The following is a 57671-nucleotide window of genomic DNA, read 5'->3' on the forward strand; positions in this document are numbered from 1 at the left end:
TTATATATATATCTAAGAGACATTGAAAAATTATCATCATGAAATTTATTAATTTAATATTTTATAAGATATAATTTTGGTATAAATATAAAGTTTAAGTTAAAAATGTAACTTTATAGCAATAGTTCTTAAAGTTATCCCGAGATTGTATCCGATAGCAGATTCTAACTCTGTTATCTAAAATATATATGACAAATCACTTTATAGGAATAGGAAAATATATTCCAACTGAAAAAATATCAAATCATTTTTTTGAAGAACATCAATTTTTTAATGAACAAGGAGAAATTTTAGATCAAAATAATACTACTATTTCCCATAAATTAAAACAAATAACAGGAATAGAAGAGCGTCGATATGCTAGAAAAGATCAAGTAACATCAGACTTAGGTTATATGGCAGCGGCTTCAGCCATCACAAATGCAAATATCGATGCAGAAACTATTGATTATATTATATTCGCTCATAATTTTGGAGATGTAAAACACGATACGATTCAGTCTGATATGGTGCCAAGTCTTGCTGCAAGAGTAAAAAATTTATTGAAAATTCAGAATCCTTATTGTGTTGCTTACGATGTTATTTTTGGTTGTCCTGGCTGGGTAGAAGGTGTTATACAAGCTAATGCATTTATAAAAGCTGGATTAGCAAAAAGATGTTTGGTAATTGGTGCTGAAACACTTTCGAGAGTAGTAGATGAACACGACCGAGATACAATGATATATGCAGATGGCGCTGGTGCAGCAATATTAGAAGCTTCTACAAACAATAAAGGAATACAAGCCCATTTATCTGCCTCTTATGCAAACGAAGAAAAAGATTATCTGTTTTTTGGAAAATCGTATAATTAAGAAAAATGTCCGAATACCAAATACATCAAAATGTATGGTAGAAAAATCTATGAGTTTGCTTTATCCAAAGTACCTTTAGCAATGAAAAAATGTGTTGATGATAGCTCATATAACATTCACGATATTAGTAAAATAGTGATTCATCAAGCCAACGAAAAAATGGACGAAGCAATCGTAAAACGCTTTTATAGTTTATATGATCAAGATGTGCCAAAAAATATTATGCCAATGAATATTCATAAACTTGGCAATAGTAGTGTGGCAACAATTCCAATTCTTTTGAAAATGATTATGGATAATGATTTAGAAAATCACCAGATAAATGAAGGCGATGTGGTATTATTTGCATCTGTTGGCGCAGGCATGAATATAAACACGTTTATTTACCAATTTTAACGATATCAATCATGATAAGTTCTAATCACAATTAGATTAGAACTTTTTATCATATAGAATTCTCTAGAAATTAATACCATTTAATTCATTAAAACTTATTACCTTTGCAACGTACTTAAGAAGATATTTTGTCTTAATAGTTTACAATTGTATTCTTTATTTTACTTTTTTTAATTCACTAATTGACCTAGTCAATATAATTTTAACTTCTGTTTTCTAAAACGTATACTTGTAAGTTTTACTACATTATAATATAAATGTTGTCGGATAATTAATTCATGTTTTCTTAGGTTTTATCAGTATTAAAAACAAAAAATCTATACAAACATTTATGGCAGATTCTACATCTAAAAAAGAAAATAGCAAAAAGAAAGCTTTAAAAAAATTAGAAAAATTAAACAAAAGAGAGAATAGAAAAGAGAATAACAACAAAGGAAAATCATTAGAAGATATGATTGTCTATGTTGATGTACTTGGTAATTTTACAGATGTACCACCTCATTTACAAGACAAAGAAGCCGATTTGCTGAATAATAAAAGATTTGAATCTGATAACAGAGATGTTTTTATAGAAGGTATGGTTGATATCTACAACGATTCAAAAGGTTTTGGTTTTATTAAAGTACCAGCTTCTAACGATAAAATCTTCTTCCATTTCAAAGAATCAAAAGAATTACTTAAAGTAGGAGATCAAGTACAGTTCAAAAAAGAAATGTCTGAAAAAGGATTCAGAGCAATTCAAATATCAAAAAAATAAATTAATTAAATATACAACTATGCAAGAAGGAACAGTAAAATTCTTCAATGAATCAAAAGGTTTTGGTTTTATCTCTAACGCAAACGGAGGTGAAGATGTTTTTGTACATGTTTCTGGATTAATTGACAAAGTAAATGAAAATGATCAAGTTACTTTTGATATTGAAAAAGGAAAAAAAGGTCTTATGGCTGTCAATGTAAAAATAAAATAAAAAAAGAATCCTTATATAAGGATTCTTTTTTTTGAACTATATTTAATTTCTAAAAGAGTATTTATGTACACAATATTACATAATTCGCGTTGCGGAAAAAGTAGAGATGCAGTAAAGGTTTTGGAAGAGTCTGGAAAAGATTTTGAAATAAGAGAATATTTGAAAGAGCCTTTGACGAAAGATGAATTGAGAACTATTTTAACAAGACTAAATCTAAAACCAATTGATATAGTAAGGACAAATGAAGAAGATTGGAAAATAAATTTTAAAGGAAAAGAACTTTCTGATGATGAAGTTTTGAATGCTTTGGTTGAATATCCAAAATTGATTCAACGTCCAATAGTGACAGATGAAAAAAGTGGAGTAGTAGGTCGTCCAAAAGAATTGGTAGAAAATTTTATTAAATAAAAATGGTTTGATAATTGTAAGTATTTCTAAGACTAAACATAAAAAGCTATGAAAATTTTAGATGCATTAACAAAAAATCAAACGGAGAAAGGAACTAAAATAGGTTTATTAACAACAGCCGCTACAACGGGAGTAACGGTAGCTAAATTTTTAGGAAAACGTTCAATATATGGAATAATTGGTGGAGTAGCCGTAACATTGGCTGCAGAATATATCCGAAAAAAATATGAAAAGAAAGTTGAAGCTGAAAACGAAACTATTTTAGAGAATAAATAAAAAAAGAGTTTTGAAAAAAACTCTTTTTTGTATTATATATTTTTGTTTTGTTCTTCTGCATCACCAACCATATTTCGAACAATTCCTGGATTCGAATGTTTTTTCTTCATTTTCAAATTCAAGAATTCGACTAAAACAGAGAAGCCCATGGCAAAATAAATGTATCCTTTCGAAATGTGTTGATCAAACCCTTCTGCTAATAACGAAACGCCGATTAATAATAAGAATGATAAAGCCAACATTTTAACCGTTGGATGATCGTTCACAAATTTAGAAACCGCACTTGCTGAAAGCATCATAACTGCAACAGCAATAATTACAGCCGCAATCATAACTTCAATATGTTCTGCCATACCAACTGCTGTAATTACAGAATCTAATGAGAAAACAATATCTAAAATTAAGATTTGTACGATAGTTCCTGCAAAAGAATGGACTTTCACTTTTCCTCCAGTTTCTTCAACACCTTCTATTTTGTGGTGAATTTCTACAGTCGATTTATAAATCAAGAATAATCCTCCGATTAATAAAATCAAATCTCGACCAGAGATTGCTAATTTTTCTAACCATTCGGTTGAAGTAATGCCAATCCATTCGCCAATATTGAATAGAGGAGTGGTAAGACTCATGACCCAACTTAATGAGAATAAAAGGATCACACGTGTAAACATGGCTAAAAATAAACCAAGCTGTTGTGCTTTCTTTTGTTGATGTGCAGGCAATTTTCCTGACAAAATAGAAATAAAAACAATATTATCAATTCCTAAAACGATTTCTAACATTGTTAATGTAAATAATGCAACTAATGCATCTGGTTGTAAAAAAATACTAAAATCCATCGATTAATTTTGAAGTTTCGAAAATACAACGAAGAATAAGAATTAAAGTTTGAGTAATAATTATTTGATGTTAATTTAACATTAAAACTTTTACAAAATTATTTACAGATTAAAGATTAAATCAATCAAATCGTTTTAACAATATAGAATTAAACTTTACTTTTGCGAAAAAGACTTAGAATGATTTCAAAAGTTCAACTTCGGTTGCAGTTTCTCGTACTTCTTTGGGGATTTACAGGAGTTTTCGGAAAATTAGTTACAATGAGTGCGTTGCCAATGGTTTGGTATCGTGTTCTTATTGGGGCTATTGCTGTTTTTATATATATGAAATTCAGAAAAATGGATTTCAAAGTAACTAGAAACGAATTGTTGAGATTACTTGCTATCGGTGGAATTGTAGGAATACATTGGTTTACATTTTATTTGTCGATTAAACTTTCTAATATCTCAATTGCGTTGAGTACGTTGTCGATGGGCGCACTTTTTAGTGCGATTTTAGAACCTATTTTTTTTAAACGAAAAATTAATCTGCTCGAAATAATTCTTGCTATAATCGTTTCCACTTGTGTAGCTGTTATTTTTAATGCATCACCAGAAGATTATAAATTGGGAATTATCATTGGTATTTTGTGTAGTTTTCTATCGGCATTGTTTGCAGTGCTTAATTCGAGATTACCAAAGTCAATCAAACCAACTAAAGTTACTTTATACGAAATGATTGGTGGAGTTATCACACTTTCGATGGTAATGATTCTTTTTCAGCCAGAAGCTATTTCTGAAGTTGTAAATATAAGTTGGTCAAACTTAGGATGGTTGACTTTGCTTGGTGTCATTTTTACAGCTTTTGCACAAATAGAATCAGTTGATTTGCTGAAACATGTTAGTGCTTTTACGTTGATGTTGAACGTAAATTTAGAACCAGTTTATGGCATCATTTTGGCAAGTCTTATTTTTGGAGATTCAGAACATATGAATCCTATATTTTATATTGCTACAGGGGTAATGGTACTTTCTATCATTATGAACGGAATATTAAAAACAAGATTTTCTAAATAATTTATTGTCAAAAAGACGCATTTGTTTTAAAGAATGCTTATCATTTAATATCTTTGCTTCAATTGAAAAGTAAACCATAATCACATGATACACTCTATTATTACAGGTGTTGGGCATTATGTTCCCGAAAGAGTTGTTACAAACTTTGATTTAGCTGAAGTGATGGATACCAATGACGAATGGATTCAGGAACGTACAGGGATTGTCGAAAGAAGACATATCGAGCCAGGTTCTAAGATTTCGTCTACAGATTTGGGAGTTATTGCGGCTAAAAATGCGTTAGAAGATGCAGGAATCACTGCTCAAGATATTGATTTTATATTATTTGCGACTTTATCTCCCGATTATTATTTTCCTGGAAATGGTGTATTGGTGCAAAAAGAGTTAGGTTGTCGTACAATTGGGGCAATGGATATTCGTAACCAGTGTTCTGGCTTTGTATATGCGTTATCAACGGCTGATGCTTTTATAAAAGCAGGAGTTTACAAAAATATTTTGGTGATTGGAGCAGAAGTGCACTCATTCGGATTGGATATGTCGGATGAAGGTCGTGGCGTTTCAGTAATTTTTGGAGATGGAGCAGGAGCAGTAATTGTTTCTGCATCGGAAGAAGAAGGACGTGGAATTTTATCGACTAATTTACATTCAGAAGGAGAATTTGCCGAAGAGTTAGCAGTTACTTTCCCAGGAACAAAAACAGGTTGGTCGGATGAATTATTGAAAGAAGGTAATACGTTAACTAAAAAAGAGATTTATCCATATATGAATGGAAACTATGTTTTCAAGCATGCGGTAACTCGTTTTCCAGAATCAATTATCGAAGCTTTATCGGCTGCGAATAAAAAGCCAGAAGATTTAGATTTATTTATTCCGCATCAGGCGAATTTGCGTATTTCTCAATTTGTACAAAAACAATTGGGATTACCAGATGAGAAAGTTTATAACAACATTATGCGTTACGGAAATACTACGGCAGCATCTATTCCGATTGCATTGAGTGAAGCAAAACAAGAAGGTAAAATCAAAAAAGGTGACTTAGTAATGATGACTGCTTTTGGAGCAGGATTTACATGGGGGTCTGTTTTGATGAACTGGTAAGTATAAGTTTGAATTTAGATTTACGAATTTAGAATATAGAAAAAACCTTCACTTTTTAGTGAGGGTTTTTTGGTTATATTTGATTGATTTAAAAAATTATTAATGAAATATTTATTGATTCTCATAATTGGTTTAATGAGTTGTTCGCAACATAAAATATCAAAAAATGTAAAGGATCAAGATTATATCTTTTTTCTCCATAATAAATATTTAGAAACGCATAACGATGGAGATTATGATACAGTCTATAAAACTAAAATTGAGTATTCTAAAGTTTTGAATTCATTCAAGAAAGACGGTTTTATTGTGATTAGTGAGAAAAGAAAGCCGAAAACAGACGGAATAAAATATGCAAAAAAGGTTGTTAATCAAATTGATAGTTTGATTAATACAGGTGTTAAACCTAATCATATTACGGTTGTAGGAACTTCGAAAGGTGGTTACATAGCGCAATATGTATCAACTTTTAAAAATAATCCTCAAATCAACTATGTATTTATTGGTTCGTTTCAAGAAAGTGATTTAGAAGAAATGCCTGATATAAAATTTTCTGGAAATGTTTTAACCATTTACGAGAAGTCTGATGTCTTTGGTGTTTCAGCTATAAAACGTAAAGAAAATTCAACCAATAAAATCAATCATTTCAAAGAAATTGAATTAAATAATGGCTTAAAACATGGTTTTCTTTATAAAGCTCTTGATGAATGGATTGAACCAAGTAAAAAATGGGCGAGGAGAAATTATGATTTTAAATAAATGATTCACTAATAATTTTCCCTAAAAATCAATCGAACTGACAATTTTTATTCAATCTGTATAAGAAATATCTTATACAAAAAAAGGTTAGACTCTAAAAAAATAGAATCTAACCCAAGTTTATTTTGTTACTTAAATACTATAAGAAATGGTGATATTAAGATTTCCTTACTTCAATTTTTTAGCAACATACATTTTTTCTGCTAATTGAACAGCTTTGTACGCATCAACAACACCGCCTGTTACAGAAATATCTGTTAAAGCAGGATTTTTGTTGACAGATTCTAACAATATTTGTTTGATATCTGTTGCAGTTAATTTAGGATAATGTGCCCAAACCAAAGCCGCAACTCCTGCTACAACTGGAGAAGCCATAGAAGTTCCGCTTTCATTTTTGTATTCCCCATCTTTATTAGGAACAGTAGAATATATTTCATTTCCTGGCGCAAAAACATCTACAGACTTTTTACCAAAATTAGAGAAACTTGCTCTTAAATTGTCATTATCCATTGTATTTGCTCCAACTGTAATTACGTTTTTAGAAACTTCTACACCTTTGTCATCATAAACGGTAGGGAAGTGAATTTCGTCATCAATATTTACGTTTTCATTTCCTGCAGCTTTAATCAATAAAAGACCTTTTTTCTCAGCATATTTAAATGCATCCCAAACAATTTGTTTATCTGGAGAATAAGCTTTTCCAAAAGACATATTTAAGATTTTTGCTCCATTATCTGCTGCATAACGAATGGCATTCGCAACATCTTTATCGCGTTCGTCTCCATTTGGAACTGTACGAACTGACATGATTTTTACATAACCATTTCCAGCGATTCCATCCATTCCAATTCCGTTACCAGATTTTGCTGCAATAATTCCAGAAACGTGTGTTCCGTGCATAGAATCAGGACCATCTACATCATTATTTCCGTAAAAGCGTTCTGATTTATCAGCATAATTATCACCAACAATTGGACGAGGATCTAATTCTGTATTCAAGTTAATTTCAACTTGTTCTTTGTAATATTTTGTTCCTTCTGAAATTTCATTTCCAACTTCTGTTAAGAAATCTTTCATTGATTTTCCTTCCCAAGCTTCTTTCGGAACCATACCAAAAATAATCATCCCTTGTTGTGCTTCTTTAGAAAGAGGTTTAAAAGACATCATATTTTTTTCATTCAACTCTTTTTCGCCCCATTCTTTAATCAAAGCAGGAAATGCAACTGAGAAAATATCATTCATCTGCACATATTGCGCTGCATTTTGTTTTGCTTCGGCTAATTTATTTTCGAACTCAGGTTTTATTTTTTGATATTCTTCAAATTCTTTTGGGAATTTTGTTTTGTTAGAAGCTGCATCTTTACTTTTTTCGAATAAATCGCGGTATTTTACAAAAAGACGTGTTAACTCTAATGTATCTCCATCAACATTTTTACCATCTTTTCCTCCAATAAAATTCCAACCGTGAATATCATCAACATAACCATTCTTGTCATCATCAATTCCATTTCCAGCAATTTCTTTGGTGTTTGTCCAAATATTATCTTTTAAATCTGGATGAGTAATCTCAACTCCAGAATCTAAAACACCAACAATTAACTGTGAAGGTTTACGTTTTTTTGATTCTAAAAATTGTAAAGCTTTTTGAGTATTTACACCATAAACACCACTTTCTTCGAAAGATTCGTGTTGCCAATATTTTTGATCAACTTTAGGCAATGGTAGAGCAGTTGTCGTTTCTTGTGCGAACGATGCCACACCAACAAACATGGCAACTGATATACTTAATAAGAATTTTTTCATAATTGATTTATCTATATGTCGAGAAACAACCGAAATTGTTACATCTAAAATTATCTCGAGTTTAAACGCAAAAAAGGCTCCAAAATTTGAAGCCTTTTTATAATGTTGTGTTAAATTTAAAATTATTTCAATTTACGTTGTTTGTAAATTTCTTCAGCTTTTTGTACAGCTTTGTAAGAATCTACAACACCTCCAGCAACAGAAATCTCTTTTAATTGCTCATTTTTATTAACTGTTTCCATTAAGATATTACGAATATCTTCTGCAGTTAATTTTGGATAATGTGACCAAACCAATGCTGCAACACCAGCAACAGCAGGTGAAGCCATAGAAGTTCCGTTTAAGAAACGATATTGATCAACCCCTGGATATGTTGCATAAATCTCTTGTCCTGGTCCAAAAACATCTACCGATTTTTTACCATAGTTAGAGAAACGAGCTTTTAAAGCATTTGGATCTTTAGTAGAAGCACCAACCGTAAGAACAGATTTAGAAACAACATTTCCATTTCTGAAATTAGTTGGATAATGTACATGAACATCAATATCTTCGTTGCTATTTCCAGCCGCTTTAACGATTAAAACACCTTTATCAGAAGCATATTTGAACGCATCCCAAACTAAATCTGCATCAGGAGAATAAGGTTTTCCGAAAGACATATTCAAGATTTTTGCTCCATTGTCAACTGCGTAGTAAATTGCATTTGCAACATCTTTATCGCGTTCGTCTCCATTTGGAACTGTACGAACCGACATAATTTTTACATTATTTCCTCCAGTCGTTCCTTCAGAACCGATATTATTTCCTCTTACAGCACCGATAATTCCAGCAACGTGAGTTCCGTGAGAAGACTCAGGTCCGTTAGAATCTCCGTTTCCATAAAAACGCTCTTTCTTATCATTTGGATTGTCAACATCTTTACGATCAACCAAATCTAAATTTAAGTGAGAAGATAAAGCATCTCCCTTCGCAGCACGACGAGCAGCTCCTAAATAGGTATTCGAAACTTCTTTCATCGTTTTCCCAACCCATTGCTCTTCTTTCAATTCACCAAAAATCCATAAAGCTTCTAAGATTTGAGAATCTGTTGGTTGGTAATTTTTTAAAATATCTTTAGTTAATTTAGTATCTCCAAATTCAAGAACCATTTTATTTACACCACCTTCAACTGCATTCAATTTAGATTGAGCAACTTGTTGGTTATATTTTGCTTTTCCTACAGCGCTTAAATATTCTTTTTCAATTTTTTGAAATTCAGCATATTCAGTAGGATTTTTTACAATAGCTTCATGATTTTTCTTTTGATCGAAAGTTGCGTATTTAGATGATAAAGCTTTGTAAACACGTGTTAATTCAGTGGTATCATCATTGTAATTGATTCCTTTTGCTGTTCCTAAAAAAGACCATCCATGTACGTCATCAATGTAACCATTTTTGTCATCATCGATTCCGTTTCCTGGAATTTCTTTTGGATTTGACCACATATTTGCTTTCAAATCTTCGTGGAAATTTTCAACACCACTGTCTAAAACTCCTACAATAATTGTATTAGCTTTTCTTTTGTTGTCTTTTAAGAATTGTAAAGCTTGATCAGTATTTACACCATAAACACCTGTTTGTTCTACACCTGCATGATACCATTTTTCTTTTGGTACCTCTGTTGTTTGTGCTTGAGCAAACCCTAATGTAAAGGCAAATCCTAAAGCAATAAATAATTTTCTCATGTTGTTATTTTATTAAGTTTTTTAAATATACTGCGGCACTTGGTCCTTCGCTAAAAAGTAAATCTAAGATACTCAAACCTTCTATAAACTCAAATTTATCATCAAAAACTTGTGCATATTCTGGTAAGTTATATTGAGGTGCTTTTTTAGCAGAAAATTGATTTCTGAAATCATTTTCAGGATTCAGATCTTGATAGGTTTCAGTTTTAGAAATATCCAAATCTAAGCTTAATTTCTTGTTGATGAAATCAATTGTTTTTAGATTAAAATCTAAAAGAAATTTCTCTTTTTGTTCTAAAATTGGAATAATTTCATCTTCATAATATTCAAAATATGGAGAACTTTGATAAGCTGATTTTAACGATTTGATGTGTTCTTTTTGCCAATCATATTCATAAGAAGGTTGCAAATCTTTGAACAAACGTGTTCCGTTGTGTAAAATTGGAATATTCAACATTAATTTACCATTTGCGCCCAAAATATACATGCGGTTACGGTAAGTTTGCTTTTGAAAATTTTCTTGAACTTCGATATCCAAAGTTTGGCTTTTTACCATTTCTGCATAGTAATCAATCGGTCCAAAATAAAAAGCTGCAAACGTATTTTTCATTCTATTATTTTATATGGAAATGTGCATTACAAGTAGCTTATAATGCACATTTATAGTGTTGTTAATTTTATAATTTAGAGGATTTTAATCACTCTTTTTATTAATATTTGTTCTTCTTTTTCTCTTTACGAGCTTTTACAATATCATATCCAATCCAACCAATTAAGGCAATTAGAACATAAATTCCGTAAGAAGTTTTGTCAGGATTATCATTATTAATTGATGTAAAGAAACGATTCCAAATAAATTTCTTAGGAGCAGCAGGCTCGAACATTCCGTTCATATTTGCCCAAATCATAATTGGACGACCAATAATATGATCTTCTCCAACATAACCAAAGAAACGTGCATCTAATGATTGATTTCTGTTATCACCAACCATAAAATAGTAATTTTGTTTGATTTCGTATTTATTTGTTTTTTGATCATTGATAAATACATCAAACTTACCGTTTGTAGAATCAACTCTTAATGTATTGTTTTCATAGCGACGAATAATGTTAATATATTGCGCTAAAGTCTCTTTGTTAACATCAACTACATCACCTTTTTTCGGAATGTATAAAGGTCCGTATTGATCAGGATTCCAGTTTTTGTTTACTGGAAAAATAGTGTTTGTACTATCAATTTTTCCATTTACAATATGTTCCGTTTTTTCACCTACAGGTTGTAAAATAGGTTCAACAGAAACTACATTTGCATTAGATTTCATTGCTGTAACATGAGCATCAGTCAAAGCTGCAAATTGATAAATAAATGTTCCGTCACCTTGTTTTGCAGCATTATAATCTGTACTTATGATTCCGAAATTATCGTATAATAATTTATCACTGAAAGGAGTTTTTACAACAACTGTATAAGCATGCTGAACTTGTGCATCTTTTTTCGGAATGAATTTTTTATCGTTTACATATAAAACTCCATTACGAATCTGTACAGTTTCTCCTGGTAAACCAACTAAACGTTTTACATAAGCATCTTTACGATCGATCGCATTGTAAATAGAATCTGTAGGATAGTTGAAGACAACAATATCATTCGATTTTAAATCTCTCCAACCTGGAATACGCATATAAGGTAGGCGAGCTTTGTCGATAAAACCATCTCGGTAAATAAATTCTGAGAATGGAATTCCGATTGGTGTCATAGGAACACGCGCTCCATGACTTACTTTTTCTACAAATAAAGCATCACCAATTTTGATTGTATTTTCCATCGATCCTGTTGGAACAATCATTGGTTGAATAAACCAGTTATGAACCAAAGTTGCTAAAACAAGGGCAAAAATTAAGGAAGAAACAAATGTTGGTTTGCGTTTTTCTGGACCTAAATATTTTGGATTATCAGAATAATTAACCGCAAAAATGTATAAACCTAAAGTCAAAACCATAATGACTTTGTCTTTTGTTTCAATTTTTCCGTAAGAATCTCCTAAATCAACAAAGAATACTAACCAAAAAATAGGACCAACAATTGGCAAATAAAATAGAATAATCCACCATTTTGGACGATGGATAATTTCTAAACCTTTCCAGATATTTAGAAAAGGAATATAAGCTTGAATTGCTTGCTTTCCAGCATTTTTATATAATTTCCAAGTTGCAGCTCCAAAGATTATATTGGCAATAATAAAACCAATTAACCAGTAAATTAGTACATGCATAAGTTTTTGATATTTAGTATTTTAATTTAGTTCAGTTCAAGTACATCTTTCATTGTGAAAACACCTTGTTTATTCCAAATCCATTCCGCAGCAATCACGGCACCTAAGGCAAAACCTTTGCGAGAATGCGCCGTATGAGAAATCTCAATAGTATCTACATCAGAGTTATATTGTACGATATGTGTTCCGGGAACATCCTCGATTCTTTTTGCTTCAACTGGAATAATGTCTTTTGCTTTTTCGTCCATCGACCAAGAATTATATGTTGAATTGTCAATAATTCCTTCTGCAATTGTAATCGCTGTTCCAGAAGGTGCATCAAGCTTTTGTGTATGATGAATTTCTTCTAGATTAATTTGGTATTCGTTACGATATTTATTCATCATTCGAGCTAAAATAGAATTTAATTCGAAGAATAAATTAACGCCCAAACTAAAGTTAGAAGCATATAAAAAAGCGGTGTTATTTGAGATTGCTAAATGATTAATTTCTTCTTGTTTATCTAACCATCCTGTTGTTCCACAAATTGTTGCGATTTTATTTTCAAGTAATACTTTAAGGTTGTCGTAAGCGAATTCTGGTCTCGAAAATTCTATTGCAACTTCAACATTATTTAATTCTTCCGCAAGTGGAGTACGAGATATTTTAAGTACAACTTCGTGTCCGCGTTGAATTAAAATTTCTTCAATGGCTTTTCCCATTTTTCCGTATCCTATTAATGCAATTTTCATCTGTAATTTCTAAAATTTTAAGTTAAATGCCAATCCTAAAACTGGCTCTAATGTCATTTCATCTTGAATGACTGTTGGTTTGAATGACATTTCTGTGTCATTACGAACTGTGAATAAATGCGCATCAACAGTAGCATCTACAATATTTAATAAATAAGCTAATGCAGTTAAAGCGACACTATAATCGCGTTTGCGTTTGTAATCATCTTGAATAACTGCCAATTGCTCCGCAGATAAAATTCCTGTGAATTCGTTTGGTGTTCCTTCTCTTACCGCAATATAAGCTTTTCGGTATTTTTTGTACAAATTATTGTAATAAATCGTGAAACCTGTTCCTGTACCTACTAAACCAAGCGCAATAGGTGCTTTTAACCATTTTTTGTTATACAATTGTCCAGCACCAGGTAAAATAGCCGAATACAAAGAGGCTCTAATTGGACTTTTCTCCATTAATGCTTCTTTAGTTACGCTCATTGTATCGTTTACAATAGCATTATTTTCGACAACGACTAAAGAGTCCGTTTTAACTTGACCGAAAGCAAACGTCGAAGAGATCGTTAATCCAAGTAAGAATGCTTTAATTTTCATTTAAAAATTTTCTTAATCGTTCAAACTCATCATCAGAAGTAAAATTCAAAATTATTTTACCTTTTCCATTATTTGCACGTTTTATTTCAACTTTCGTATTCAATGAATTTGAAATAGAACTTAATGCTTCTTTGTACTGAGAAGGTAATTCATTTGTTGCTTTTTTCTCAGGTTTTCCTTCTTTTATCGATTTGATTAAACGTTCTGTATCACGAACAGATAAATTGTTTTTGACAATTTTTTCGTAAATATCAAATTGTAAATCAGTATCATCAATAGCCATCAAAGCGCGACCGTGTCCCATTGAAATCATTCCGTCACGAATTCCTGTTTGGATAATTGGGTCTAATTTTAATAAACGCAAATAATTGGTAATAGACGTTCTGTCTTTCCCAACACGTTTACTTAATTCTTCTTGTGTTAACTTGATTTCATCAATCAATTGTTGGTAAGAAAGCGCAATCTCGATCGCATCTAAATCTTGACGCTGAATATTTTCGACCAATGCCATTTCCAGCATTTCTTGGTCATTTGCTAAACGTACATAAGCTGGAATTGTTTTTTTACCAGCTAATTGTGAAGCGCGAAAACGTCTTTCACCAGAAATCAATTCATATTCACCAGTTGGTTTTTTACGAATCGTAATCGGTTGAATAACGCCTAATGTTTGAATAGACGAAACCAATTCCTCTAAAGCTTTTTTATCGAAATTAGTTCGTGGCTGCCAAGGATTCGCGGTGATTTTTTCTAAATCTATTTCCAAAATGTTTCCAACCAATTTCTTTGCACCTTCATCTTGTGCTGTTTTTACAGTTGGTTCATCCTTTAATAGAGCAGATAATCCACGTCCTAAGCGATTATTTTTGTTTGGCTTTGCCATTTTATTTAAACTGTATCGTTGTTGTTAATTAAAAATTCACGCGCTAAATTTAAGTAATTTTCTGCACCTTTACTTGCTGCGTCGTACTGAATAATTGTTTCGCCAAAACTTGGTGCTTCTGACAAACGTACATTTCGAGTAATAATTGTTTTGAAAACCATTTGCGGAAAATGATTGTTCACTTCGTCTAATACTTGATTAGAAAGGCGTAAACGCGAATCATACATCGTCAACAATAAACCTTCAATATCCAGTTCTTTGTTGTGATGTTGTTGAATTCCTTTTATCGTATTTAATAATTTTCCTAAACCTTCTAATGCAAAATATTCGCACTGAATAGGAATAATCACAGAATCTGCAGCTGTAAGCGCATTCAAAGTAATTAAACCAAGTGAAGGCGCGCAATCTATAATAATATAATCATATTGATCTTTGATTTCTGATAGCGCGTTTTTTAACATGTATTCGCGGTTCTCGTAATCTACAATCTCAATCTCGGCAGCAACTAAATCTAAATGAGCAGGCATCAAGTCTAGGTTTGGCGATTCTGATTGTAAAATAGCTTTGCTCGCAAGCACTTCATTTTCCAATACTTCATAGGTTCCAGCTTCGATTTCATCCAAATCAAAACCCAAACCAGATGTTGCATTTGCTTGCGGATCTGCGTCAATTAATAAAACTTTTTTCTCTAAAACACCTAATGAAGCGGCAAGGTTTAACGAAGTTGTCGTTTTACCAACACCACCTTTTTGGTTAGCAATAGCAATAATTTTACCCATAATTTACGTTCAAAACGATTTCAAAAATACAATATTTAACCTTGCTAAACCTTAAAGAAAAAATAAATTTTTGAATAATTGTTGAATATTTGTTTTACATCATAAAACATCAGTTCTGTAAAGCTAAATTTTAATATTATTTTATCTTTTTAACAGAATTAAAAAACTTATATTTGCGACAAGTATTTTTATAATTTTTTTAATAAAAAAAGTTGATGAGTTTTAACCTTTTATTCGAAAGCGTTGAGAATAGAAAGAGCTTTAACGCAGTAGTTTTAATGAATAGAAACGAATTTAAGAATTATTCTTTCCCCTTATTGCTTCGCAATGTATATTATGCGATACGTCTGTAATACCCTAATTTTTTTGCAAAATTTTTAGAATTATTAAACACACGTAACATTTATAAAGCATAATGAAAACTAAATACATAGATTTAATCACGCAATCATTTGACTTTCCACAAGATGAATTTGAATTAGATGGAGAGTACTTAAAATTTAATGGAATTGACCTAAAAGCTTTGGTCGAAGAACATGGAACACCATTAAAATTCACATATTTGCCTAAAATTTCGCAAAACATTCAGAAAGCGAAAGGTTGGTTCGAAAAAGCGCGTGAAGAGTTAAACTATGAGGGAACTTACAATTATTGTTATTGTACAAAAAGTTCTCACTTTCGTCACATTTTAGGTGAAGCATTAAAAAACGATATTCACATTGAGACATCTTCTGCATTTGACATTAATATTGTCGAAAATTTGATTGGAGAAGGTTTGATTACAGACGATCAGTATGTTGTTTGTAACGGTTTCAAGCGTGAGGAATATGTAGAAAATATTGCTCGTTTGGTAAATAGCGGACATCGTAAAACAATCACAGTGATTGATAATTACGAAGAAGTTGATTTGTTTTCAGAAGCAATTGAAGGTGATTTTGAAATTGGGATTCGTATTGCATCGGAAGAAGAACCAAAATTTGAATTTTATACTTCTCGTTTAGGAATTGGGTACAAGGATATTGTACCGTTTTATCAAACAATGGTAAAGCCAAATGAACGCATTAAATTGAAAATGCTTCATTTCTTTATCAATACAGGAATTAAAGACAATTCATATTATTGGAATGAGTTGACAAAATGTTTGAGAGTTTATGTAAACCTTAAAAAAGTTTGTCCAGAATTAGATAGTTTGAATATTGGTGGTGGATTCCCAATCAAAAATTCGTTGAATTTCGAATATGATTACGAATACATGGCGAAAGAAATCTTGTTGCAAATTAAAATGATTTGTGATGAAGAAGGAATTCCCGTTCCAAATATTTTTACAGAATTTGGTTCGTTTACAGTAGGAGAAAGTGGAGGAGTGGTGTACAAAATTCTTTATCAAAAGAAACAAAATGATAAGGAATATTGGGATATGATCGATTCTTCTTTTATGACAACTTTGCCAGATGCTTGGGCAATTTCGAAACGATTTGTAATGTTGCCAATTAACCGTTGGTACGATAAGTATGAGCGTGTATTATTAGGAGGTTTAACATGTGATTCTGATGATTATTACAACTCAGAACAACATGTAAATGCTATTTATCTTCCGAAATATGATCAAGCAAAACCATTGTACATTGGTTTCTTTAATACAGGAGCATATCAAGATAATATTAGTGGATTTGGTGGAATTAATCACTGTTTAATTCCTCAGCCCAAATATATTTTGATTGACGAAAATTACGAAGCAAAAGTATATTCTGAAGAACAAACGCATCAAGATGTGTTGAATACTTTGGGGTACAAATAATTGAATTTTAAATAAATAAAAAACAAATAAAATGAGTAAAGGACCAATCAGTCAGTTTATAGAACACAACTATAGACACTTTAATGCAGCTGCTTTAGTTGACGCTGCAAAAGGATATGAGCAACACTTGTTAGAAGGTGGTAAAATGTTAATTTCTTTGGGTGGAGCAATGTCTACTGCTGAATTAGGAATTTCATTAGCTGAAATGATTCGCCAAGATAAAGTGCACATCATTTCTTGTACAGGAGCAAATTTAGAAGAAGACGTAATGAATTTAGTTGCGCATTCTCACTATAAAAGAATTCCAAATTACCGTGATTTAACACCAGAGCAAGAGCGCGAATTGTTAGATACACACTTCAACCGTGTTACAGATACGTGTATTCCAGAAGAGGAAGCTTTTCGTCGTTTACAAGAGCATTTAGAGAATGTTTGGCATGCAGCAGAAGAAAAAGGAGAGCGTTATTTACCACACGAATTCTTATACCAAGTTGTAAATTCTGGAGTTTTAGAGCAATACTACGAAATTGATCCGAAAGATTCTTGGATTGTTGCTGCAGCTGAGAAAAATTTACCTATCGTTTGTCCAGGTTGGGAAGACTCTACAACAGGAAACATTTTTGCGTCTAACGTAATCAAAGGTAATTTAAAAGCGTCTACAGTAAAATCTGGAATTGAATACATGATTTACTTAACAGAGTGGTATCGTGCTAATTCTGATGGTAAAGGTGTAGGTTTCTTCCAAATTGCTGGTGGTATCTCTGGAGATTTCCCAATTTGTGTTGTTCCAATGATGTACCAAGATTTAGAGTGGACAGATGTTCCTTTCTGGGCATATTTCTGTCAAATTTCTGATTCTACAACATCTTACGGATCTTATTCTGGAGCAGTTCCAAACGAGAAAATTACATGGGGTAAATTAGATGTTGATACGCCAAAATATATGATAGAATCTGATGCGACAATCGTAGCGCCATTGATTTTCAACTATATTTTAGGAAACTAATCAATAGAATATTAAGCATAAAAAAAACCACTTCAATTGAAGTGGTTTTTGGTTTTATATTGTTCAGATAATTAATCTTTCATTGCTTCACCAGCTTTTCTATGTGTAAATTTTCCATAGATATGTCTTCTAGCAAAACGGCTTGGAGAGTCAGAATTTACCATTTTGATGTACGTGTTTTTAGGAACACCAAAATACTCGTAATGATTTCCATCTAAATGTTCTACTTTCAAAATTTGTTCATCCATATAAAAATCATGAATGTTAGATTTTGCAGTTGTAATCGTATATTCTTCTTTGTTTTTTTCGTGCGTTTCAGGATTAATACTTACTAAAAAGTGGTATGCTTCGATCACAACTTTACTTTTTTCTTCAGCTTCTATTTTACCTGCTTCGTCGTTGATAAATTTATCAGGATGCGCATCTTTCATCGTATTTCTGTAAATTGTTTTCAACTCTTTTAGAGTTACATTTTTATCAACTCCAAGTAATTTTCTGTGTTCTACAACGCTTTTCATAATTATAATCCTTTTTTCGGAGTGCAAAAGTACGGATTATAAATCACGAAATGCGCTTAATATCCATAAGTTTCGTTAAGGTTATGATAAATAATTTTCTTTTTGTTGAGAATTTGATATTCAATTCCAATACTATCCTTGTTTACAGAAACCAATTTAGCTTGTTGAATAGGTTCGTTTTCGTATTCATATCGCTTTGGATCATCAGAATTAATATTTAATGTTTCAGAAACAATATCATTATAATCTGGTCTCGCAATATTTTGTGATTTTTCTAAAATAAGAAGTTTAGATTCAGAATTATAGATATAAGCGCGTTTCTTTGCCATAACTTTTTTCGTAACCACTATTTTATATTCATCATTAAATTTAATGGTTTGAATTGTATTCATATTAAATAAAAAACTAAGGATGGAAACAAATGGAATTGCCATTGGTAAAATGCTTAATCCAACTAAAGCAAAAAGCAAAAATCCATAAATTTTGATATAGATAATTTTCCAAAATTTAATAATGATATAAAAGGTGAGAATAATCCAAGTCCAAGCAAGAATTTGATAGGTATATTCTCCTTTTAAATTCAAACCAATAAGGTTTAAACTCAACAAAAATAGAATGAGAACAACAGAGGAAATGATGTAGATTTTGAGTGATTTTGGCATTTAGGTTATGATTTATTTTTTCGAATATACATTATTTATATGATTTAATCGTTTTGTGTAAAATGAATTTTCTCGAATATTTTTGTAATTTTAAGCAAGCTAACAACAAACAAAATAAGTATGAAATTGAAAGACGTTCCTGAATTGAAAATCTCCATTTTAGATCTTCCTTCAAAAGAAAAAGATAAACTTCTTTTGCGTCTTATCAATAAAGATGAAACTTTAGTAGAACATTTGCATTTTCAATTATTAGAGAATGAAAATGATTTGCAAGATCGTGTAAAAAATATTTATGAAAAGATTGATTTTCAGTTTGAAAAGTCTCATCACTTAATTAATCAGATTAACATAAATAGAAGTCATCGTCAATTGTTGTTGACGTTAAAAACATTGAGTGGAATTGTGAACTATCATGTTCAAATTACGAAAGATAAAGTGTCAGAATTTGAATTGAGAAAATATATCATTCAAGAATCTTTTAGTCGTTATCCTTATCTTTTTGAAACTTATACAACAGGAGATAATGCAGAAAAATTATACAATTATCAACATGGCAGATTGAAATTGATTTTTTCTATTTTTGAAAAATTTCATGAAGATTTAAAATTCGATTATTTAAACGATGTTGATGAAATTAATATTTTTTTAACAAAAACTCCTATAAATTTTAAGTCTTAATAGTTCTTTTAAACAAAAGTTTGCTTATGAAATATTTTGTGAAATAATAATTAAATTTACTATAATTGACTTATTATTAATTTGTTTGGTCTATTTTTTGTTAGGATTTATGATGTGAATTAACAAATTATTAATTTAATTAATTGTTAAATATCGAAAAAAATATAGTTACTTCTGTGTAAACCGAACTAACTATTTTATATTTGCATGGTTTTGTAGATTATATAATTATGAATATAAAAAATCAAGCATGTAATTTGGATCTTTTTTGCAGCTTTAGTGCTTTTTTGGAGAGAACTTATGGTTTTCCTCCACTGACGGCTAAGTTGCAAGCATACATGATTTTAGAATCAGATGAGGAGGGATTTACTTTCGAAGAACTTCTTGAGGTTTTTAATGTTAGTAAAAGTTCCTTATCAAACTCTATTAACTACTTACTATCGATGAAACACATCGAATACATAAATAAAATTAATTCTAGAAAAAGATATTTTAGATTAAATTTTAATTATTTGACAGAGAAATTAGATTTTTTATTTGAAATGATTTCTCAAGATATAGGTTATACAAATCGAATAAAAGAACATAAACTAGCGAATAATACGCTTTCTAAAAATGTTGAAAATAGAGTAGTTGATATCTATTTGGAACATCTTAATCAAACAAAAGTGATATTAGACGAAACAATACAAAAAATAAATAAAATTCAACTAGAAAATAAGTAAAAGTAATATGAAAAACGTTAACGTTATAATGGTTGGTGCTTTGGCAATAGCTTTGAGTTCTTGTGGAAAGAAAGACAATGCTGCTGCTCAACAAGCACAAGGTCCAACGCCTTATCCGGTGGTTGATGTGCCAACGAAAGTGGTAACGAGTTATGATGAATACCCTGCAAATATTCAAGGTATTGTAAATAATGATGTTCGTGCAAAAATACAAGGATATATTACAGAAGTTTATGTTGATGAAGGTCAATATGTACAAGCTGGTCAACCTTTGTTCAAATTAGAGACAAATGTTTTAACTCAGAATGCGGATGCTTTGAAATCAGGTGTTGGTGCAGCGCAAGCTAATGTAAAAGCGGCTCAGGCTAATGTAAGTGCAGCGCAGGCGGCAGTGCAAGCAGCTCAAGTAGAGGTGAACAAATTAACTCCTTTAGTACAAAAAAACATTATTAGTAATGTACAATTAGAAACTGCAAAAGCTAATCTAGCAAAAGCGCAAGCGAGTTATAATCAAGCTGTAGCTGCTAAGTCTCAAGCGCAGGCTGGTGTTACTCAAGCGCAAGCAAGTTACAAAGGAGCTCAAGCAAATGTAGATTATTCTGTTGTTAGAGCACCTATTAGTGGAGTGGTTGGTTCTATTAATTCTCGTCAAGGGACATTAGTTGGTCCTACGGATCAAGTTCCAATTACTACAGTTTCAAATACAAGTAGAGTATATGCTTATTTCTCAATGAATGAGAGAGATTATTTAAATTTTATTTCAAAAACTGAAGGAACAACTTTAAAAGATAAATTAAACAAAATTCCAGCAGTAGAATTAGTATTAGCTAATGGAGATGTTTATCCTGAAAAAGGTAAAATACAAACTGTAACTGGTCAAATTAATCCAACAACAGGTACAATTGATTTCCGTGTTACGTTCAATAATGAAGCTAAGCTTTTGGCAAATGGTAACTCAGGACGTATTCGTGTTCCAAAAACTTATGTTGATGTATTGGTTGTGCCAGAGGCTGCAACATTTGAACAACAAGGTATGACTTATGTTTACAAAGTAACAAAAGATACAGCTTACGCAACTCCAATTACTGTTGTAGAAAGAGCTAACAATATGGCAGTTGTAAAAGACGGAGTGAAAAAAGGTGATAAAGTTGTAGCACAAGGTGTAGGTAAATTACGTGATAAAACAGCTGTTAAACCAACTCCAGCAAACTTTGATCAAATCGTAGAATCGACAAAAACGGTATTCTAAATTGTAAATAGATATGTTAAAAAAGTTTATTGAAAGACCCGTACTATCTACGGTAATTTCTATCCTTATATTGATATTGGGTATACTGGGGCTTATATCGCTTCCGGTAACACAATATCCAGATATTGCACCCTCTACTGTAAAAATTTCAGCTTCGTATCCCGGAGCGAATGCAAAGACAGTAATGGAGTCTGTAATTATTCCGATAGAGGAACAGGTGAACGGGGTTGAAGGAATGGATTATATTTCTTCTACTGCCTCTAATAACGGTTCTGCTTCTATCGATGTTGTATTTAAACCAGGTGTAGATGGAGATATCGCACAGGTAAACGTACAAAACCGTGTGGCACGTGCTACACCATTATTACCTTCGGAGGTAACTCGTTCTGGGGTTGTGACACAAAAACAACAGACATCAGCATTGATGTATGCTTCGTTTAGTTCAACAAACCCTAAATATGATGAGATTTATCTTCAGAATTATTTGAACATCAACATTATTCCAGCCTTAAAACGTGTAAACGGTGTAGGGGATGCAACTGTATTTGGTGCGATGACTTATTCTATGCGTATTTGGTTAGATCCTTCTCGTATGGCAAGTTATGGTTTAGTTCCTTCTGAAGTTTCTGCAGCTTTATCACAAGAATCTTTAGAGGCTGCAGCTGGAGCTTTAGGGCAAAATGCTGGACAATCTTTTGAGTATGCAATTACATATTCTGGACGTTATAAAACAGAAGATCAATATCGTAATATTGTTATTAAATCTTTACCAAACGGACAGGTTCTTAGATTAAAAGATGTAGCGAATGTAGAATTTGGTGCTCAATCTTATGCAGGACGTTCTGCAATGGATGGAGATCCTTCTGCTGTATTTGCTGTTTATCAAACGCCAGGATCTAATGCACAAGAAATTATTGTAAACTTAAGAGCTGAGTTAGAAAAAGCTTCTAAATTATTACCAGAAGGAGTTTCTTACACTATCTTAATGGATACAAATACATTCTTAGATGCGTCTATTTCTAAAGTTGTTCACACAATGATAGAGGCGTTTATCTTAGTATTTATTGTTGTATATATTTTCTTACAAGATCTCCGTTCTACATTAGTACCATTGATTGCGGTACCAGTGTCTATTATTGGTACATTCTTTTTCCTTAATTTGGCAGGATTCTCGTTAAACTTATTAACGTTATTTGCCTTAGTACTCGCCATTGGTATTGTGGTGGATGATGCCATTGTTGTTGTGGAAGCCGTGCATGCTCGAATGGAGTCTCATCACGAAGCTCCTATGGATGCAACGAAAAATGCGATGGATGAAATTTCTGGAGCGATTATCTCAATTACATTAGTAATGTGTGCGGTGTTCGTACCAGTAACATTTATCTCAGGACCTACCGGAGTATTCTACAAACAATTTGGTATTACTTTAATTGTTGCCATTTTAATTTCGGCATTAAATGCCTTGACATTATCTCCAGCATTGTGTGCTTTATTCTTAAAACCACATCAAGAAGGAGAGCAAAAACGTAACTTTATTCAACGATTCTTTGATGCTTTCAATGCTTCATTTGATCGTATGACACATAAATATGGTAATTCATTCAAATTTTTAATTAAACACAAATGGATTTCATTCTTATTAATTATTCTTAGTGGAGTAGGAATTTGGGGTATTGGAAAAATGATGCCAACAGGTTTCGTACCAACTGAAGATAACGGATTTATTATTGGTAATATCGAATTACCAGCAGGTGCTTCTATGGACCGTGTGTATGAGGTTGAAAAAGAATTCCAGAAAAAAATTGAAAAAATTCCTGGATTAGATAAAGCAACAATTATCTCAGGTAACTCTATTATTTCTGGAGCTGGTTCTAACTATGGTATGATGTTCATTAAATTGAAACCATTCGAAGAACGTACAACAGATGCTTTATCAGTACAATCAATCATTGGACAATTATTTGGTGCTGCAGCACAAATTCCTGATGCTCAAATGATTTTCTTCCAACCACCATCAATTCCAGGTTTTGGTATGTCTTCTGGTTTCGAATTGAAATTATTAGATAAAACAGGTGGAGATATTGCTGATTTTGATAAAGTTGCAAAGGAATATATTGGTGCTTTAATGCAACGTCCAGAAATTATGTATGCTCAAACTTCTTTAAATACAGGTTTCCCTCAATACGAAATCGATGTTAATATTGAAAGAGCAAAACAATCTGGTGTTTCAGTAAGTTCTATTTTCTCAACTTTACAAGGATATATTGGAGGATTATATGCAGCTGACTTTACACGTTTTGGTAAACAATACCGTGTGTACATTCAAGCTTCACCAGATGATCGTATCAATGAAACAAGTTTAAATAAAATGTTCGTGAAAACGGATGCAGGTTCAATGACACCAGTTTCACAATTTGTGACTTTAAAACGTGTATATGGTCCTAACTCTGTTAACCGTTTCAACTTATTTACATCAGCTAATATTACAGGAGCTGTAAAACCAGGATTCTCTACAGGTGATGCAATTACAGCAATTAATCAAGTTTCTGAACAAACATTATCTACTTCTTACGGAACTGACTTTACAGGTCTTACTCGTGAGGAGATTAATTCAGGTTCTCAAACAGCAATGATTTTTGCTTTATGTATCGTATTCGTGTACTTTATTTTATCTGCACAATATGAATCTTATGTTTTACCATTCGCAGTATTATTATCTGTTCCTTGTGGTATGATGGGTGCATATTTATCTCAATGGTTAGCTGGATTAGAAAATAATATCTATTTCCAAATTGCCTTAATCATGTTGGTTGGTTTACTCGCCAAAAATGCCATTTTGATTGTAGAGTTCGCTTTACAAAGACGTGTACACGGAATGTCAATTATTCAGGCAGCTATAGATGGAGCGAAAGCTCGTTTACGTCCAATTTTGATGACATCTTTTGCCTTCATTTTAGGATTAATGCCATTAGTATTTGCAACAGGTGTATCATCTGCTGGTAACCGTTCTGTAGCAACAGGAGCAGCATTTGGTTTATTAGTAGGTACAATTTTAGGTTTATTTGTTATTCCAGTATTGTTTGTTGTTTTCCAAACATTACAAGAAAAAGTTAAACCAATTAAATTTGATCGTCCACAAGAAGAAATTGAACATAATAATTCAATCTAAAAATGAAAAAGTACAGAATATTTAATATTACTTTAATCGCAGCTGGATTGTTTGCTGTTCAGTCTTGTTTCGTAGCAAAAGATTATCATCGTCCTGAAGCTGTTGTAAATGAAGCAAATTTCAGAACAGATGTTATTGCAAAAGACAGTGCAAGTGTTGCAACTGTTTCTTGGAAACAAATTTTTACAGACACTCAATTACAAGCTTTGATTAATCAAGGTTTACAAAATAATTTAGATATACGTTCAGCACTGCAAAATATTGCAGTCGCTGAAGCGTATGCTAAACAAGGTAAAGCAGGTTATTTACCAACTTTATCTGTAGGTCCAAAATATACGTTTACAGAAAACTCTCGTAACACTCAGTTTGGAGCGTTAATGTCAAAACGTGCACAAAGTCAATACGAGCTTTCAGGTAACTTAAGTTGGGAAGCGGATATTTGGGGTAAAATCAGAAGTAATCAACGTGCATCAGCTGCAACTTATTTGCAAACTATAGAAGCGCACAAAGCGGTAAAAACACAAATTGTTGCTTCTATTGCAAATGCGTATTACAACTTATTGGCTTTAGATGAGCAAAAAAGAATTTTAGATAAAACTTTAATCAACCGCGAGCAAAGTTTAGAAACAACGAAAGCTTTGAAAGAAGCTGGAAATGTAACAGAAGTTGCAGTTAACCAAACAGAAGCGCAATTGTTCAATGTGAAATCATTATTGGTTGACGTTGAAAATGGAATTAAGATGAACGAAAATGTGATGAGTATTTTGTTAGGAACAAATCCTCAATCTATTAATCGTACAAACTTAGCTTCTCAAAAAATTGACGAAAAATTATCTGTTGGTGTTCCAGCTCAATTATTAGAAAATCGTCCTGATATCAAAGCTGCAGAGTTTGGATTGATGAACGCTTTTGAGAATGTTAACGTTGCGAATGCAAGTTTTTATCCTTCTCTTTCTATTACTGCAACAGGTGGTGTACAAGGAATTGATATCGATAAATTGTTTAGCGCGCAATCTTTATTTGCAACGGTGATCGGTAGCTTAACTCAACCTTTGTTACAACAGCGTAAATTGCGTACGCAAAAAGAAGTTGCTTTAGCAAATCAAGAAAATGCTTTGATTAATTATAAAAGCAAAATCTTAAATGCAAGTAAAGAGGTTTCTGATGCGTTATACACATACGATGCAGCAACGAAGAAAGCTGAATATAAACAAAAAGAATATCAATTATACAATCAAGCAATTACCTATTCTGAAGAATTGTTAAACTACGGTATGGCAAACTATTTAGAAGTAATTACAGCAAGAGACAATGGGTTGAATGCTGAATTGAATGTTGTTGATGCGAAATTATCATCTTTATCATCAATGGTCGAATTATATCGCGCTGTTGGAGGTGGATGGCAATAAGCAATTCTAATCTTAAGAAAAAAAACCTCTCAAATATTTGAGAGGTTTTTTTTATGCTTTTATTTCTCTATAACTTCACAATGAATAATATTATGTGAAGTTCCTACAAATTCGATTAACCAATTTTCGAGAGATTGTTCAATTAGATCTTCGTCTTTCCAAATTTGATAATCAAATGAAATTGGAATTGAAACGAATTTACTCTTCGGATGCGAGGCAAGTTCACTCAAATCTTCTTCTATTTTTTGTTCCATTTCAAACAAATCTTTTGGTTTCGATTTATGGAAACTATAATAATCAATTGCGATTAATTCCAATACAATTTTATCGTTTGTAAATGTTTTCGCAAAATCAAATATCGTATGGAAAACATCATTCAATGTATGTTTATGGAACAAATGATGTTGCTCAAAATATTGTCCTAATCCCATCAAAAAATCAAAAATCGAATACTTTTGTGCAATATATTTCAGCGTTTCTGGCGTTCTTGGTTTGTTCCAATAAATCTCCAAAGCATTTTCTAAAGCCGTAATATTTTCTAAATCTTTTTCACTTAAAAAATCACTTTTGATAATTTGATAAGGCGGCATTGGATCAAAATGATAACCATAGTTTTCATATTTTTGACGAACTGGAGTCCCTTTCAGAAATTTCAGAAAACCTAATTGCAATTCAGGTGGATAAAGTTTGAAGGTTTCTTCGAAACTAAATTTCAAATCATCAATATATTCTAAAGGCAAACCAACAATCAAATCCAAATGCATTTCAATTCTGTCTTTCAATTGATTGATAACATTTGATGTTTTCTCAAAATTTTGCTTGCGCGAAACTTCTCGATTACTTTGTTGATTAACGGTTTGAATTCCGATTTCGAAACGGAAAAGATTTTTTGGCACTTTTTCGTTGATGAATTTTATAATATCAGGATGAACAATATCTGCTGTAATCTCGAACTGAAAAACATTTCCTTCACGATAATGATCCAAAATAAATTGAAACAATTCAATCGTAAAATCTCGTTTTATGTTAAATGTACGATCCAGAAACTTGATTGTTTTCCCGTGTTTCATCAAATACAACAAATTTTCTTTGATGGTTTCCATCGGCAAATAGCGCATTTTATTGTCTAAACTTGCCAAACAAAACTCACATTTATAAGGACATCCACGAGAAGTTTCGATGTAACAAACCTTCTTTTCCAAATCCGCTGGATTATCGTATTGATAAGGATTTCGACCTTTTAATCGATTAATATCAAATTGAATATTTTGTACATTGTAAACAACTTCGTTCTCTTTTTTGTAAACTAAATTCGGTACATTTTCTATTGCGGGATAATTTGCTGCAAATTCCTCGAACGGAATTTCTCCTTCACCTACAATGATATAGTCGATATAATCATTTGCAATCACATCATCATATTCGTAACTAACTTCTGGTCCACCCAACAAAATTTTAGTTTCAGGAGAAATTTGTTTGATTCGTTTACAAACCTCTAACGTCTGCGTAATATTCCAAATGTAGCAACTAAAACAGATAATATTGTATTTAGCGCATTTTTCTGCAACTTCATCAAAGTCAGATTTAATCGTAAATTCTTTCCAAAAAATATTTCCACGATGATGATTCAAATCGTACAAAATACGAATTGCCAAATTGAGGTGAATATATTTTGCGTTTAAAGTCGTTAATAAAATTGATGGTTGCATAATTTGTAATTGATTTGCAAAAATAATAATTAAAAACCAATCGCTGTGCCGCCCAAAGAAACACTTGTTTTGTTATATTTTGTAGGCGTTTTTTTCTTTTTCACTTTGATTGAAAAAATAACAGGTTCTAATGGTAATTCGTTCTTTGTTTCAACTTCACTAATTTTCATGACTTTGTCTAAACCTTTTGTAATTTCTCCAAAAACTGTAAAATCATGATCTAAACGAGGCTGTCCGCCATTTTTTAAATATTCAGCGCGTTGTTCTGCTGTAAATTTGATTCCTTTTTTAGTTTCCAAATCATCTAATTCTTTCGCTGTAATTTTTTTTCCTACAACAAAATAAATTTGATTGTAATAAGAAGCTTTTTCTTTATTTCCATCTCGACCAGCACCTAAAGCTCCCATTTTATGAAAAGCTTTCGGATTAAATTCTGGCGCTAAACGAATCGGTTTTTGCTCTGGATGTTCGGCTTCTCGCGCCAAAATAGGATCATCTAATTCGCCTCCTTGAATGACGAAATCTTTCACAACTCTGTTAAATTGTGCATTTGTATAAGTTCCTTTATTAATCTCACTCAAAATCAAATCGCGATGTTTGGGAGTGAAATCATATAACATTACATCAAATTTTCCGTAATTAGTTTTGAATTTTAAAGTATAGGTTTGCGCAGAAACAAAACTCGAAATTGAAAATCCAATTCCGAGAGCAATATTTTTTAATAATCGATGATTCATTGTAAATTTTCTTGTTCTAAAGATAACAACAAATATAGAAATCTGAATGATTTTAAGCTAAATTCATAATCATAATTAAACTTCCAACACCAATAATTACCCATAAAATAATCGCCATTAATAACGGTTTGTAGCCGATATTTTTCATCATTTTGAATGATAAACTTGTGCCGATTAAGAATAATGTAAGCGTAAGAGCAGCTTTAGATAGATCGATAATAATTGGACTAAATTGATGGACAAAAGGTACATAGGTATTCACACAAATAGCGATTAAAAATAGACCAATAAACCACGGAATATTAATTTTTGATGTGTTGTTTTTGAAAAACAATAAGGTTAAAAACGATAATGGAATAATCCAAAGTGCGCGAGCTAATTTCACTGTTGTAGCGATTTGTAAAGCTTCTTCTCCGTATTTACTTGCTGCTCCAACGACAGAACTTGTGTCGTGAATTGCGATAGCGCACCATAAACCAAATTCGTGTTGAGATAAGTTGAATAAATGTCCAAGCGGTGGGAAAATCAATAATGCAATTGAGTTTAATGTGAAAACTACTGCTAAAGCAACCGAAATTTGATTGGGTTTTGCTTTTGTAATTGGCGCGATTGCAGCGATTGCACTTCCTCCGCAAATTGCTGTTCCAGCGGAAATTAGGTAGCCTGTAGCTTTTTCAATTTTGAAGAGTTTGGTAAATAAAAATCCTAAAATCATCAACGTAGAAATACTTACAACGGTGAATACAATTCCTTCTTTTCCTGCTTGTATAGCCGAAAAAATATTCATTCCGAATCCTAAACCTACCACAGCAACTTTCAGTAAAGTGTTTGATACTTTTCGTGATTGTACTTCGTATGGATTTCCAAATATTTGCGCAACAACAAATCCTAAAACTAATGCGATAGGAGAGCTTATAAAAGGCATTAAACATAGAAATGCACAAATTAAAAAGATAACTTTTTGTGTAGTGAATTGTTGAAATAAGCCTTTTTCTGAATGTATAATTTTCATGATTTGAATAATTTTATGGTACAAATTTCTTGTACTTATTATTCAAAAAGAAATGATAAAAAGTAATCTATTATTACTTTAAGTTATAACTATTGCAAAAATTAATAAACAAATTCACCAATTTAGATTGATCACCTTCTGGAATGATAAAATTGAAATTACGTTCTATCACAAGGTTTTTAATGTCAATAATAGTTAAAGTTTGATTTTTAAGTTCTTGTAAAATAGATTGAATTGATAAAAACGCTAAAGCATCAGAATGTAACACATACGATTTTATACTTTCTGTACTTCCCAATTGAATTTCGATATTGAGTTCATTTAGCTTTATATTTTTCGATTTTAAAGCTAAATCAATGGTTTCTAAAGTTCCAGAACCAGGTTCCCGAAAAACCAACGGAATGTTCTTTAAATCATCTAATTTGATATTATTTTTGGTAAAAATAGAATGATTTTGACGAGAAACTAACACAATTTCATCTTTCATAAACGGAAAATAATGAAACGTTCTATTTTTGATTTGAGCTTCAATTAAACCGACATCGATTTTATGATTTCCTAATAATTCTTCAATTCTTTCAGAATTTTGAATCACCAAACTCAATTGAATTTCAGGAAATCTTTTTCGAAATTCTGCCAAAATAGGAGGTAATACATATTGCGCAATTGTCGTACTTGCACCCAAACGTAAAATTCCTTTTTGTTTTTCTTGTAATTGCCCAATTTCAAATTCTATTTTTTGATAAACAGAAAAAATTTCTTCTGTATATTTTAATAGAATTTCACCAGCTTTGGTCAATTTTATTTTCGTCCCATTTCGTTCAAATAACTTAATGTTAAGATTTAATTCAATTTCTTTAATGTGTTTTGTAACAGCTGGTTGTGTTATGTTTAATTCGTTTGCTGCTTTCGTGAAATTCAATCGTTTAGCAACCGTATCAAAAACTTTTAATCTAAAATCGAACATAAGAAATTATTGAAATAAGCTTAAATTGTATTGCTTTACCAAATCCAAAATCATATGATATCCAGCTGCGGAATTCCCATGTTCGTCAAGTGCAGGACTGAAAACGCCGATACCAATTTTGTTTGGAACGGAAACGGTAATTCCGCCACCAACGCCAGATTTACTTGGTAATCCAACGGTGCGAGAATATTCGCCACTAAATTCATACATTCCAGCAGTCAACATTTGAGATTGAATTAACTGTGAGATTTCTGGATTTTTATACGTTGTATCACCATCAAAACGTGTGCATTGATGCGCAAAGAAATAACCAATTTTAGCTAAATCTTCGGCAGTTACTTCGATAGAACATTGTTTGAAATAGTTGTTCAACTTTTCTTCATCACCTTCAATCAAGCCATTATTTTTCATCAAATAAAACATTCCACGATTTTTGTGTCCCGTTTCTTTTTCAGAATTATAAACGGATTTGCTATAATCTATCGAATTATTTTTGGTGATGTAGCGAACCATTTCAAGGATTTTTTTGAAAGGAATTTCACCTTCACCATCAATCATAGAAGTTGTTAAAATCGCACCAGCATTCATCATTGGATTCAGAGGTTTTCCTGTCGTTTCAAGGTTTGCGTAATGATTAAATGGTTTATCTGTTCCGAAATAACCCATTTTAGAAAATACATTTTTCTCCCCTTTTTCTGTAACAGCAATCATCAACGCAATGATTTTAGAAATACTTTGAATTGTAAATTTTTGATTGATATCGCCAACATTTATCACTTTACCATTTTCATTAACTACAGAAAAAGCAATTTTATCCGCTTGCATTTTTCCTAATTCTGGAATATAATCGGCAACTTTTCCTTCTTTGTAAAAAGCTTTATTTCTCTCAAGAATATCGTTTAATGTTTTTTCATTAATCTGTAAACTTCTCGAACTATTTTTTGACATATTTTGTCCATAAACAGTTTGATTAATTGGATTAAAACATGTTAAAGTAAGACTTAGAAGTAATGTTGAGAATGTATATCGTTTCATTTTATTTGATGTAAAACACAAACTTAAAAAATATTTGGTTGATTCGCCGAGATAAAATAGTTTTATATAAAATGTAGAATCTAAAATTTATAAAAAAATGAAATATTTCGTCCTATTGTTATCGAGTTTGTCTTTTGCGCAAACCTATCAAGTGATTAATGAGGAAAATTCGTCTGTTAGTTACCGAGGTTTGGCTTTTCAGGATGCAAAAACGTTTATTGTTTCTGGCTCAAAAAATACAATTGGTAAAACGATAGATGGTGGTAAAACATTTAGTTGGATTAACCCGAAAGTTGTTGAAAATAGAGATTTTAGAGATGTAGAAGTTTTAGGAAAAGATAACTATTTAGCTTTAGGAATTGATTCTCCTGCTTATGTTTTGCAAACGAAAGATGGCGGAAAATCATGGAATAAAGTGTATGAAAATAATGAAAAAGGTATTTTTTTAGATGCAATTTATGTGGATAAAACTTCGAAAAAGATTATTGTCTTGGGCGATCCAATGTCGCCAGATAAACCATTTGTATTAACGTCTTCGATTACTGATCCGACAAAATGGGAAGTTGCAAAATCGCTTCATGGTCAACCTTTGCGTTTAAAAAATCCGAAAGAAGCTTTTTTTGCTTCAAGTGGAAGTAATTTGTATGTAGATGCAAAGCAAACCTTGATTGTGACAGGAGGAGAGCTATCGAATTTATACTATTATACGCCAAAAGGTGGTCAAATGTATGCGTTAGAGAAAACAAAAAGTTCTACTTCTGGAATTAATGGAATGGCTTATGACGCAACAAATAATGTAGGATATTTGGTTGGTGGAGATTTTACAAAACCAGAAGATTCGAGCTATAATTTCTATAAATTTAAGTTGACAAATGGTAAAATTGCTTTTCAAGATTCATGGAAATATCCAACAGGATATAAATCTGGCGTAACAATTATTTCAAAAGATAAAGTCTTGGTTTGTGGCTATTCTGGAGTGGATTATTCAGCAGATGGAGGACATAATTGGACAACTATTACACAAGATAGTTACAATACGTGTACAGTTTCGCCAGATAAGAAATATGTGATTTTGGTTGGGAATAAAGGAAAGATAGGAAAAGTTACGTTATAAAGATTTTCTAAAATTAAAATTAGATTAGAAATTGATTTTCAATTTTATAAATATTAGTTTCTTAGTAAATTTGAATAACCTAATACAATTCATAGTAAAGGGTGGTTAGTAGTTTTTTTAGTAAAAGTTCAGATATTTTTTATCTGAACTTTTTTCGTTAAAATTATTCTTAAAGTTGAGAATTAATTCTTCTTATGATTTCATAATCTTTAACTTTAATAAAATTCAATCTAAAAAATATTCAAAATGAAAAGAAGTGCAAAAGCAGTTTGGAATGGTTCGGTTACAGAAGGATCAGGAACATTAACCACACAAAGTACAGTATTAGATAATACACAATATTCGTTCAAAAGTAGATTTGAAGAGGGAGTAGGAACAAACCCAGAAGAACTTTTGGCAGCGGCTCATGCAGGTTGTTTTACAATGAAAACTTCAGGTTTATTGGGAGAAGCGGGATATACAGCAGAAAAATTAGAAACCGATTGTAAAATTGTTTTTGAAGGAGGAAAAGTTGTTCGATCAGAATTAAGTTTAACAGCAAGTATTCCTTCGATTACAGATGAAGAATTTCAGAAAATAGCAAAAGAGGCAGAAGAAACCTGTCCGATTAGTGTTTCATTTAGTTTCGAAAAAGTGTTGATTTCTGCAGTTTTAGTTGAATAAATTGATAGAATCAAAATAGAAAATCCAACAAATTACTTGTTGGATTTTTTGTTATTTCAAAACTGGAATTTCGATGTAAGAATCGTGATAAATTCGTTGTGTTTGTTTCAAGAAATCTTTCGCGGTTGCTTCATAAACATTCATAAATTGTTGCGGATTGCGGTCTGCTAAAGGAAACCATGTATTTTGAACTTGAATCATAATACGATGTCCTTTCTTGAAAGTATGTCCAACATCTGGCATAGAATACGTTACGTTTGTTTTCTGATTAGGAACCATTGCTTCGGGTTTTTCAAAACTATTGCGGTATTTTCCTCGCATAATTTCGGCACGAATCAAATTTTGATATCCAGCTATCAATTTTCCATTATATTTTGGTATATCTTCAGGGAAAACATCAATCAATTTTACTACATAATCAGCATCTGTTCCCGTTGACGAAACAAATAAATGATTGATAATTGGACCTGTAATCGTCATATCTTCCGTTAAAATATCGGTTTGATAAACCATAACATCAGGACGAGTTGACGCAAATCGTTGATCATCGACCATATATTCTCGCGGACGACTTTCTAAAACACCACCTTGATATGGAACAGGATTATTTGGATCTGCTATATATTCATCAAAACTTGTATTATTAGTCTGTTGAAAAGATATTTTTCCGTTGGCTTGCAAATACATTTTCTGAGTTGTCACATTCTTTGGTGGCCAAGTATCAAACTGTTTCCATTCGTTAGAACCTGTGATAAAGATTTGCGCTTCTGTCGGTTTGAAATTTCCTTTATCTTTTAAATAATAATTGAAAAAAGGTAATTCAATTTGTTGCTGATAATATTCACCTGTTGGCGTTCCAAACTGCATATCGCCAAACGTATCGGCTTTAGAGCGAACCCAACCACCATGAAACCATGGTCCAGCGACCAAAATATTTGTCGCATTCGGATTTTGCTTTTCAATTGCTTTATAAGTTTCAAAAGCACCATAAACATCCTCTGCGTCAAAGAAACCACCAACCGTCATCACAGCAGGTTTCACATTGGTAAGATGTGGCAAAGGATTTCTATCTTGCCAAAATTGATCATAATCAGGATGTGCAAACAAATCATTGTAGAATTTGATATTATCTTGAAAATATTTATCCTTCAATTCCTTTACAGATCCACCTTCTAAATAAAAACGGTAATTATCTTTGATTGGATATTCTAATGATTTTGGACCTTTATCTGGCGTAATTGGTTGCGGACGTTTTACACCAAATGACGACATAAATTTGAAAGAATCATTCAGAAATAATACACCATTGTGATGAAAATCGTCGCCTAAAAACCAATTCGTAACTGGTGCTTGTGGCGAAACAGCTTTCAAGGTTGGATGCGAATTAACTAAACTCATTGTTGAATAAAAACCAGGATAAGAAATTCCATAGATTCCAGCTTTTTGGTTGTAATTTTTCATGTTTTTTGCCAACCATTCCAATGTGTCGTACGTATCTGTACTTTCGTCAATCGCTTTTTTATTTTTCGTTTTATTAACAGGTCGTACATCTTCAAATTCACCCTCGCTCATCCATTTTCCTCTCACATCTTGGTAAACGAAAATAAAACCTTCGCGCATTTCTGCAGGGAAATTTCCAAGTGATTTTTTATACTCATCTGCTCCATAAGGCGCTACGGTATAAGGTGTTCGATTAAGTAAAACAGGATATTTTTTGGTTTGATCTTTTGGCGTATAAATAGCCGTGAACAATTTCGTTCCATCTCGCATCGGAATCAATTGTTCGGTCTTTTCATAATGCTCTCTAACATAGGCAGAATCTGCTTTTGCAACTTGCGCATAGCTAATTCCACTCATCAAAATAAGACTAAGTAGAGTTGCTTTTTGAGTAAATTTTTTCACGTGTTTATCAATTTTACAATACTATAAATGTAAAAAACTTTTAAATTTTACACTTATAAATCGAATTATTTTCTACAAATGATTTCAATATCGATAAAGTTTTAATTATTTTTTATGAATTCGAAAATTCGAACACTTTTTTTGACTAAATTAGTTAGCCAAAATCAATTGAAATGAAGTTAACTGCAAAAGCAACAATTCAAATTCAGAAACCTAAAAATGAAGTTTTTGATGCGATTGTTAATCCAAATAAGATGAATCAATATTTTATCGCTTCTTCTACGGGTGCTATCGAAACTGGAAAAATTGTTGAATGGAAATTCCCTGAGTTTGATGATATTTTTCCTGTAATGGGAGGCGATTTAAAACAAGATGAATACATTTCGTTTGATTGGAGTGGCGGTGTTGATGATATGTTGGTGGAAATTTTTCTTGAAAAAGGAGAAAATGATTCGACAATTGTCAAAGTCATTGAACATGAAATGAATGATGATGAAGCTGGAATTAAGCAATTGATGGGACAAACAGAAGGTTGGGCTAATTTCTTGGCTTGTTTGAAAGCTTATCTCGAATATGGAATTAATTTGCGCAAAGGTGCTTTTGATTTTATGAAACCTTAAAAATGAACAAAAGACATACGTATGATCACAATCGAAACAATAATAAATGCTCCAATAGATCAAGTTTGGAAAGCTTTTAATTCTCCTGAAGATATTGTAAAATGGAATCAAGCTTCTGATGATTGGCATTGTCCGAAAGCAGAAAATGATTTGCAAGTTGGTGGAAAATTAAAGAGTACGATGGCTGCGAAAGATGGCAGTTTTCAATTCGAATTTGAAGCTAAATATGATGAAATCATTCCAAATAAATTTATTCGTTATTACATTGCAGATGGTCGTAAGGTTGAAATTAATTTTCATGAAGAAAATAATTTAACCAAAATCACAGAAAAATTTGAACCAGAAAGTCAGAATCCTACTGAAATGCAACAACAAGGTTGGCAAGCTATTTTGAATAGTTTCAAAAATTATGTTGAATCAAATCGATAAAAATAGTAGAAGATGGAAGAAAATAAATCGAAAATTGGTCAAATGGTTTGGGCTGATTTAACTGTTGAAAATTCGACTGAATTAAAAGATTTTTACAAAGAAGTGATTGGTTGGGAAGTCAAAAATGTTGCGATGAAAGATGGCGAAGAAGAATACAATGATTATGCAATGATGTCTTCTCCAGAAAATGCGGCTGGTGGAGTTTGTACGAAACGTGGTATGAATAAAGGAATTCCTTCGCAATGGATTATGTACATTAGTGTAGAAAATGTTGCGGAAAGTTTACAAAAAGCGTTGGAAATGGGAGGGAAATCTATTCATGAGATTAAAAATAAAGAAGGAAATCTTCAATTTGCAATTGTAGAAGATTCTGCTGGAGCTGTTTTTGGATTAGCAAATGCTTAAAATATGAAAAAAGTATCGTTTACAGAAGTAATTTATGCGCAGCCTAAACATGTGCATAAAGTAATGATTGCGCCAGATTCGTATAAAATTTGGACGAAATCGTTTAGTGAAACTTCAGATTTTAAAGGAGATTGGTCCGAAGGTTCTCATGTTTATTTCACTTATGATACCGAGAAAGGTTCGGCAGCGATGATTGCTACAATAGATGAAAATATTATTGGAAAATCAATCAAAATGCGTCATATAGGAAAGCTGAATGAAGAAGGTCAAGAGATTTTTGATGGACCAGAAATTGATGCGTGGAAAAATACAGAAGAAACCTATAAAATGGAAGATGTAGAAGGTCATACACGATTAACCTGTTCGGTAGAAATAGATGATCAGGTTTTTCCAGAAGCTCAAGTCAGAGAAATGTGGATAAATGCACTGCGCAAGTTGAAAGAAATTTGCGAGGATTAATTATGATGGCAGATAATTTCACAACTATTGATGAATATATTCTTGGGTTTGATCAAGCTAAACAGGAGATTTTAGAAAACATAAGAAAAATTATTCACGAAACTGTACCAAGAGCAACAGAAACGATTAATTATAAAATGCCAACATTTCGTTTGAATGGAAATGTGATTCATTTTGCGATGTTTAAAAATCATGTAGGAATTTATCCTGGAGCTGAAACAATCGAACATTTTCAAAATAATTTAACCGATTATAAAACATCAAAAGGTGCAATACAACTTCCCTTGGATAAAGTTTTACCGAAGAAATTATTGAGAGAAATTGTGTTGTATAAAGTTAGTTTGATGAAAGATCAGAAAGCTGAAGAATGGACGAAATACAATGGTAATTGGGCAGAAGCGAATGAGAAAATTCAACAAGTTGTAAATGAAACGGAACTTGTAAAAGAGTTTAAATGGGGTGGAGATATTTATACGTTTAACAAGAAAAATGTGTTGGCATTTAGTGGTTTCAAAAATCATTTTGCGTTGTGGTTTCACAATGGCGTTTTCTTGAAAGATCAATATAAAGTTTTGGTGAATGCGAATGAAGAAAAAACGAAAGCTTTGCGTCAATGGAGATTTAATTCTGCCGATGAAATTGATGTCGAAAAAGTAAGAGAATATGTCTTAGAAGCGATTCAATTGGTGAAAGACGGAAAGGAAATAAAACCTCAAAAATCTGTACCAAAAGAAGTTGATGGGATTTTGAAAGAAACTCTAAATCAAAACAATAAATTATTTACTTCATTTAAAGCTTTAACTTCAGGAAGACAAAAAGAATACATCGAATATATTGATGAAGCAAAACAAGAGAAAACGAAAATTTCTCGCATCGAAAAAATAAAACCTATGATTTTAGAAGGAAAAGGTTTGAATGATAAATATCGAAAATAATGCAATATGAAGTCGCAAATTTAGAAGAATATTTAACGTCAATTCCAGTAGAAAGAAAAGAAGCTGTTGAGAAATTAATTAAAATTTTGGCAGATAAATTACCCACTGGTTTCGAGTTGCAGTTGAGCTATGGTCATCTTGGGTTTGTTGTACCGTTTTCACTTTATCCGAATGGTTATCATTGCGATCCGAAATCACCGTTGCCGTTTATCAATATTGCTTCTCAAAAGAATTTCATTGCGTTATATCACATGGGAATTTATATGGACAATAAATTGCTGAATTGGTTTGTTGATGAATATCCAAAATACTCAAAACGTAAATTAGATATGGGAAAAAGTTGTATTCGTTTCAAAAAAGTAGAGGATATTCCGTTTGAATTAATCGGAGAATTAGCGCAAAAAATTACGCCACAACAATGGATAGAAAATTATGAAAAAGTACTACTTAATCGAAAAAAATAAATCATGTCACAAATCGATAAATTTTTAAAAAAATTAGAAAAAAATAATAACCGCGAATGGTTTACAGAACATAAAGTTGAATTTGATACAGCGAAAGCTGAAGCAGATTCAATTTTCAATGTGATTTACCAAGAATTAAGTAAAAAGGAAGAATTAGAACCGCTTAAAATTTATAGAATTTATAGAGATGTTCGTTTTTCTCATGATAAAACTCCTTATAAAACTCATTTTTCTGCGCAAACAGGTCGCAAAAAGCCACTTAATAGAGGTGGGTATTATTTCCATATTCAACCGAATCATAATTTTATAGGTGTTGGTTTTTGGGGGACCAGAGCGCGATGATTTGCTTCGTATTAGAAAAGATATTGAAGTTTCGGATGAATTAGCGAAGATTCTTCAATCCAAAACAATTATGAATGAGTTTGGAGAAATGCAAGGAGAAGAAGTGAAATCTGCTCCAAAAGGTTTTTCGAAAGATCATGAGCGAATTGAATTGTTGCGTAAAAAGCAATATTTATTTATCAAGAATTTCACGGATGAAGAAGTTTTAGCAAAAGATTTTCCGCAGAAAGTGGCGAAATCAATTCAGGTTCTTCAACCATTTTTGAATTATATGACAGAGGTTTTAACAACCGATGAAAATGGTCAACCATTATATTAAAAAAATAATCACAAAAAAACACTATATTATGGCTAAAGTACACGCTTACTTAAATTTTAACGGAGATTGCGAAAAGGCATTTCAGTTTTATGAAACTGTTTTTGAAACGCAAAATATTGGGATGTATAAAATGGGAGATATGCCGCCAAATCCAGAATTTCAGATTCCAGAAAGTGCAAAGGATAAAGTTTCGCATGTGGCATTGTTTATTAATGAAACAACAATGTTAATGGGTTCTGATATTATTGAAGAATTTGGACATCAATACAAAGCTGGAAACAATAATTACATTATGCTTGATGTTGATAATCCCGCAGAAGCGCATCAATTATATGATCGTCTTTCGGTAAATGCAAAATCGTTAGAAATGCCTTTGGCTGAGCAGTTTTTTGCTGAGCTTTATGCGTCTTTTATTGATCAATTTGGAACACCTTGGATGATTCATTTCGAAGGAAATAAAGCGCATTCGATGTAAAATATAGTTTAAGAATAAAACATAAAACCTCTCAACTTGAGAGGTTTTATGTTTTAATGATACAATCTAAATCCTAATTTCAGGCATATATTGGCGTGTTTATGAAACAATGCATGTACAAGCTCTTCTTCGTCATCAATTTCTTTTGCTAAACAAAAATAATATTGATCTAAAATTGTACTCAAAATTGGAGAAGGGTTTACATATCCAGATAAGGCTTTTGCTCCTGTAACATCAATAAAATATTGAAAACTTTCGTCTTCCAAATTTAAACTCATTGTATTTGCAAAATGAACAATTTTATCGGTTAGTTTTCCTTGAAAAATTTCTGCTACTTCTTCCAAACTATAGTAATAATCATCAATTTGAATTTGATTTCCTTCGCCTTCAAAAACTAAATAAATGATTTTATAATCTCTAAAATATTTATCATGATAAAGAAGATTGGTCAAACTTTCTTCGAAACCTTCAAAGCTATCAGTCGTTTTATAAACATTTGTAATCTGAAATTCTCGAGCCAAATGTTCCAAAAATTCCAATAATTGCGAATCATTTTGCTCTTCAATATCTGCTACAGATTCCAAACAAAACAATTTGAAATCATCTTCGTCTTCAGTTCGTATAATATCCTTCATCTATTTTACTATTTTTCAAAGGTAAGATGTAATTTTTAAATGATTAAAATCACGCGAACAATGATTAATATTTATTAATTTAGAATTATTCTATATAAATAAATTTAATGAAAAATAATATTGATTTACAAAATCTTGCGGAACAATTGAGTTGTCCAAATGGAGACGAAGGAATTGAAGTTGGTGAGCAAATGAATGAAAGTAATTTTGGTATGATAAAAACGACAATAGATCATTTACAATTACAAAATAAAGAACAAATATTAGAGTTAGGTCATGGAAATTGTAAGCATTTACCTTATGTATTAAATCAAGCAAAGGATTTAGAATATATTGGTTTAGAACTTTCACAGGTCATGAAAAATAGTGCTATCACGAACAATTCTGATTATTTGAATGCAAATATTAGATTTGAAATAATTATGGATGAAAGAATTCATTTTTATGAAAAACGTTTTGATAAAATTTTCACAGTGAATACAATCTATTTTTGGAAAAATCCTAAATTTTTCTTGAGTGAAATTTATAGAGTCTTGAAATTCAATGGGGAATTTGCTCTTACTTTTGCTAAAAAGGAATTTATGGAAACTTTACCTTTTACTCAATTTGGCTTCAATTTATACACAGAAGACGAAGTGATAAAACTATTGAAATCAGCTAAATTTTCTATTGAAAATAGAAAAACATTTTCAGAAAGTGTAATTAGCAAAGCTGGCGAAAAAGTTGAAAGAGAGTATAGTATAATTATTGCAAAAAAATAAAATGATTTTTATTGATAATAAACTTAATTTTTTTGAGAAAAGAATGAGTAAATAATTTCTAAAGTAGAAAGAATTAGCAGAAATTTGTATCCTTATTTCAAGAATATGAAACAACCACAAAGAGTATTCGATTTATCTCGATTTCAAGAAAAAAATACACCTAACATTTCGATTTTTAATTACAAAGAAAAAGGAGAATGGAAGGGAATTTCTACAACAGATTTTATCAATCGAGTAAATAATATTTCGAAAGGTTTGATTGCAAATGGTGTTCAACAAAATGATAAAGTTGCGTTAATCAGCGAAAATCGTTTAGAATGGAATTTAGTAGATTTTGCAATTCAGCAAATTGGAGCTGTTGTTGTGGCAATTTATCCCAATATTTCGGATAATGATTACGAATTTATTCTAAATGATGCCGAAATCAAACTTTGTTTTGTGAGCAATGATGCGTTGTATCAACGATTATTAGGAATCAAAGATCGTATTCCAAATCTTGAACAAGTTTATACATTTAATACTTATCCGCATACACCAAATTGGATTGAGCTAATTTCGAAAGGAATTTCTATTGCTGATGAGGTTTTACAAACAAATATGGACAATGTAAAACCAACTGATTTAGCAACTCTTATTTATACTTCTGGAACAACAGGAAACCCGAAAGGCGTTATGCTTTCTCACGAAAATTTATTGGCTGATGTCAATAGTTCCGAATATTCTTTTCCTGTAAAAGCGTATGATAAAGCGTTGTCTTTTTTACCTGCTTGTCATGCGTATGAACGCGTCTTTCAATACGTGTACATCAAAATGGGATTACCAATCTATTTTGCACAATCAATGGATACGATTGGGCAAGATATGAAAGAAGTTCAACCACATATTTTTTCGGCTGTTCCACGTGTTTTAGAGAAAGTTTACGATAAAATAATGGCGACTGGAGAACAATTGACAGGAGTAAAAAGAGCTTTATTCTTTTGGGCAATTTCGTTAGGAGAACAGTATGATTTAGATGAATCAAAGCTTTCGGCTTGGTATAAATTTCAATTAAACATTGCTCGAAAATTAATTTTTTCGAAATGGAAAGCGGCGCTTGGCGGTAATGTCAAAGGAATTGCATCGGGAAGTGCAACTTTACAAACTCGTTTATTAAAATTGTATTTAGCAGCCGGAATTCCAATTTACGAAGGTTATGGTTTAACAGAAGCTGGACCTTGTTTATCTGTAAATTGTATCAAACGTGGAATGAAAATCGGAACTGTAGGGATTCCTTTGATTGATATTGAAATTAAATTAGCCGAAGACGGAGAAATCTTAGCAAAAGGAAAAAATATCATGCAAGGATATTATAAAAATCCTGTAGCGACTGCTGAAGTTTTGAAAGATGGTTGGTTGTATACGGGCGATATTGGCGAATGGGTTGATGATAAATTCTTAAAAATTATCGATCGTAAAAAAGAAATGTTCAAGACTTCTGGAGGAAAATATGTTGTTCCGCAACAAATTGAGAAAATTCTTTCAGAATCTAATTATATCGAACAAATTATGGTGGTTGGAGAAGGACGAAAATTCCCAGCTGCTTTGGTTATTCCTTCATATGATAACTGCATTGATTGGGCAAAAACAAATGAATCTTCATTGATTAATTTACCTCTTGAAGAATTTTTAACGCATCCAAAAATTTATGAATTGATAGGAAATGAAATCAATAAATTAAATGTCAATTTTGGAAATTGGGAAAAAATTAAAAAATTTCATTTATTACCTTATGAATTCACAATTGAAGCGGGAGAATTAACGCCAACTTTGAAAATGAAACGTAAAATCATTTCAGAAAAATATAAAAAAGAAATTGACGAAATTTATAAATAAAAAAATCCCTCAATTCACCATGAATTGAGGGATTTTTTATGGATTCATTCTTCCATTAGAATATCCTCGAATCACAGTATAATTTACTTTTCTTATACTATCCATAAAAGAAGCGTTATCGGTATATAGAATAAAATCTACTTTCTCTTTGATGTTTCCATGAGTTTCAAATTCATTATAAAGTGAATTAACTTGAAGTTTTCCTTTATTTTCTTTTAAGAATAATTCAAAAAATGAATCATTTCCACCTTTGGGAGTAAAATAATTAGTTGGTAAATGTTTACAATCACAATTATCAGTGCTCAAATAATAGTGTCCAGAACATTGTAATTCATATAATTTAATATCTCCAATTTTATAGGACTTTTTAAAATCAGAGCTGCAAGAGTAAAATAATAGGAGAAAAAAAATTAGATATTTCATAATTGTAATAGTTATGACGAATATAAATCTTTTTAAGTTGAGGATAAAATTTTTGAAAAACTCATCATTTTACGTTATTTTCGACGAATTCTTTTCAAAATTACAAAACTATAAGTGCGCTATGGAAGCAACCAGAATTTTTGATTTACCAAAACGTCAGCTGGAGAAGTTTCCTGATTTATCCATGTTTGTATCCAAACAAAATGGAGAATGGAAACCAATGAAAACCACAACTTTTTTAGAACATGTTGATGCAATCTCAAAAGGATTGATCGCTTGTGGAGTTCAACCAGGTGAAAAAGTGGGATTAATCTCAGAAAATCGTGTCGAATGGAATATGATAGATTATGCTATACAACAAATCGGAGCTGTTGTGGTAGCGATTTATCCGAATATTTCTGACAACGATTACGAATATATTTTTAGCGATTCGGCTATAAAATTGTGTTTTACAAGTAATCTCGATTTGTACACGCGAATCAATCAACTCAAAACAAAATTGCCTTCATTAGAGCAATTGTACTCGATTGATGAGTTTGAAAATACCGAAAGTTGGAATGTTTTAATCGAAAAAGGAAAAACAATTCAACAAGAAGAAATAGACAAACGTGCCGCAAATGTAAAGCACGAAGATTTAGCTTTTTTAATCTATACATCAGGAACAACGGGAAATCCGAAAGGCGTGATGTTGTCGCATAAAAATATTATTGCAGATGTTATGGCTTGCGAATATTCAACACCACTTGATCCTTACGATCGTGCTTTGACCTTTCTTCCAGCTTGTCATGCGTATGAGCGAACAATTCAGTACTTGTATGTGTACATGGGAATTTCGATATATTTTGCAGAATCGATGGAGAAGATTGGCGATAATTTAAAAGAAATCAAACCGCATATGATTACGGCTGTTCCTCGTGTGATTGAAAAAGTGTATGAAAAAATCATGCAAACGGGAGCGCAATTATCAGGTTTTAAGAAATCTATTTTTGATTGGGCTGTAAAAGTTGGCGATGAGTTTGTGTTAGAAGACGATCAGCGTTCGGCAATTTATAATTTGAAATTAGCAATTGCTAGAAAATTAGTTTTACACAAATGGTACGAAGGACTTGGAGGCGAATTAAAAGCAATTGTAACGGGAAGTGCAGCGATTCAACAACGAATTGTTCGCGTATTTTTAGCCGCTGAAATCCCAATTTATGAAGGTTATGGATTGACAGAAGCTTCACCAGTAATTGCGGTGAATTGTTTTCGTCGAGGAAAAAAGATTGGAACTGTTGGACCTCCGCTGAAAGGTGTTGAAGTAAAATTGGCCGATGATGGCGAAATTTTAGTAAAAGGTGATATTGTGATGATGGGTTATCATAATTTGCCAGAAAAAACTGCCGAAGAAATCAGAGATGGTTGGTTATATACGGGGGATATTGGCGAATGGGTTGACAATAAATTCTTGAAAATTGTTGACCGTAAAAAAGAAATGTACAAAACTTCGGGAGGAAAATATATTGTTCCACAACAAATCGAAATGAAAATGGTAGAATCGCCATTCATCGAGCAATTGATGGTTGTTGGAGAAGGCGAGAAGTTTCCTGGTGCTTTTGTGGTTCCGAGTTATACAAATCTCAAAAAATGGGCGCAGTCAAATGCTTCGGAAATTGTAAATCTTCCTCATGATGAATTTCAGAAAAGTGATGTTGTCAAAAAGAAATTAGAAGAAGAAATCAATCAACTGAATAATCATTTCGGACATTGGGAGCAAATCAAAAAGATTGCAACTATTCCAAATGAAATGACTGTAGAAGGAGGAGAGTTGACGCCAACGTTAAAGTTTAAACGTAAAATCATTTTAGAAAAATACAAGAAACAATACCAAGAAATTTTTGGATAATTAATAAGAGTCTCAGTTTTTTGAGACTCTTTTTTATAACCTTTAATTAAGATTAAAATCTATATTTTTGTAAAAACAAAATCAATTGAATTCAGTTAAAGTTTACGCAAAACAAACAAGCAATTGGGGATTATTATTCGGTAGTCTTTTATTTTTTGCTTGTTCAATTTATTTATTTCTAAACGCCAATCAAGTTAATTCTCCGCAAACTGCAAAAATTTTAAGCGGAGTTTTATTTGTTCCAAGTTTACTATTCATCATCGTTTCAATCAAAAAATTGATGAAAAAACAATTGATTTTATTGATTGATAAAAAAGGAATTGTTTACAAACCTACGGATCATTTGAATTATATTGAATGGGGAAAAATCTTGGAAATTGAAGAACTGAAATTACCTCGTCAACGTGTCATCAATGTAAAAGTTGTTGATGCTGATAAGTTTATCAATAATGAATCTCAAAAATTCCTACAAGCGCGCATGAGATTTTGGAATAAAATATATGGTGCTGTTGTTTCGTTTGACGCAAATACATTAGATAAAAATCACTTCGAAATCATGAATCTTTTTGACGAATTTATGGAAGATTATAAGATTTCTACAGCGTCAAAAAATGATTAATTCGAAAGAATAGACTATTTTTGCAGTATGCAAATCGATTTACTTTATAAAAATTTGGGCATCAAAGATATGAATGCAATGCAACGTTCAGCATTCAAAATGTCCGAAAATCAACGAGATTTAATTCTATTATCACCAACAGGTTCTGGTAAAACATTGGCGTTTTTATTTCCGACTTTAAGAGATTTAAATCCAGATGTAAAAGGTGTTCAAACCTTAATTTTAGTTCCTGCGCGTGAGTTAGCTTTACAAATCGAAACAGTTTTCAAATCGATGAAGTCTGATTATAAAGTAACGTGTTGTTATGGAGGTCACAATACAAAAGTTGAGCAAAATACTTTGTTAGAAGCTCCAGCTGTATTAATTGGGACTCCAGGACGTATTGCGTATCATTTGCGTAACGAAAATTTTGATCCTTCGACTGTTCAAACTTTAATTTTAGACGAGTTTGATAAAGCGTTAGAATTAGGTTTTCAAGAAGATATGAGCTTTATTGTAGAGCAACTTTCTGGTTTGAAACAACGTATTTTGACTTCTGCTACAGAAATGGAAAATATTCCAGAATTTGTTGGATTGAATGACGAAAAAATTGTGAGTTATCTGAAACAAATCGAGGTAAAACCAGATTTACACATGAAAGTGGTGAATACCATTTCTGAAGAAAAATTGGATACATTGTTCAATTTGATTTGTAAAATTGGAAGCAAACGCATGTTGATTTTCTGTAATCACCGCGATGCAGTTGATCGTATTAGCAATTTGTTGCATGAAAAAGGAATTGCACGCGAAAGTTTTCATGGAGGAATGGAACAAGACGAACGTGAACGTGCGTTACTGAAATTCAGAAATGATTCGGTTCGAGTTTTAATTACAACAGATTTGGCTGCGCGTGGTTTGGATATTCCAGAAGTAGATTCGATTATTCATTATCAATTACCTGCAAAAGAAGCTGCTTTTATCCACAGAAATGGACGTACAGCTCGTATGAATGCGAAAGGTTTTGTTTATTTAATTATCAGTAATGAAGAGCATTTTCCGTTTGTAAATGAAAATTTACCAATCGAAAATTTAGGTGGAACATATAAAATTCCAGAACGTACTCCTTACCAAACGATTTATATTTCTGCAGGAAAAAAAGACAAAGTAAACAAAGTTGATATTGTTGGATTTTTGTTCAAAAAAGGAGGTTTAGAAAAAAACGATGTCGGAATTATTGAGGTAAAAGATACCACTTTGTATGTTGCGATTAACCGTAAAAAAGTTCCAGATTTATTGAAAAAATTGAACGGTCAAAAAGTAAAAAATAAGAAAGTAAAAATGCAAATTGCATACTAAAATATAAATTTATGTTAGCACACCACGTACTATTTTGGTTAAAAGATGACGCTACAGAAGCTGAAGTGAATACATTTCATCAAGCTTTGAAAGATTTAGAACCAATTGCTCCTTCAGTATTTTTTCATGTTGGAACACCAGCAAATATCGAAAGAGATGTTATCGACGCTTCGTATTCGTTTTCTTTGTTTGCAGCTTTCGAAACGATGGAACAATTTGAGACGTATCAAAAACATCCACAACATATCGAGTTTTTGAATGGTCCAAATAAATTAGCAAAACGAGTATTAATCTATGATGCAGATTAATCGTTAGAAAAATATAACCTTAAATCCGTCATTTGACGGATTTTTTTATTTTCTAAAACTTTATAAATCAAGTTTATTTATAATTAATTATACTTATTTTTGTACAAAATATTGTACATATGTTGATAACAAATATTTCTGAATTTAGAAAAGATATGAAAGAATATTTTGATCGTGTGACGAATAATTTTGAAACATTGATTATTAATCGTGGAAAAAATTCTGGTGTTGTTATTATGTCATTAGAAGAGTATAATTCGCTAATGGCTACGAATCATGAGCTTTCTTCTCGCAAAAATGAAGAGCGTTTGGATGCTGCAATTGAGAAATTAAAAACTCAGAAAACGTTTACAAAGGAGTTAATTGAAGAATAGATGAAAATCGTTTTTGTTGATGAATCATGGGAAGATTATTTGTATTGGCAAAAAACAGATAAATCTAAATTTAAAAAGATCAATGAATTGATTAAAGGTATTGCTCGAAATCCTTTTGATGGTCTGGGGAAACCAGAAGCTTTGAAACATAAATATGCAGGATTTTGGTCGAGAAGAATAGATCATGAACATCGGTTAATATATCGTGTTGTAGAAGATGAAATTCAAATTGCGAAATGTCGTTTTCATTATGATTGATATACTTCTTTATCAATCAACAATATAATCTATCATACAATAATCACGAATTTCTATCAAAATAAGCAAATAATCGTTACAAATACCCGTAAATTTGCAAATGATTTCTGAAAAGGAAATCAATAGAATTTAAGCAATGATTATAGAGACAGAAGAAGAGTTAATCGGAATGAAAAAAGTCAGCGAAGCTGTAGCCGTTACTCTTAAAGAGATGAAAGATTATGTAAAACCTGGAATGTCAACAAAAGAATTGGACGATTTTGGTGCGAAGATTATGCACAAATTTGGTTGCAAATCAGCTCCTTTCGAGACGTATCAATTTCCTGGTTATACTTGCTTAAGCGTGAATGAAGAAATTTGTCACGGAATTCCAAGAGCCGATAAAATTTTGAAAGACGGAGATGTGATTAATATTGATGTTTCTGGAGAATTAGGTGGTTTTTGGGCTGATAATGGAGGTTCTATTGTTGTTGGAGAAGATGTGAATGGTTATCAAAAAATTGTTGATGCATCTATTTCTGCGCTTCAAAAAGCAATTGCGGCTGTAAAATCTGGAGTTAAAATCGCTGATATTGGTGGAATTATTGAGAAAGAAGCAAAAAAACATCATTATCATGTGATTGAGAATTTAACTGGTCATGGAGTAGGGCGTTCATTGCACGAAGAACCGTTAGATTTGATGAATTTCAGAGATCCAGATGATAAACGTCGATTCCGTAAAAATTCAGTTATTGCATTGGAAACTTTTATTTCAGAAAATTCTTACGAAGCAATTGAGCAAGCGGATGGTTGGACAATGATAGGAAATGCACCTGGCGTTTTTGCACAACACGAACATACTGTTTTGGTAACTTCTGAAGGTCCTATGATTTTAACGCACATGAATGGTAATTGGTAAAATTATATGAAGAGAAACGAATATATTAAAGTAGACCGCGAAGTGGTCAAAAAAATGAGCGAAGATATTCAGGCTTATTTAACAGAAAATAAGTTGGAACGTGTAAAAACGAAGGACATGATGCCTTTCTTAATAGAAAAAGGATATTTTCCTCACGATCGTAAAAAAGGATATCCTTTACGTCAGATTCTAACTGATTTGAAAAAATCGGAAGAATTACATTTATTACCACAAGCATTTCCAGAATATTTGGAAGTCGAGAATAAAAAAACATCTACCTACTGGTATTTTAGTCCAGTAAAATAATATTAAACACTTCTATTGAAGTGTTTTTTTATTGTTAACGAATTCAAAATCTTTACTTTTTGGAATATTAATTGATACAATCTGATTGTTTTTTAGTTGAAAAAATCAAGTTTTTTAATTTCTTATCTTATGTCAATGAAATCTCATTGAGGTCTGAGCTAAATTTGTCCTATCAAAATAATTAATTAAAAACAATCAAATAATCATTCGTTATGAAAAAATTATTATTCACGTTAATGTTATCAGCAGCTTCAATGTCTGCATTCGCTCAAAATTATACAAATGATAAAGCACACTCAAAATTAGGTTTTTCTGTTTCGCACATGACAATTTCTGATGTTGAAGGACAATTCCAAAATTTTGATGTTCATTTAAACTTTACAAAAGAAGATTTAAGCGATGCAAAATTTCATGTAGTTGCAGATATCAACTCTATCAATACAGGAGTTGAAGCACGTGATAATCATTTGAAATCAGCAGATTTTTTCAATGCAGCAAAAAATTCAAAATTAGAATTCTCTTCAAAAGGAATCACACGTGTTAAAGGAAATCAATTTAAAATGATTGGTGATTTAACATTAAACGGAGTAACTAAACCAGTTGCGTTAAAATTAGTTTACAACGGAAGTATCAATAATAACGGAGTTAAAACGTACGGATTTACAGTAAAAGGAAATGTAAAAAGAAGTGATTTTAACATCGGTGGTAATTTCCCAGAAGCTGTTGTAGGTGATGTTGTTACATTAACATCAAACTTAGAATTTTCAGCTTCAAAAGCTAAATAATAATAAATAAAATATATTATAAAAATCGTGGATTTCAATACGTTAAAATCAATTACTTCAAGTTTTTCTACAACTGATAAAATGCCAGTTTTATTTTTAGGACATGGCTCTCCGATGAACGCAATCGAAGAAAATATTTTTGTAGAAGGATGGAAGAAGATTGGAAAAACAATCCCAAAACCAAATGCGATTATTTGTATTTCGGCACATTGGGAAACGAAGGGATTAAAGTTACGGCTTTAGAACAACCCAAAACGATTCACGATTTTTATGGTTTTCCGCAAGCTTTATTCGATGTTGAATATCCAGCGCCAGGAAGTCCAGAATTAGCAACAGAGGTCAAAAATTTAATTAAAACAACAGAGGTTGATTTAGACAAAATGTGGGGATTTGACCACGGCTCTTGGAGTGTGATTAAATTTTTGTATCCAGAAGCAGATGTTCCGATGATAGAACTGAGTTTGGATGTTTATAAAACGCCAAAAGAGCATTACGAATTAGCGAAGGAATTAGACGCTTTGCGTAGTAAAGGGATATTAATAGTAGGAAGTGGGAATGTTGTACACAATTTGAGAGCATTAAATTGGAGCGAGCCAAATGCTGGTTATGATTGGGCTTATGAAGTGAATGATACATTCAAGAATATTGTTCAAACAGGTAATCACGACGAATTGTTCAATTTTGTACAAAAAGGTAGCGCATTTAATCTCGCCGTACCATCTATGGAACATTATTTGCCAGCTATTTACGCATTAGCATTACAAGGAAAAGAAGAGGAGCTAACACTTTTTAATGATAAACTAATTTATGGATCATTAGGAATGTTATCATTCAAAATAGGATAAATAAAATCAATTTAAATAACAAATAAAAACAAAACATTATGGCAACAAAATGGAATTTAGACCCTTCTCATTCAGAAGTCCAATTTAAAGTAAAACACATGGTAATTTCTACAGTAACAGGAAATTTTGATCATTTCAATGCTGATGTAGAAGCTAATTCAGATGATTTTTCTGATGCAAAATTTGAATTTGATGCAAAAGTAGATTCAATCAATACAAAAAATGCAGATCGTGATGGACATTTAAAATCAGCTGATTTCTTTGCTGCTGAGCAATTTCCAGAAATGAAATTTGAAAGTACTTCAGGTATTCAAAACGGAAAAATTAATGGAACTTTAGAAATTCGTGGTGAAAAACAGCCAATTACATTAAATGCAGATTTTGGTGGAGTTATCACTGATCCATGGGGATTACAAAGAGCTGGATTCGAATTTTCAGGAGAAATCAACCGTAAAGATTACGGATTAGGATGGAGCCAAGTAACAGAAGCTGGAGGATTAGTGGTTTCTGATAAAGTAAAATTATTGGTGAATTTAGAGTTTACTCAAGCCCAATAATCATAATTTTTAATAGCAAAAAAACCACTTCAAACGAAGTGGTTTTTTTTGTGTTATTTATTTTTGTTCTCCCAAAAAGTAGCATTTTTAATTCCGATTTCTGTAGGATTAAAATCAGGATTTTTAATTCCTTTTTTACGTTTGTCTTTATAATCTTTCCAGACCTTAAGCCCAACTCCGCTTAATAATAAAATAGCAATAACATTTACCCAAGCCATCAGACCAACACCAATATCTCCAATTGCCCAAGCAGTTTCAGCAGTTTTGATTGTTCCGTAATACGTAGCACCTAAAAAACAAATACGTAAAATCCATACATATACTTTTCTATTTCCTTTCTTGAAAATGTATGTAATATTCGTTTCAGCATAATAGTAATAAGCCATAATCGTTGTAAAAGCAAAGAAAAACAAAGCAATTGCAACAAAACTATTTCCGAATGAAGGAAAATGACTTGAAACAGCTGCTTGCGTAAAACCTGTATAATCTACTCCAGGAAGATTTTGAGTAATGAAACTTCCCGCTTTTTCTGGGTGATTCACATTGTATTTTCCTGTAAATAAAATCATAAAAGCAGTTGCAGTACATACAAATAATGTATCGATGTAAACAGAAAAAGCTTGTACCAAACCTTGTTGTGCAGGATGGTTTACTTCCGCAGCCGCAGCCGCATGAGGAGCAGTTCCTTGACCAGCTTCGTTAGAATAAATTCCACGTTTTATTCCCCAAGCAATTGCAGATCCAAAAACACCACTATAAAGTGATTCTTGATTGAAAGCTGATGAAAAAATTAATCGTAAAACTGATGGAACTTGATGGATATTCATTCCAATAATAATGATTGCCATTAAGATGTAAGCGCCTGCCATAAAAGGAACGATAAATTCAGAAGCTTGTCCCAAACGTTTTACACCTCCAAAAATAATCAAGGCTAATAATCCAATAATGACGAATCCTACAATGTTGATTGGAATTCCTACAAAATTATAAATAGGAATATCAAACGCGTTATTCAAAGCAGATGAAATACTATTCGACTGAACGCCTGGTAATAATAATCCACAACTCATAATTGTAATGATTGCAAACAAAACCGCGTACCATTTGATTCCTAAACCTTTTTCGATGTAGTATGAAGGACCTCCACGATATTCTCCATCGATTTCTTGCTTGTAGACCTGTCCTAATGCAGATTCTATGAATGCAGATGCACTTCCTAAAAATGCGATAAACCACATCCAAAAAATTGCTCCAGGGCCTCCCATTGCGATTGCAGTTGCAACACCAACAATGTTTCCAGTTCCGACACGACCAGAAATTGCTAAAGAAAAAGCTTGGAAAGGTGTGATTCCTTTGTCCGATTTTTCGCCACTAAATAGCAAGCGAACCATGTCTTTTATGTAGACTATTTGTAAAAATCCGGTGCGAATAGAGAAGTAAATTCCTGTTAAAGCGCAAAGTCCAATCAAGGCATATGACCAGACGTAGTTACTTATTAGATTGATGATATCATCCATTTGAGTAAAAAATTTTGTTCTTGTGTTTATTTGTGGTGCTAAAATGCTAAAAAAATCTTAATTATAAGATTTAATCTGTTTATTTATTCGAAAAAATAAATACAAGCAAGAATTTTATTCTAAATTTTGAAGATATCTTATTTAAACCTTTAGTTTGATAAAAGGTATGTAATTAGTTAAATATAAATAAAAAAGGTTACAAATTACTGTAACCTTTTTCTGTTTTTTTATTATGATCGAATGATTTTTAGTTTTGCAAAATTTAAGAGTAATTTTTTTTCTCCTGCATTATCAAAATGAATAATTGCTTTCATATCTGATGGTTCTCCTTGCAAATCTTTCACAATTCCTCGTCCAAAACGATCGTGAACAACAACTTGACCAACTTGCAAACCTTGTGCATTTGCTGTTGATGAAGCGTTACTTTTTGTTTGATTTAGTGGTTTGAAATTTGACCTTGGTTGAGCTGGTTCTACACGAGCTCTTGGATTTGGTCTTGCAACTGATTTTTCTCGTTGTTGATAGTTTTGTGGTGTTGGTTCATCTCCAAATAAATCAGCCGATAATCCACTATTATTAGAAGCTCTTGCAGAAATATTCAGATTTTTCCATTCTAAGAAACTATCATCAATTTCTTCTAAGAAACGAGAAGGTTCACAATCGATAATTTTTCCCCAACGAAAACGTGAAACAGAATAGGTCATATAAGCCACTTTCTCAGCGCGTGTTAAGGCAACATAAAATAAGCGACGTTCTTCTTCTAATTCAGCGCGCGTGTTAACACTCATCATAGAAGGGAAAAGATTTTCTTCTAAACCTGCAATAAATACAACAGGGAATTCTAAACCTTTTGCTAAGTGGACCGTCATCAAATTGACCTTATTATCGTCATCTTCTTCGTTATCCGCATCAGTTGCTAAAGCAATATTTTCTAAGAAACCTCCTAAAGAAGCATCTCCTTCGTCTAATTGTTGTTGTTCTTCGACATAACCTTGGATCGAATTTAACAACTCTTGAACGTTCTCTAAGCGAGAAACACCTTCTGGTGTAGAATCTTCTTTCAACGCATTCAACAATTGTGTTGTTTTAGCCATTTCCATTGTTACTTCATATACATCATGTGATTTTAGCATCACTTGGAAACGCTTAATCATCAACACAAAATCATTCAATTTGTTTGATGTTCCTGCATTTATTCCAATGGTTGGAGCATACATCGCAATATTTTCAATCAAAGAAAATAAACTAATTTGATGTTGATCTGCCGCAACCAAAAGTTTTGAAATAGTCGTTTGACCAATTCCACGTGCCGGATAATTGATTGTTCGCAATAAAGCTTCTTCATCATTTTGATTAATCAATAATCGCATATAACCAACCATATCCTTAATCTCTTTGCGTTGATAGAAAGATGTTCCGCCATAAACACGGTACTGAATTCCTCTTTTTCTCAAGGCTTCTTCTAATGCTCGAGATTGAGCATTTGTACGATAAAGAATAGCAAAATCTTTTGGTTGAAGATGTTCATTTATCTGTCTTTCCCATATCTGCGTTGCAATATAACGCGCTTCATCAGCATCAGAAAGTCCACGATAAACGGCTATTTTTTCACCAGTTTCATTCGCAGTCCAAACATTTTTTTCTAATTGATCTTGATTTTGTTTGATAATCTGATTCGCAGCTTCCACAATCATTTGCGTCGAACGGTAATTTTGTTCCAATGGATACAATTTCGCATCAGGATAATCGGATTTGAATGATAAAATATTTCGAATATTTGCACCACGGAAAGCATAAATAGATTGCGCATCATCACCAACTACACATAGGTTTTCGTAACGAGAAGCCAATGCTTTTACAATCAAATATTGAGAATGATTGGTATCTTGGTACTCATCTACCATAATGTATTTGAAACGTTCTTGATATTTTGCTAAAACCTCAGGAAAACGCGTCAAAATTTCGTTGGTACGTAACAATAAATCATCAAAATCCATTGCGCCAGATTTGAAACAACGATCTACATAAGCTCTGTAAATATCACCCATTCGAGGGCGCATTGCTTCATTATCTGCTTCAATTAAAGCTTGATTATTGTGATAAGCTCTAACTGTAATCAAGTTATTTTTGTATTGAGAAATACGTCCCAAAACTTGTTTTGCTTTGTAAATATCTTTATCTAAATGCATTTCGTTAATAATCTTTGTCATTACAGAAACTGCATCTTGTTGATCGTAAATTGTAAAATCTGATGGATAACCTAAAAGCGGAGCTTCAACACGTAGAATACGCGCAAAAACAGAGTGGAAGGTTCCCATCCAAAGTGCTTTTGCATTCGCTTCACCAACCACATGTCCGATACGTTCTTTCATTTCTCGGGCAGCTTTATTGGTAAATGTTAAAGACAATATATTGAAAGCATCAACTCCTTTATTTAGTAAATGAGCAATGCGATAAGTTAACACTCTCGTCTTTCCAGAACCCGCACCCGCAATTACCATTACTGGACCTTCGGTAGCTTCTACAGCCAAACGCTGTGGTTCGTTCAGTTTTTCTAAATAATTTTCTTCCATCGTGTGCAAAGTTAACCTTTGTGGTGTAAAGGATAAAATAATTTTGAAAGATTATACGTTTTCTTATATAGATATATTGTTAATTATACGTTGTTATAAAGATTTACTATCAAGAGATAGAAAAAACGTACGAATTGAAAGTTGTTTCGTTACATTGATAAGGAAATATTCTGTATATTTACACAAATTTTTTATATGACAGACGAATCAGTAAAATCAAGTAATTACGAAATAGTAAAGCAAGTGTTTACGAATTTTTTGGAAGACAATGGACATCGTAAGACACCTGAACGTTATGCTATTTTAGAGGAAATTTATTTTACAGATGATCATTTTGATATTGATATGTTGTATATCAAAATGAAAAATAAGAAATACCGCGTTAGTCGTGCTACTTTATACAATACTATCGAGCTTTTGATGGAAGCAAAATTGGTGCGTAAACATCAGTTTGGAGATCAACAAGCGCATTACGAAAAATCATATTTCGACAAAAATCATGACCATATTATTTTGTCTGATACAGGAGAAGTATTGGAGTTTTGTGATCCAAGAATCCAATCTATCAAACAAACGATAGAAGATATTTTTGATATCAAAATTGATAATCATTCATTATATTTTTACGGAACTCGTAAGAATAAATAACCTTGATTTTATAAAATCAAAAGACCTTTTACGATTTCGTAAAAGGTCTTTTTTGTTATTTTTAATTAGAAAATTGATCTAACAAATCAAAAGAAGGAACAAAAAATAAAGTTCCAGTTTTAGCTTTACTAAAATCTAATATTCGATCATAGTTTCCGATAGGTTCACCAACAAACATGCGTTCTAACATTTCTTCTACAATGCTAAACTTTCTAGCATAAGCAATAAAATAGGTTCCCATTTCATTTGTCGACATATTTCCAAAAGGCATATTATCGCGAACAATTTTTTTGTCATCTCCAACATTTGCTAATGCAGAATGTGAATTCGAGGGTTTTTCATCGTCATTCATTTCAATATCATCAACTTTAGATCTTCCAATTACTTTTTCTTGTTCAGAAATTGGTAAATCTTTCCAAGCTTGCATATCATGAATGTATTTTTGCACAAATAAATAACTTCCATTTGTATAAGCAGAATCTTCATTGCCAATCAAACCAAAATTTATTCTTTCGTTACCTTGTGGATTTTCAGTTCCATCAACAAAACCTAAAATACTACGACCATCCCAATATCTAAAACCATGAATTTCTTCTTGACAAGTAGCAACATCATTCAATAAATCAGTCAAATTAGAAACAATATCAACGCAATAGCTTTGTTGCGTAGAGCGGATATGAAAATGAATATCGCCTTTTGTAGAAACGGCTTCATGCTTTTCTCCTTTAATGGCAACAAAAGGTTTTAATTCTTTCGGCAAAGGTTTTGGTAAATTTAATTTTATCCAAGCATCGTGACTAATTCCTAAAATAACGCTCGATTGCGTTTTCGGAAAACGTGTATTG

General features: G+C 31.8%; 58 protein-coding genes and 3 pseudogenes (1 of these 61 running past the window's edge). 39 read left to right on the plus strand and 22 right to left on the minus strand.

Annotated elements, in window-relative coordinates:
* Positions 1-188 precede the first annotated feature (188 nt).
* The 5 genes and pseudogenes from N5E64_RS03650 (at position 189) to N5E64_RS03670 (ending at position 2899) form a co-directional block, all read left to right on the plus strand.
* Positions 189-1247 (plus strand): annotated as a pseudogene (locus N5E64_RS03650) (3-oxoacyl-ACP synthase III family protein).
* A gap of 331 nt (positions 1248-1578) precedes the next feature.
* Positions 1579-2004 (plus strand): cold shock domain-containing protein, encoded by a 426-nt coding sequence (locus N5E64_RS03655; protein ID WP_038335861.1) that lies wholly within the window; start codon positions 1579-1581, stop codon positions 2002-2004.
* A gap of 19 nt (positions 2005-2023) precedes the next feature.
* Positions 2024-2215 (plus strand): cold-shock protein, encoded by a 192-nt coding sequence (locus N5E64_RS03660; RefSeq protein WP_125350434.1) that lies wholly within the window; start codon positions 2024-2026, stop codon positions 2213-2215.
* Positions 2216-2278: 63 nt separating this feature from the next.
* Complete coding sequence (locus N5E64_RS03665; protein ID WP_125350053.1) at positions 2279-2623, plus strand: arsenate reductase family protein; 345 nt, start codon at positions 2279-2281, stop codon at positions 2621-2623.
* Between the two features lie 48 nt (positions 2624-2671).
* Entirely contained in the window at positions 2672-2899 is a 228-nt protein-coding gene (locus N5E64_RS03670; protein WP_125350054.1) for a hypothetical protein, read from the plus strand.
* A gap of 32 nt (positions 2900-2931) precedes the next feature.
* Here the strand turns inward: N5E64_RS03670 and N5E64_RS03675 are convergent, their stop codons facing one another.
* Entirely contained in the window at positions 2932-3738 is an 807-nt protein-coding gene (locus N5E64_RS03675; protein WP_125350055.1) for a TerC family protein, read from the minus strand.
* 180 nt (positions 3739-3918) lie between these two features.
* Between N5E64_RS03675 and N5E64_RS03680 the strand changes: the two genes are divergently transcribed.
* The 3 genes from N5E64_RS03680 (at position 3919) to N5E64_RS03690 (ending at position 6648) form a co-directional block, all read left to right on the plus strand.
* Positions 3919-4794 (plus strand): DMT family transporter, encoded by an 876-nt coding sequence (locus N5E64_RS03680; RefSeq protein WP_280035784.1) that lies wholly within the window; start codon positions 3919-3921, stop codon positions 4792-4794.
* An 84-nt stretch (positions 4795-4878) separates the two neighbouring features.
* Positions 4879-5892 (plus strand): beta-ketoacyl-ACP synthase III, encoded by a 1014-nt coding sequence (locus N5E64_RS03685; RefSeq protein ID WP_038331461.1) that lies wholly within the window; start codon positions 4879-4881, stop codon positions 5890-5892.
* Between the two features lie 102 nt (positions 5893-5994).
* The gene (locus tag N5E64_RS03690; protein ID WP_125350057.1) at positions 5995-6648 is read left to right on the plus strand and encodes an alpha/beta hydrolase; all 654 of its coding nucleotides are present in this window, start codon (positions 5995-5997) and stop codon (positions 6646-6648) included.
* A gap of 168 nt (positions 6649-6816) precedes the next feature.
* Here N5E64_RS03690 and N5E64_RS03695 read toward each other — a convergent pair whose 3' ends face one another.
* The 8 genes from N5E64_RS03695 to N5E64_RS03730 all read right to left on the minus strand — a co-directional run bounded on the left by N5E64_RS03695 (position 6817) and on the right by N5E64_RS03730 (position 15426).
* Positions 6817-8451, minus strand: coding sequence for a S8 family peptidase (locus tag N5E64_RS03695; protein WP_125350058.1), 1635 nt, complete (start codon positions 8449-8451; stop codon positions 6817-6819).
* Between the two features lie 122 nt (positions 8452-8573).
* A complete protein-coding gene (locus tag N5E64_RS03700) occupies positions 8574-10175 on the minus strand; it encodes a S8 family serine peptidase (RefSeq protein ID WP_038330569.1) in 1602 nt (533 codons plus the stop codon).
* Between the two features lie 4 nt (positions 10176-10179).
* On the minus strand, positions 10180-10785 hold the full coding sequence (locus tag N5E64_RS03705) for a WbqC family protein (protein ID WP_038330572.1): 606 nt from the start codon (positions 10783-10785) through the stop codon (positions 10180-10182).
* A gap of 100 nt (positions 10786-10885) precedes the next feature.
* A complete protein-coding gene (lepB, locus tag N5E64_RS03710) occupies positions 10886-12448 on the minus strand; it encodes a signal peptidase I (RefSeq protein WP_038330574.1) in 1563 nt (520 codons plus the stop codon).
* A gap of 26 nt (positions 12449-12474) precedes the next feature.
* A complete protein-coding gene (dapB, locus tag N5E64_RS03715) occupies positions 12475-13179 on the minus strand; it encodes a 4-hydroxy-tetrahydrodipicolinate reductase (RefSeq protein ID WP_115000386.1) in 705 nt (234 codons plus the stop codon).
* A gap of 9 nt (positions 13180-13188) precedes the next feature.
* Positions 13189-13767, minus strand: coding sequence for a DUF5683 domain-containing protein (locus N5E64_RS03720; protein ID WP_115000384.1), 579 nt, complete (start codon positions 13765-13767; stop codon positions 13189-13191).
* Positions 13757-14647, minus strand: a complete 891-nt coding sequence (locus tag N5E64_RS03725; RefSeq protein ID WP_038330580.1) for a ParB/RepB/Spo0J family partition protein — start codon at positions 14645-14647, stop codon at positions 13757-13759. Before N5E64_RS03725 ends, N5E64_RS03720 begins: the two co-directional genes overlap by 11 nt.
* A gap of 5 nt (positions 14648-14652) precedes the next feature.
* The gene (locus N5E64_RS03730; RefSeq protein WP_038330582.1) at positions 14653-15426 is read right to left on the minus strand and encodes a ParA family protein; all 774 of its coding nucleotides are present in this window, start codon (positions 15424-15426) and stop codon (positions 14653-14655) included.
* 415 nt (positions 15427-15841) lie between these two features.
* Between N5E64_RS03730 and N5E64_RS03735 the strand changes: the two genes are divergently transcribed.
* Positions 15842-17224, plus strand: coding sequence for an arginine decarboxylase (locus N5E64_RS03735; RefSeq protein WP_180904450.1), 1383 nt, complete (start codon positions 15842-15844; stop codon positions 17222-17224).
* A 31-nt stretch (positions 17225-17255) separates the two neighbouring features.
* Positions 17256-18230 (plus strand): deoxyhypusine synthase family protein, encoded by a 975-nt coding sequence (locus N5E64_RS03740; protein ID WP_219033979.1) that lies wholly within the window; start codon positions 17256-17258, stop codon positions 18228-18230.
* A 71-nt stretch (positions 18231-18301) separates the two neighbouring features.
* Here the strand turns inward: N5E64_RS03740 and N5E64_RS03745 are convergent, their stop codons facing one another.
* Both N5E64_RS03745 and N5E64_RS03750 read right to left on the minus strand, forming a co-directional pair.
* The gene (locus N5E64_RS03745) at positions 18302-18748 is read right to left on the minus strand and encodes a KTSC domain-containing protein (protein ID WP_038330588.1); all 447 of its coding nucleotides are present in this window, start codon (positions 18746-18748) and stop codon (positions 18302-18304) included.
* A 56-nt stretch (positions 18749-18804) separates the two neighbouring features.
* The gene (locus N5E64_RS03750; RefSeq protein WP_280035793.1) at positions 18805-19410 is read right to left on the minus strand and encodes a hypothetical protein; all 606 of its coding nucleotides are present in this window, start codon (positions 19408-19410) and stop codon (positions 18805-18807) included.
* 120 nt (positions 19411-19530) lie between these two features.
* Between N5E64_RS03750 and N5E64_RS03755 the strand changes: the two genes are divergently transcribed.
* The 5 genes from N5E64_RS03755 (at position 19531) to N5E64_RS03775 (ending at position 26640) form a co-directional block, all read left to right on the plus strand.
* Positions 19531-20088, plus strand: coding sequence for a hypothetical protein (locus N5E64_RS03755; RefSeq protein ID WP_280035794.1), 558 nt, complete (start codon positions 19531-19533; stop codon positions 20086-20088).
* A 230-nt stretch (positions 20089-20318) separates the two neighbouring features.
* The gene (locus tag N5E64_RS03760) at positions 20319-20813 is read left to right on the plus strand and encodes a hypothetical protein (protein ID WP_280035796.1); all 495 of its coding nucleotides are present in this window, start codon (positions 20319-20321) and stop codon (positions 20811-20813) included.
* Between the two features lie 7 nt (positions 20814-20820).
* Positions 20821-22062 (plus strand): efflux RND transporter periplasmic adaptor subunit, encoded by a 1242-nt coding sequence (locus N5E64_RS03765; protein WP_280035797.1) that lies wholly within the window; start codon positions 20821-20823, stop codon positions 22060-22062.
* A gap of 13 nt (positions 22063-22075) precedes the next feature.
* The gene (locus N5E64_RS03770) at positions 22076-25231 is read left to right on the plus strand and encodes an efflux RND transporter permease subunit (protein ID WP_280035798.1); all 3156 of its coding nucleotides are present in this window, start codon (positions 22076-22078) and stop codon (positions 25229-25231) included.
* A gap of 2 nt (positions 25232-25233) precedes the next feature.
* A complete protein-coding gene (locus N5E64_RS03775; protein WP_280035800.1) occupies positions 25234-26640 on the plus strand; it encodes an efflux transporter outer membrane subunit in 1407 nt (468 codons plus the stop codon).
* Between the two features lie 59 nt (positions 26641-26699).
* Here N5E64_RS03775 and N5E64_RS03780 read toward each other — a convergent pair whose 3' ends face one another.
* The 5 genes from N5E64_RS03780 to glsA all read right to left on the minus strand — a co-directional run bounded on the left by N5E64_RS03780 (position 26700) and on the right by glsA (position 32013).
* Entirely contained in the window at positions 26700-28349 is a 1650-nt protein-coding gene (locus N5E64_RS03780; protein WP_280035801.1) for a B12-binding domain-containing radical SAM protein, read from the minus strand.
* 29 nt (positions 28350-28378) lie between these two features.
* The gene (locus N5E64_RS03785; RefSeq protein ID WP_084106814.1) at positions 28379-29086 is read right to left on the minus strand and encodes a peptidylprolyl isomerase; all 708 of its coding nucleotides are present in this window, start codon (positions 29084-29086) and stop codon (positions 28379-28381) included.
* 52 nt (positions 29087-29138) lie between these two features.
* Positions 29139-30098 carry a YeiH family protein gene (locus tag N5E64_RS03790; RefSeq protein WP_115000367.1) on the minus strand — a complete coding sequence of 320 codons (960 nt, stop codon included), beginning with the start codon at positions 30096-30098 and terminating at the stop codon, positions 29139-29141.
* 73 nt (positions 30099-30171) lie between these two features.
* Positions 30172-31065: a LysR family transcriptional regulator gene (locus N5E64_RS03795; protein WP_115000365.1), complete on the minus strand. Its 894-nt coding sequence runs from the start codon at positions 31063-31065 to the stop codon at positions 30172-30174.
* A gap of 6 nt (positions 31066-31071) precedes the next feature.
* Positions 31072-32013 (minus strand): glutaminase A, encoded by a 942-nt coding sequence (glsA, locus tag N5E64_RS03800; RefSeq protein WP_407933287.1) that lies wholly within the window; start codon positions 32011-32013, stop codon positions 31072-31074.
* 184 nt (positions 32014-32197) lie between these two features.
* Between glsA and N5E64_RS03805 the strand changes: the two genes are divergently transcribed.
* Positions 32198-33214: a YCF48-related protein gene (locus tag N5E64_RS03805; protein ID WP_219033968.1), complete on the plus strand. Its 1017-nt coding sequence runs from the start codon at positions 32198-32200 to the stop codon at positions 33212-33214.
* Positions 33215-33460: 246 nt separating this feature from the next.
* Positions 33461-33877: an OsmC family peroxiredoxin gene (locus N5E64_RS03810; RefSeq protein WP_280035809.1), complete on the plus strand. Its 417-nt coding sequence runs from the start codon at positions 33461-33463 to the stop codon at positions 33875-33877.
* A gap of 51 nt (positions 33878-33928) precedes the next feature.
* Here N5E64_RS03810 and N5E64_RS03815 read toward each other — a convergent pair whose 3' ends face one another.
* Positions 33929-35779 carry a CocE/NonD family hydrolase gene (locus N5E64_RS03815; RefSeq protein ID WP_280035811.1) on the minus strand — a complete coding sequence of 617 codons (1851 nt, stop codon included), beginning with the start codon at positions 35777-35779 and terminating at the stop codon, positions 33929-33931.
* Between the two features lie 173 nt (positions 35780-35952).
* Here N5E64_RS03815 and N5E64_RS03820 point away from each other — a divergent pair, with 173 nt between their 5' ends.
* The 8 genes and pseudogenes from N5E64_RS03820 (at position 35953) to N5E64_RS03855 (ending at position 40227) form a co-directional block, all read left to right on the plus strand.
* Positions 35953-36399, plus strand: a complete 447-nt coding sequence (locus tag N5E64_RS03820; RefSeq protein WP_219033967.1) for an SRPBCC domain-containing protein — start codon at positions 35953-35955, stop codon at positions 36397-36399.
* Positions 36400-36420: 21 nt separating this feature from the next.
* Positions 36421-36828, plus strand: a complete 408-nt coding sequence (locus N5E64_RS03825) for an SRPBCC family protein (protein ID WP_125350071.1) — start codon at positions 36421-36423, stop codon at positions 36826-36828.
* 12 nt (positions 36829-36840) lie between these two features.
* Entirely contained in the window at positions 36841-37233 is a 393-nt protein-coding gene (locus tag N5E64_RS03830; RefSeq protein WP_280035814.1) for a VOC family protein, read from the plus strand.
* Between the two features lie 3 nt (positions 37234-37236).
* Positions 37237-37692: a hypothetical protein gene (locus N5E64_RS03835; RefSeq protein ID WP_280035816.1), complete on the plus strand. Its 456-nt coding sequence runs from the start codon at positions 37237-37239 to the stop codon at positions 37690-37692.
* Positions 37647-38627 carry a DUF1801 domain-containing protein gene (locus N5E64_RS03840; protein ID WP_280035817.1) on the plus strand — a complete coding sequence of 327 codons (981 nt, stop codon included), beginning with the start codon at positions 37647-37649 and terminating at the stop codon, positions 38625-38627. The genes N5E64_RS03835 and N5E64_RS03840 overlap by 46 nt, the downstream gene beginning before the upstream one ends.
* On the plus strand, positions 38627-39091 hold the full coding sequence (locus N5E64_RS03845; RefSeq protein WP_038330627.1) for a DUF1801 domain-containing protein: 465 nt from the start codon (positions 38627-38629) through the stop codon (positions 39089-39091). The genes N5E64_RS03840 and N5E64_RS03845 overlap by 1 nt, the downstream gene beginning before the upstream one ends.
* A gap of 3 nt (positions 39092-39094) precedes the next feature.
* Positions 39095-39752: pseudogene (locus N5E64_RS03850) on the plus strand (DUF2461 domain-containing protein).
* 28 nt (positions 39753-39780) lie between these two features.
* Positions 39781-40227, plus strand: coding sequence for a VOC family protein (locus N5E64_RS03855; protein WP_038330748.1), 447 nt, complete (start codon positions 39781-39783; stop codon positions 40225-40227).
* A 53-nt stretch (positions 40228-40280) separates the two neighbouring features.
* Here the strand turns inward: N5E64_RS03855 and N5E64_RS03860 are convergent, their stop codons facing one another.
* A complete protein-coding gene (locus N5E64_RS03860) occupies positions 40281-40862 on the minus strand; it encodes a DUF6642 family protein (RefSeq protein ID WP_125350076.1) in 582 nt (193 codons plus the stop codon).
* A gap of 107 nt (positions 40863-40969) precedes the next feature.
* Here N5E64_RS03860 and N5E64_RS03865 point away from each other — a divergent pair, with 107 nt between their 5' ends.
* Both N5E64_RS03865 and N5E64_RS03870 read left to right on the plus strand, forming a co-directional pair.
* Positions 40970-41623, plus strand: a complete 654-nt coding sequence (locus N5E64_RS03865; RefSeq protein WP_221855054.1) for a class I SAM-dependent methyltransferase — start codon at positions 40970-40972, stop codon at positions 41621-41623.
* A 105-nt stretch (positions 41624-41728) separates the two neighbouring features.
* Positions 41729-43495 carry a long-chain fatty acid--CoA ligase gene (locus tag N5E64_RS03870; protein ID WP_280035822.1) on the plus strand — a complete coding sequence of 589 codons (1767 nt, stop codon included), beginning with the start codon at positions 41729-41731 and terminating at the stop codon, positions 43493-43495.
* A gap of 36 nt (positions 43496-43531) precedes the next feature.
* Here N5E64_RS03870 and N5E64_RS03875 read toward each other — a convergent pair whose 3' ends face one another.
* Positions 43532-43918 carry a hypothetical protein gene (locus N5E64_RS03875; protein ID WP_280035823.1) on the minus strand — a complete coding sequence of 129 codons (387 nt, stop codon included), beginning with the start codon at positions 43916-43918 and terminating at the stop codon, positions 43532-43534.
* A gap of 121 nt (positions 43919-44039) precedes the next feature.
* On the opposite strand from N5E64_RS03875, the gene N5E64_RS03880 reads away from it, so the two are divergent.
* The 11 genes and pseudogenes from N5E64_RS03880 to N5E64_RS03930 all read left to right on the plus strand — a co-directional run bounded on the left by N5E64_RS03880 (position 44040) and on the right by N5E64_RS03930 (position 52088).
* Positions 44040-45803, plus strand: a complete 1764-nt coding sequence (locus N5E64_RS03880) for a long-chain fatty acid--CoA ligase (RefSeq protein WP_280035825.1) — start codon at positions 44040-44042, stop codon at positions 45801-45803.
* 85 nt (positions 45804-45888) lie between these two features.
* Positions 45889-46422 carry an STM3941 family protein gene (locus N5E64_RS03885; RefSeq protein ID WP_180906720.1) on the plus strand — a complete coding sequence of 178 codons (534 nt, stop codon included), beginning with the start codon at positions 45889-45891 and terminating at the stop codon, positions 46420-46422.
* A 27-nt stretch (positions 46423-46449) separates the two neighbouring features.
* Entirely contained in the window at positions 46450-47757 is a 1308-nt protein-coding gene (locus N5E64_RS03890) for a DEAD/DEAH box helicase (RefSeq protein WP_280035829.1), read from the plus strand.
* Positions 47758-47768: 11 nt separating this feature from the next.
* Positions 47769-48065, plus strand: coding sequence for a Dabb family protein (locus N5E64_RS03895; protein ID WP_221855064.1), 297 nt, complete (start codon positions 47769-47771; stop codon positions 48063-48065).
* A gap of 119 nt (positions 48066-48184) precedes the next feature.
* Positions 48185-48439, plus strand: a complete 255-nt coding sequence (locus tag N5E64_RS03900) for a type II toxin-antitoxin system Phd/YefM family antitoxin (RefSeq protein ID WP_280035831.1) — start codon at positions 48185-48187, stop codon at positions 48437-48439.
* Positions 48440-48697, plus strand: coding sequence for a Txe/YoeB family addiction module toxin (locus N5E64_RS03905; RefSeq protein ID WP_125350082.1), 258 nt, complete (start codon positions 48440-48442; stop codon positions 48695-48697).
* A gap of 136 nt (positions 48698-48833) precedes the next feature.
* Positions 48834-49595, plus strand: coding sequence for a type I methionyl aminopeptidase (map, locus tag N5E64_RS03910; RefSeq protein ID WP_115000652.1), 762 nt, complete (start codon positions 48834-48836; stop codon positions 49593-49595).
* A 6-nt stretch (positions 49596-49601) separates the two neighbouring features.
* Positions 49602-49901: a hypothetical protein gene (locus N5E64_RS03915; protein WP_038331664.1), complete on the plus strand. Its 300-nt coding sequence runs from the start codon at positions 49602-49604 to the stop codon at positions 49899-49901.
* Between the two features lie 212 nt (positions 49902-50113).
* Positions 50114-50686 (plus strand): YceI family protein, encoded by a 573-nt coding sequence (locus N5E64_RS03920; protein ID WP_280035836.1) that lies wholly within the window; start codon positions 50114-50116, stop codon positions 50684-50686.
* Between the two features lie 27 nt (positions 50687-50713).
* A pseudogene (gene ygiD, locus N5E64_RS03925) lies at positions 50714-51531 on the plus strand (4,5-DOPA dioxygenase extradiol).
* Positions 51532-51569: 38 nt separating this feature from the next.
* Positions 51570-52088: a YceI family protein gene (locus N5E64_RS03930; RefSeq protein WP_125350085.1), complete on the plus strand. Its 519-nt coding sequence runs from the start codon at positions 51570-51572 to the stop codon at positions 52086-52088.
* A gap of 53 nt (positions 52089-52141) precedes the next feature.
* Here N5E64_RS03930 and N5E64_RS03935 read toward each other — a convergent pair whose 3' ends face one another.
* Together N5E64_RS03935 and N5E64_RS03940 are read right to left on the minus strand one after the other, a co-directional pair.
* On the minus strand, positions 52142-53605 hold the full coding sequence (locus N5E64_RS03935) for a sodium:alanine symporter family protein (RefSeq protein WP_125349461.1): 1464 nt from the start codon (positions 53603-53605) through the stop codon (positions 52142-52144).
* A 230-nt stretch (positions 53606-53835) separates the two neighbouring features.
* The gene (locus N5E64_RS03940; protein ID WP_038331678.1) at positions 53836-56178 is read right to left on the minus strand and encodes an ATP-dependent helicase; all 2343 of its coding nucleotides are present in this window, start codon (positions 56176-56178) and stop codon (positions 53836-53838) included.
* A gap of 195 nt (positions 56179-56373) precedes the next feature.
* Here N5E64_RS03940 and N5E64_RS03945 point away from each other — a divergent pair, with 195 nt between their 5' ends.
* Positions 56374-56826, plus strand: a complete 453-nt coding sequence (locus N5E64_RS03945; RefSeq protein WP_038331681.1) for a Fur family transcriptional regulator — start codon at positions 56374-56376, stop codon at positions 56824-56826.
* Positions 56827-56887: 61 nt separating this feature from the next.
* Here the strand turns inward: N5E64_RS03945 and N5E64_RS03950 are convergent, their stop codons facing one another.
* Positions 56888-57671, minus strand: the 3' portion of a protein-coding gene (locus tag N5E64_RS03950) for a Dyp-type peroxidase (RefSeq protein WP_280035843.1). It continues 137 nt past the right edge of the window; the window shows 784 of its 921 coding nt (coding positions 138-921); the start codon falls outside the window, past its right edge; the stop codon is at positions 56888-56890.

The organism is Empedobacter sp. GD03739 (assembly GCF_029843245.1).
Taxonomy (GTDB): Bacteria; Bacteroidota; Bacteroidia; order Flavobacteriales; family Weeksellaceae; genus Empedobacter; species Empedobacter falsenii_B.

What these genes read in the sequence shown, in the direction of transcription:
- N5E64_RS03790 (WP_115000367.1), bottom strand. Translation starts at nt 30,098, where the DNA reads ATGAAAATTATACATTCAGAAAAAGGCTTATTTCAACAATTCACTACA.
- N5E64_RS03670 (WP_125350054.1), top strand. Translation starts at nt 2,672, where the DNA reads ATGAAAATTTTAGATGCATTAACAAAAAATCAAACGGAGAAAGGAACT.
- N5E64_RS03665 (WP_125350053.1), top strand. Translation starts at nt 2,279, where the DNA reads ATGTACACAATATTACATAATTCGCGTTGCGGAAAAAGTAGAGATGCA.
- N5E64_RS03940 (WP_038331678.1), bottom strand. Translation starts at nt 56,178, where the DNA reads ATGGAAGAAAATTATTTAGAAAAACTGAACGAACCACAGCGTTTGGCT.
- N5E64_RS03845 (WP_038330627.1), top strand. Translation starts at nt 38,627, where the DNA reads ATGCAATATGAAGTCGCAAATTTAGAAGAATATTTAACGTCAATTCCA.
- N5E64_RS03825 (WP_125350071.1), top strand. Translation starts at nt 36,421, where the DNA reads ATGATCACAATCGAAACAATAATAAATGCTCCAATAGATCAAGTTTGG.
- N5E64_RS03805 (WP_219033968.1), top strand. Translation starts at nt 32,198, where the DNA reads ATGAAATATTTCGTCCTATTGTTATCGAGTTTGTCTTTTGCGCAAACC.
- N5E64_RS03655 (WP_038335861.1), top strand. Translation starts at nt 1,579, where the DNA reads ATGGCAGATTCTACATCTAAAAAAGAAAATAGCAAAAAGAAAGCTTTA.
- N5E64_RS03720 (WP_115000384.1), bottom strand. Translation starts at nt 13,767, where the DNA reads ATGAAAATTAAAGCATTCTTACTTGGATTAACGATCTCTTCGACGTTT.
- N5E64_RS03705 (WP_038330572.1), bottom strand. Translation starts at nt 10,785, where the DNA reads ATGAAAAATACGTTTGCAGCTTTTTATTTTGGACCGATTGATTACTAT.
- N5E64_RS03755 (WP_280035794.1), top strand. Translation starts at nt 19,531, where the DNA reads ATGAAATTGAAAGACGTTCCTGAATTGAAAATCTCCATTTTAGATCTT.
- N5E64_RS03795 (WP_115000365.1), bottom strand. Translation starts at nt 31,065, where the DNA reads ATGTTCGATTTTAGATTAAAAGTTTTTGATACGGTTGCTAAACGATTG.
- N5E64_RS03700 (WP_038330569.1), bottom strand. Translation starts at nt 10,175, where the DNA reads ATGAGAAAATTATTTATTGCTTTAGGATTTGCCTTTACATTAGGGTTT.
- N5E64_RS03890 (WP_280035829.1), top strand. Translation starts at nt 46,450, where the DNA reads ATGCAAATCGATTTACTTTATAAAAATTTGGGCATCAAAGATATGAAT.
- dapB (WP_115000386.1), bottom strand. Translation starts at nt 13,179, where the DNA reads ATGAAAATTGCATTAATAGGATACGGAAAAATGGGAAAAGCCATTGAA.
- N5E64_RS03855 (WP_038330748.1), top strand. Translation starts at nt 39,781, where the DNA reads ATGGCTAAAGTACACGCTTACTTAAATTTTAACGGAGATTGCGAAAAG.
- N5E64_RS03695 (WP_125350058.1), bottom strand. Translation starts at nt 8,451, where the DNA reads ATGAAAAAATTCTTATTAAGTATATCAGTTGCCATGTTTGTTGGTGTG.
- N5E64_RS03900 (WP_280035831.1), top strand. Translation starts at nt 48,185, where the DNA reads ATGTTGATAACAAATATTTCTGAATTTAGAAAAGATATGAAAGAATAT.
- N5E64_RS03675 (WP_125350055.1), bottom strand. Translation starts at nt 3,738, where the DNA reads ATGGATTTTAGTATTTTTTTACAACCAGATGCATTAGTTGCATTATTT.
- N5E64_RS03810 (WP_280035809.1), top strand. Translation starts at nt 33,461, where the DNA reads ATGAAAAGAAGTGCAAAAGCAGTTTGGAATGGTTCGGTTACAGAAGGA.
- N5E64_RS03690 (WP_125350057.1), top strand. Translation starts at nt 5,995, where the DNA reads ATGAAATATTTATTGATTCTCATAATTGGTTTAATGAGTTGTTCGCAA.
- N5E64_RS03740 (WP_219033979.1), top strand. Translation starts at nt 17,256, where the DNA reads ATGAGTAAAGGACCAATCAGTCAGTTTATAGAACACAACTATAGACAC.
- N5E64_RS03895 (WP_221855064.1), top strand. Translation starts at nt 47,769, where the DNA reads ATGTTAGCACACCACGTACTATTTTGGTTAAAAGATGACGCTACAGAA.
- N5E64_RS03860 (WP_125350076.1), bottom strand. Translation starts at nt 40,862, where the DNA reads ATGAAGGATATTATACGAACTGAAGACGAAGATGATTTCAAATTGTTT.
- N5E64_RS03775 (WP_280035800.1), top strand. Translation starts at nt 25,234, where the DNA reads ATGAAAAAGTACAGAATATTTAATATTACTTTAATCGCAGCTGGATTG.
- N5E64_RS03835 (WP_280035816.1), top strand. Translation starts at nt 37,237, where the DNA reads ATGAAAAAAGTATCGTTTACAGAAGTAATTTATGCGCAGCCTAAACAT.
- N5E64_RS03685 (WP_038331461.1), top strand. Translation starts at nt 4,879, where the DNA reads ATGATACACTCTATTATTACAGGTGTTGGGCATTATGTTCCCGAAAGA.
- glsA (WP_407933287.1), bottom strand. Translation starts at nt 32,013, where the DNA reads ATGTCAAAAAATAGTTCGAGAAGTTTACAGATTAATGAAAAAACATTA.
- N5E64_RS03945 (WP_038331681.1), top strand. Translation starts at nt 56,374, where the DNA reads ATGACAGACGAATCAGTAAAATCAAGTAATTACGAAATAGTAAAGCAA.
- lepB (WP_038330574.1), bottom strand. Translation starts at nt 12,448, where the DNA reads ATGCATGTACTAATTTACTGGTTAATTGGTTTTATTATTGCCAATATA.
- N5E64_RS03935 (WP_125349461.1), bottom strand. Translation starts at nt 53,605, where the DNA reads ATGGATGATATCATCAATCTAATAAGTAACTACGTCTGGTCATATGCC.
- N5E64_RS03870 (WP_280035822.1), top strand. Translation starts at nt 41,729, where the DNA reads ATGAAACAACCACAAAGAGTATTCGATTTATCTCGATTTCAAGAAAAA.
- N5E64_RS03735 (WP_180904450.1), top strand. Translation starts at nt 15,842, where the DNA reads ATGAAAACTAAATACATAGATTTAATCACGCAATCATTTGACTTTCCA.
- N5E64_RS03920 (WP_280035836.1), top strand. Translation starts at nt 50,114, where the DNA reads ATGAAAAAATTATTATTCACGTTAATGTTATCAGCAGCTTCAATGTCT.
- N5E64_RS03770 (WP_280035798.1), top strand. Translation starts at nt 22,076, where the DNA reads ATGTTAAAAAAGTTTATTGAAAGACCCGTACTATCTACGGTAATTTCT.
- N5E64_RS03915 (WP_038331664.1), top strand. Translation starts at nt 49,602, where the DNA reads ATGAAGAGAAACGAATATATTAAAGTAGACCGCGAAGTGGTCAAAAAA.
- N5E64_RS03660 (WP_125350434.1), top strand. Translation starts at nt 2,024, where the DNA reads ATGCAAGAAGGAACAGTAAAATTCTTCAATGAATCAAAAGGTTTTGGT.
- N5E64_RS03880 (WP_280035825.1), top strand. Translation starts at nt 44,040, where the DNA reads ATGGAAGCAACCAGAATTTTTGATTTACCAAAACGTCAGCTGGAGAAG.
- N5E64_RS03875 (WP_280035823.1), bottom strand. Translation starts at nt 43,918, where the DNA reads ATGAAATATCTAATTTTTTTTCTCCTATTATTTTACTCTTGCAGCTCT.
- N5E64_RS03730 (WP_038330582.1), bottom strand. Translation starts at nt 15,426, where the DNA reads ATGGGTAAAATTATTGCTATTGCTAACCAAAAAGGTGGTGTTGGTAAA.
- N5E64_RS03930 (WP_125350085.1), top strand. Translation starts at nt 51,570, where the DNA reads ATGGCAACAAAATGGAATTTAGACCCTTCTCATTCAGAAGTCCAATTT.
- N5E64_RS03750 (WP_280035793.1), bottom strand. Translation starts at nt 19,410, where the DNA reads ATGCCAAAATCACTCAAAATCTACATCATTTCCTCTGTTGTTCTCATT.
- N5E64_RS03820 (WP_219033967.1), top strand. Translation starts at nt 35,953, where the DNA reads ATGAAGTTAACTGCAAAAGCAACAATTCAAATTCAGAAACCTAAAAAT.
- N5E64_RS03785 (WP_084106814.1), bottom strand. Translation starts at nt 29,086, where the DNA reads ATGAATCATCGATTATTAAAAAATATTGCTCTCGGAATTGGATTTTCA.
- N5E64_RS03725 (WP_038330580.1), bottom strand. Translation starts at nt 14,647, where the DNA reads ATGGCAAAGCCAAACAAAAATAATCGCTTAGGACGTGGATTATCTGCT.
- N5E64_RS03765 (WP_280035797.1), top strand. Translation starts at nt 20,821, where the DNA reads ATGAAAAACGTTAACGTTATAATGGTTGGTGCTTTGGCAATAGCTTTG.
- N5E64_RS03780 (WP_280035801.1), bottom strand. Translation starts at nt 28,349, where the DNA reads ATGCAACCATCAATTTTATTAACGACTTTAAACGCAAAATATATTCAC.
- N5E64_RS03830 (WP_280035814.1), top strand. Translation starts at nt 36,841, where the DNA reads ATGGAAGAAAATAAATCGAAAATTGGTCAAATGGTTTGGGCTGATTTA.
- N5E64_RS03680 (WP_280035784.1), top strand. Translation starts at nt 3,919, where the DNA reads ATGATTTCAAAAGTTCAACTTCGGTTGCAGTTTCTCGTACTTCTTTGG.
- N5E64_RS03760 (WP_280035796.1), top strand. Translation starts at nt 20,319, where the DNA reads ATGAATATAAAAAATCAAGCATGTAATTTGGATCTTTTTTGCAGCTTT.
- N5E64_RS03905 (WP_125350082.1), top strand. Translation starts at nt 48,440, where the DNA reads ATGAAAATCGTTTTTGTTGATGAATCATGGGAAGATTATTTGTATTGG.
- N5E64_RS03745 (WP_038330588.1), bottom strand. Translation starts at nt 18,748, where the DNA reads ATGAAAAGCGTTGTAGAACACAGAAAATTACTTGGAGTTGATAAAAAT.
- map (WP_115000652.1), top strand. Translation starts at nt 48,834, where the DNA reads ATGATTATAGAGACAGAAGAAGAGTTAATCGGAATGAAAAAAGTCAGC.
- N5E64_RS03865 (WP_221855054.1), top strand. Translation starts at nt 40,970, where the DNA reads ATGAAAAATAATATTGATTTACAAAATCTTGCGGAACAATTGAGTTGT.